Here is a 47325-nt window from a genome sequence, read left to right as displayed (position 1 = left end):
ATCGCGGTTGCGGGCGCGGGCAGCAGCGTGTGCAGCTCAACGTGAGAACCAAGAGGCAGCCCGGCGAGCGGCGTTTACAGCTCAGCAGAGGTTGAACGCAGCTCGCCGAACGGGACGTACACCTCAGCAGCGGAAGATCGAACGCGGATACCGCAAGGGCCGTCCACGGCGGTCTTCGCCGCGCCGTGGACCGCGCGGACCGCGACCGAGCAGACCCGGCAGTCGGGCACCGGGCCAGCTGGTGTCCGGACAGTCGCGGCATGGCGTCCACCGCGCCGGGGCCGGGCGCGGCGCTAGCCGCCGGTGTCGTCGGGCCCGTGATGGTGCCTCACATTTCTCGCAGTGGTCGATCGTCGTCAGCGTGGAAGTAGCGACCTCCACGTCCGGTAGTTCCCGTTGCAGTTCGTGTGCCGGGGCCACGCCCTCATCGGCCCACCCGCCGCTCGCCCAGTCCTCGTCGCGAGACCCGTACCGCCCAAACATTTCGTTCCAGGCCCGCAGTCGCCGCGTCATGGACGCCGAGACGCCCAACTCGTTCAACCCGCCGCGCCCGTATGCATCCTCCGCGAGCAACCACGCTTGCAGCGCCCCGAGCGCTTCAACCACGTGCCGGCCCGCCGTCGCGGCTGGCTCGAACGACGTCTGGTCATCCACGATTTCAGATTGTGGCAGTCGCCACGGGACGTGGAAGCCAGACCCGGAAAGCCTCGGGGCGATCGCTGGGGATGCGGGCGGCGGACCGGCTCAACGCGCGATCGGTCCGGGCGTTCGACGCGGTGGTCTGCATGACCGGCAGGGCCGAGCGGGAGTTGAGCGCCGGATAAGTCTTAACAGTCCCGCACGTACTCTCATCGGCGTGTGAGTGTGCTTCGGCCTTGTGACTACCACGGCCAGTCTTGGGCGAGGTCAGCTTCAGATTCGCCGGGCCAGACGATGAAGGCCTGGTCGCCGGAGTCGTCGAAGATGAGTTGCGGTCCTGCTGCCGACGCTATGGCGCACGCTGCGGCGAGGGTGCCTGCCCTGCTCGGTTTGCGCAACGACACCGTCTCCACTCTGGTGTCGGAGCTGAGCGGCAGCCCGAGGCCGGCCTGCTCAGCGCCGTGCAGACTCACCTCACCGAGGTCGCGCCCACGGTTGCGGGCGCAGAAGGCCGGATCCGGGCATCGCAGCAACGGCGGAGCCGCATCGGCATCCCTGATCTGGAACCAGGGATCCCCGTGGCAGCCGGCGCGGTCCAGGGCGACCAGGATGCCGGCGACGGTGGGCAGAGGCACGGGGGCGGGCAGCGCGCTGGGGAATCCTCGTGAAGGAGTGGCTGCTGCCGCCCATTCCATGACGCCGCCGTGGGCCGCCTGGTGCAGGGGGATCACGAACAAGGACCAGCTCACCGCTGGAGTCCGTCATCGTCCAGCAGGTCGAGCCATTCCGGTGGCAGGTCGCCGGTGCGCCACAGGTCGATGGTGAATTCTTCGGTGTGAGGCTCGTCGGTCGGGTGTGCGGGGAACTCTGCGCGGTCTGGAGGCTGGCGTCGGCGCGCTACTCGTACCGAATAGGTGCCGGCTCCCTCGGGCAGGGGCTCGGGCAGGCTTCGGGAGGGATCTGGAGCGGATTCGAGGTAGAGGCGCGCGGATGGGCATTCCAACCGGAGGACTTCGGTGTGCCGGAAATCCTGATTCGCGGATCGGGGGCCGGGGTCTGCGTTCCACACCGCGACATTCACCAGCGCCGTCCGCACTGACCCGCAGTACATCAGCAGCTCGCGGCCGTTCGACACGGCTACCGCGTCCTTGCCGGAAATCAGCAGCTGGTTGGTCTCGTGCGGAGGTTCCTCCACCAACTCGTCGCGAATCGCGAGGTTGGAGTAGGAGATCGGCTGGCGGAGATCGTGGTTCAGAAGTCGAGTAGCCACCTCGATGGCGGCGACGGTCAGGACCAAGGGGAACTCCTTGTCCATCTGGCCGAGGAGCAGCGCGATGATGCGCCCCTCGTGCCGCCAAGCCGGAAACGTCTCGCCACTGGTGAACATCGCGAGGTCGTATTCGAGACTGGAAATACCCTCGTCACCGGCCACCACGCGCTCGTAATCGGCATGGAACGAGTGCGGCTCCGGCGGCCGCCATCTCGCCGTCAACGCCACGACGACGTCGCGCCGAAACTGCTCGAAGCTCTGGTACTCCTCGTCCAGCAGCCGCCACGCCGTCCCGTCATGGTCGGCGGGCGTTTCGTGAAGGCTCGCGAAGACCGCGATCGGCACGAAATGGGCCCGCGACCCGCTCTGCGCCGCGCCCTCGAGCCAGTCGCTGGAGTCCGCCGATCCGTCCAGAAACGGTCGCGCCAACAGTTCCTCCGCCGCCGCGACCACGCCGCCGATATCCACGGCCGGATCGTAGCGGCCACCTACGCGACTCGTCTGGCTGGTGAGCGCGCTGAGCCACGATCGCTCCAGCAGCCGGGACTGACGGTGACTCCGCGTTTCCTCTATTCGGGAGTGCAACTGCTGGCCCAGCCGTCCTGGCCCTGGCCGTTCACCTCCAGGATGTAGTTGGCGGATTCTGAGCCGGACGAGGGAATAGCGAAGTGGACGAACTGGCCGTCCACTTTCGTGAAGTAGCAGTTGATGCCGGTGGCCGCTCTCGTCGTCCCCGGCGGAACCGCGGAGTTGGGTCTCGCCTGCCATCCGTCCTGCACCAGCGCGGCCTCGTAGAAGGCGACGATCTCGGTGCGAGCAAGCGGACTGCGATAACTGCGGGTCGCATAGGCCTGACCGTTCGAAGCGTCACAACCGCTGCCGCTCTTCGTGGGAGTGGCAGACGCGGGACGCGCGTCCAGAATCGGCAGGTCGTTCAGCTGCTTGGCGAGCTGGACGTCGCGCTTCGAGCAGATCTCGGAGCTGTCGTCCTCGGCCGCGCAGGCGACAACGGCTCCCGCGAGGAGTGCCGCTGACACGGCAAGCCCGACCATGTGGTTCACATCCGCATGATCCGGCTTTTTTCGTACGCTGTCAGCCGGCCGGAAAGAACGGCTCGGTGTTCGCCGTCAGCCAGTCGGTCAACGGGTCGCCGGCCGGGCGGAGCACCACCGTGTCGACCGGGAACGGCGAGGTGACGCGGGCGGTCACCTCCCGTACCGCGGCGAAGACCTGATCCATGTCCCCCTCGGCGCGCAGCAGCACCCCGATCAGCAGCGCCGGGGGCTGGTCGCCGACCTTGCCGAGCGCCAGCCTGGCCTCCAGCACGGCGGGCAGCGCAGCGAACGCGCCGGCCAGAGCGGCGAGCAGCTCGTGCGGCTCCTCCACGGGCAGGCCGAGTCGCATCCGGGAACCGGCGGCGACCCGCCTCTCCCCGCCGCGGATCTCGTCGACGCCGGACGCCCGGATGGGCAGGCCGATCGCGCCGCCGGGGTTGACCGCCAGGCCGAGCTCGGGTGACAGCAGGGCGGCCAGTTCCCGGCCGGGCAGCACCATGTGCGCCTCCCCGGACGCGGCCAGCCCGAACTGCTCGGCGGAGGTGAACACCGCCACGTACGGCCCGTCCGGCAGGGTCATGATCGGCAGGGTGGCGTCGCCGCCGGGCTGTGCTCCGGCGGGCAGCGGCACCCAGAGGTCGTTCTCGCGCAGGGCGTGCAGCAACTGCTCACCGGTCGCCGTCCCGGCGCGGGTGTCGGCGAGCACCGACTCGAGAGTGTTGGCCGGGAAAGTCATGCCGGGATGCTATCCGTGCGCGAAATCGGGCCCGAACAGCACGTCATGCAACAGTCAGCGGTGCCCGTGCAGGAAGGCGGGGATGTCGGCGCGAGCCGGATAGTCGGGCAGCGGGGCGGGCTGGTCGGCGAGGAACGCGGTGATGACGGCGGCGGCGCGCTGGTTGTTGTCGTCGAGGCCGTTCCACATGTGGTGACCGACCCCGGGCAGGTACTGGGTGCGTCGGATGGCGGGATCCGCCGCCAGCACCGCGGTCTGCCACTGACGGACCTGCGCGGAACATTCCGCGATCATCAACATTGCGGGGGTACGGGACAGGCCCAGCTGCGGGGCGATCGAGGGTGAGTCGATGAGCGTCTGCTGCACGCGCAGGCTGGCGGCGGCGTTGAAGGAGAAGTTCTGCGGGCTGTCCTCGACGGGGATGCGGAGCGCGTCGTGGGCGCAGTAGGCGGACGCGGTGTCGCCGCCGAGGTCGGCGGCGGTGAACGCGTTGACTCCTTCGGCCTGGCCGATCAGGCCGTTGTCGAGCCCGAGCAGGCCGAGGCGCATGAGGCCAAAGGCCACGCCGTAGCGGGGCAGGTACGTGGACCGGGCGCCCGGCGGGGCCGCGGCGGAATCGCGGGCGGACGGCTGGCCCGCATGCCCGCCGATCCGGCTGGTGGGGCCGTCCATCGGGCCGGGCTCGGCGATGATCGCGCGGTGCACGCGGGCGGCGCCGGCGGGGTCGGCCAGGGCGCGGGTGAGCACGATCGCGCCGGAGGAGAACCCGAGCACGTCGACCGGCCCCCGGCCCAGGTGGTCGATGAACGCGCCGAGGTCGGTGGTCAGCCGGTCGATGGTGTACTGCGGCATGGGCAGCAGGTCGCTGCGTCCGCCGCCGGCCTGCTCGTACGCATAAACGTCGTAGCCCTGGCCGGCGAGCTGTCGCAGGAACGTGTGGTCGAGCAGCGCGATGCCGCGGATCGGGCCGCCGTGGAGATAGACCAGGGGCGTCGCGCGGTGCGGGGCGCCGGCGTCGGGCGGGTAGTGGTAGACCGCGACCCGGCTTCCGGTGGCGAGGCGCCAGTGCTGTGTGACGACGAACGGCAGGTCAGCGGGGTAGCGCCGCTCGGTGGGGACGGTGGGGATGCACACTGTGACGGTCAGCGCGGCGGCCGCCGCGACCGCCGCCAGCCGGCCTCGCCTGCGGCCGCGGCTGAAACGGAGCGTGGCGGCGGTTGCCGTCAGGAAGGTCGCCAGCCAGGCGACGAGTCCACAACCGGCCCCGTCGGTAGCGACGATCAGGGTGAGGAACCCGAGGATCGACCCGGTGGCGGTTAACAGGTTTCTTCCCATCGACATCCCTTCCGATCAGTTTCCGAACGCCGTTTCAAAACACTGTATCAAAACTGCGCCGCCCGTCGGCCCAGGCGTGACAAGCAGGGCTTTAGGCTGGACATCGTGGGTAGACCGAGAACCAACGACGACGCGGTGAAGGACCGGCTGGTGCAGACCGCGACCGAGATGCTGGCGACCCGGCCCCGCGAGTCGCTCAGCATCCGCGCCCTCGCCGCGGCCGCCGGGACCGCGACCGCGGCGGTCTACACGTTGTTCGGCAGTAAGGACGCGTTGATCGGCGAGGTGCGCACCAGGGCGGTCAGTGGGTTGTTCGCGTTCTTGTCCGTGGTTCCGGCCAGCAGTGATCCGCTCGCCGACGTCTCCGCGCTGGCGGAGGGATACCGGCGGTGGGCCCTCGGGCACCCGCACCTGTACGCGGTCCTGTTCGGCGGCCTCCAGTCGTTCGACCCGTCGGGGACGGCCGGAACGGGTGACCCGATCGGCCTGCTTCTCGACGCGATCAACCGGGGGCGGGCGGCGTCGGTCCTCGCCGGCGACCCGGCGGACATCGCGCTGTCGCTTTGGGTCGCGTTGCACGGGCTTGTGACGTTGGAACTGGCCGGGGCACTCGACAGCGCCACCGCCGACCGCACGTTCGCTTCAGCCGTGCCCGCGACGCTGCGCGGCTGGGCGTGCTCAGAGGTCTGACACGTTGTGCGAGTGGAGACCATGCCCGTCGGCGTTGGCCCTCGCCTCGAAGCTGCGCCGGCTGGCGTCCGAAGACAAACCAAAACCAAGGATTTGTACGATGTGAGCTGCGCCGAACACACCACCGTAGAACCCGCCGTCGTCCGGCCGCAGCCGCGACGGGACCTCGAAACCTGGCGCGCCAGGTCACAGCCTTACGGCGCTCCCTCCGCTGACAGCTCTCTACTGCTGCAGCTCCACCGGGCGCTGCACGTAGCTCACGGTGATCTCGTCGGTGCCCGGGCCGGGCCGGAAGCCGACCAGGCCGGCGGAGGTGCGGTAGACGCTGCACCCGGCCAGGGCGAGCGCCAGGACCAGGGCTGTCGCGACCGCGCTCAAGGCATCTCCAGAATGTGATCATGACCGACGACATGGTGATCCGCCCCTACGAGGCCACTGACGCCGACGGTACGTGGCAGGTCTTCCACGCCGCCGTCCACGGCACGGCCAGCCGCGACTACACCCGCGAGCAGGTCGAGGCGTGGTCGCCGCCCACCGTCGATGAGGCCGCGTGGCACAGGCGTCGTTCGGCGGCGCACACCTACGTCGCCTGCCTGGACGGGGCGGTCGTGGGCTTCAGCGACTTCACCGACGACGGCCTGCTGGACATGCTGTTCGTCCACCCGCGGGTCGGCGGCCGCGGGGTGGCTCGTGCGCTGGTCACCCGGATCCTGCGGGAGGCGACCGCCGCCGGCCTCCCGCGGCTGCATGTGCACGCCAGCCTGACCGCGAGACCCGCGTTCGAGCGCTTAGGGTTCACCGTCGACGCCACCCGGCTGGCCGAGATCCGAGGGCAGCAGCTCCAGAACTTCGACATGAGCACCGTCATTGCTTGAGGAGAACCTCGGGGTGCAGCACACGCCTACTTGAAGTGGTGCCGTTCGACGGTGAGCTCCTGGGCTGGGTCGCAGGTGAGCTCGGTGGTGGTGTCGCGGTAGCGGATGCGGGTGGTCGTGGCCGTGCCGGAGCGGATCCGGGCTGCCGACAGCTCGCCGTCCTGCCAGCTCAGGTCGACGGTGAAGCCGCCGCGGGCGCGCAGCCCGCTCACCGCCCCCGAAAGCCACATCGACGGCAGCGCCGGGAGCAGCTCGATCTCCTCCCCGTCGGACTGCAGCAGCATCTCGGCGATCGCGCCGGTCCCGCCCGCGTTGCCGTCGAACGAGTAGATGTTCTGCGGGGCGCCGGCGATCCCGCCGGCCGAGTAGCTGAGCAGGTTCGCCTCGCTGGTGTCGGCGATCAGCCGGGTGACGTGCACCAGGGCCTGGTCGCCGTCGAGCAGGCGGGCGTGGAAGGCGGCGAAGTTGGCCTCCACCCACTCGGTCTGCTCCCAGCCGGGCGCCTGCTGGCGGCGTTCCAGGGTGACCGCGGCGGCGCGGGCCAGCTCCGGGGTACGGCGCGGGCTGATCTGCCGTTCCGGGAAGACCGCGACCAGGTGGGCGGTGTGCCGGTGGGCCGGGTCCGCCTCGTCGAAGTCGTCCAGCCACTCCTGCAGCTGGCCGTGCCGTCCGATCCGGAACTCGGAGAGCCGCTCACGAGCCGCCGAGACCCGGTCGCGCAGGTCGGCGTCGACGCCGAGGATGGTGGCGGCCTGCGCGCAGATCCGCAGGATCGCCTCGGTCAGGACCCGGTCGGAGGTGGCGCCCATCGCGACCGAGCACGGCGTGCCGTCCGGCGCCAGGTACCAGTTCTCCGGTGACTCGGCGGGTCCGGGCACCAGCCGTCCGCGGGCCGGCTCGGGCACCAGATATGACAGCAGGAACAGGGCGGCGTCGCGCAGGACCGGGTACGCCTCGTCGCGCAGGTAGTCCTCGTCCGGCTGGTACTCGTAGTGCTCCCACAGCTGCAGGGCGATCCAGGCCCCGCCGGTGACGTTCATACCCCAGCCGATGCCGCTGCCGGGTGCGGTGTAGCCCCAGGCGTTGGTGACGGTGTGCGCGACCCAGCCGTCCGCGTCGTACATTTCTCGCGCGGTGCGACGACCGGCGGAGGCGAGGCGCTGGACGAATCGGATCAGCGGGGCGTGGCACTCGGCGAGGTTCGTCGACTCGGTGGCCCAGTAGTTCTGCTGGGTGTTGATGTCGAGGTGGAAGTCGTTGCTCCAGCCCATGCTGCTGGCGAACCCGTCGTTCCACACGCCCTGCAACGCCAGCGGCAGCGGCGAGTCCTCGCGGGAGCCGGCGATGGTCAGGTAGCGGCCGTACTGGAAGTACAAAGCGATCAGGTCGTCGTCGCGGTGACCCTGGGCGAGGCGGTTCCGGCGTACGTCGGTGGGCAGCGCGACCGGCTCACCGAGGTCGATCGACACCCGCCGCATCAGCCGCTGATGGTCCGCGATGTGCGCGGAGCGCAGCACGTCGTAGCCGGCCACGGGGAACACCGGCTGCGCGGAACCCGCCCAGTCGGTGCCGACGGCGATCAGCACCACGACCGCGTCCGCGCCGGTGACCGTGATCGTGTCGCCGTCACGGGACAGCGTGCCGCCGTCGAGCTGGAACCGGGCGCGGATCTCCACGGCGACGCCGTCGCGTCCGTTGCTGTGCAGCGATTCCACCGCCCGGCCGCTGAACGCGAGGCCGTCCTCGGTGGTCGTGGTCGCGCCCGGCAGCACGGTGTCGTCGAGCGTTGCGGAGAAGCTGATGGCGGCCGGTCGGCTCGAGCTCAGCCGCATGGCGATCACGCCGTGCGGGTGCGAGGCGAAGATCTCCCGTACAAAATGGCCGATTTTGATCGTGGCGAGGCCGGTGTCGAGGTCGAGGGAACGCCGGTAGTCACCGGCCGCGTGCTCGGCGAAGTCCAGGCGCAGCCGGGGGAGGGGGACGTTGGTGCCGAAGTTGGTCGGCCGGCCGGGCAGGTGCTCGGTGGCCAGCTGCTGGGCCTCGGCGAACTTTCCGTCGAAGAGCAGCCGGCGGATGGCCGGGAGTTCACGCAGCGCGGTCGGGCTCACGTCACCGTCGGTGGGTGCGCCGGACCACGCGGTCGACTCGGAGAGCCGGATGATCTCGGTGCCGATCCCGCCGTGGACCATGCCGCCGAGCCGGCCGTTGCCGATCGGCAACGCCTCGAACCAGCGTTCCGCCGGCCGGTCGTAGTACAGAACGCTGGAAGACATGGCGTGATCCTTTTCAGGTGAGCTGGTCGCGGAGCCAGGGGAGCTGCACCGGGGCTTGCTGGCTGCCGCCGCCCTCGTGCCGGTTGTAGGGCCAGACCTGGATCGTCTTGGGTCCCGCGTAGTGGTTGTAGGCGGCGAACACCGTCGACGGCGGGCACACGTCGTCCATCAGGCCGACCGAGTACAACGCCGGCGCCGTGCCTCGCGCGGCCAGGTGCACGCCGTCGAAGTAACCCAGCGTCGCGAAGACGTCCGCGATCCGGTCACGGTTGGTCGCGAGGAAAACCGAGATCTCCTGGTACGGATACGAGTCGGTGATCTCGGTGGCCCGCCGGAACCAGGTCAGGAACGGCACGTCGATCAGCGCCGCCCGGACCCGGCGATGCAGCCCCGCGACGGCCTGCGCGATGCCGCCACCCTGGCTCGCCCCGGCCACCACGATCCGGTCGGCATCAACGTCGTCCAGCGTGGCCGCCAGGTCCACGGCGCGCACCGCGTCGGTGAACAGCCGCCGGTAGTAGTACAGCTCGGGGTCGAGGACGCCGCGGGTCATCAGCCCCGAGTGGTGCGGTGTGGTGTCGCCGGCCAGGTCGGGGGTGTCGCCGTCACCCTGCCCGCGCGAGTCCATCACCAGCACGGCGTATCCGGCGGCCGGCCACAGCAGCCACTCGTGCGGGCGGCCGCGCCCGCCGCCGTACCCGATGAACTGCACGACGCACGGCACCGGCCCGCTGCGCACCGTGGGCAGAATCAGCCACGCGGCGACCGGCTGGCCGCCGTAACCGCGGAACCGCACGTCGAAGACCTGCACGCCGGGCAGCAGCGCGTCGTATGGTGTGAGGCTCGCCGCCAGGTCGTGCTCGCGGGCCTCGGTCAGCGTGCGGGCCCAGAACGCGTCGAAGTCGGCGGGTTCGTCGAGCGCCGGGCGGTAGTCGTGCAGGGCGGCGAGCGGGAGGTCGAACATGGCCATCGGGGTCAGCCTTTCGCGGCGATGCGGGTGAGGTGGACCAGCACGCTGGCGTGGTCCCCGCGGGGCAGGGTGAGCGGGAGTCCGGCGTGCCGCAGCACGGCACCGGAGTGCACGGTGCCGGTGTCCTGCTCGCGGTAGTGCGCGTCGGGGTCGAGAGCGGTCAGCCGCAGCGGCGCGGGCTGGTGGCCGAACGGCCGCGACGGGCACCAGGCGAGCACCACGAACTGGTCCTCGTGCGCGTAGCCGACCGCGCTGAGCGTGCCGTCGCCGGCCAGCCGGTACGCGGTCCCGTGCTGCACCACCGGCCGGATCCGCTTGTACGTGGCGATCAGCTCGGCCGCGTCCTTCAGCTCGTCCTCGCTCCAGGTGGCGAGGTCGCCGCCGATCCCGAGCGCGCCGGCCATCGCGACGTGGAACCGGAAGCGCATCGGCGTCCGCCGGCCGGTCGCGACGTTCGGGTTGTCGGTCACCCACGCGCCCATCACCTGCGCGGGGAACAGCTGGCTGAAACCGTGCTGGATGCCGATCCGGTCGACCGGGTCGGTGTTGTCCGACGTCCACACCTGGTCGGTGCGGGCCAGGATGCCCAGGTCGGCGCGCCCGCCGCCGCCGGAGCAGGCCTCGATGCGCAGCCGCGGATGGTCGGCGCGCAGCCGGTCCATGATCTGGTAGACGGCGCGGGTGTGCTCGAGCCACACCCGGTCCGGGTCGGCGTGCCCGGGCCAGCCCGCCTCGGTGAACGGCCGGTTCGCGTCCCACTTGAGGAAGTCGATGTTGTGCTCCTCGACCAGCCGGTCCAGCCAGGCGTGGGTCCAGGCCGCGACGTCGGTCCGAGCCAGATTGAGTACGAGTTGCTGGCGCATCTGCGTACGACCACGGTGCGGCATGTGCAGCACCCAGTCGGGATGTGACCGGTAGAGGTCACTGTCGGGGTTGACCATCTCGGGCTCCACCCACAGGCCGAAGAGCATGCCGAGCCGGTGCACCTCGGCGGCGAGCGGCCGCAGCCCGTGCGGGAAGCGCTCCGGGTTCGGCGTCCAGTCGCCGAGCCCCGCGTGGTCGCTGACCCGCTCGCCGAACCAGCCGTCGTCGACCACGAACAGCTCGACACCGAGCCGGGCGGCGCGGGCGGCCAGCGCGGTCTGCCCGGCCTCGTCGACGGCGAACCCGGTCGCCTCCCACGAGTTGTAGAGCACCGGGCGCAGCTCGCCGGGGTGCGCGAGCACGTGCCCGCTGACGTACGCGTGCCAGGCCCGGCTGGCGGCGCCGAACCCGCCGGCGGTGAACAGGCCGGCGTACACCGGGGTCTGCAGCGTCTCGCCGGGTTCCAGGGACCAGGTGAGTCCCTCGTGCCCGTGCCCGCCGGTCCACGCGACCCGGCCGACCGGGTCGCGGTGCAGGGTGATCCGCCAGCTGCCGCTCCAGGCCAGCGCGGTGCTCCACACCTCGCCGCGGTCCTCGCCGGCGGTGCCGTCGTCCAGCGCCAGCCACGGGTTGGCCTGGTGGCTGGTCATCCCGCGCCGGCTGGTGAAGACCGTCTCGGCGGCCGGCACCTCGCCGCGGCGCAGCTGGAACTCGCTGTTCCAGCCGCCGACCAGGTGACTCATCCGGTAGCCGTCGCGGTGCGGCAGCGTCCAGGCCGCGCTGTCGCAGCGCGACACGGTGATCGGGAGCTGGTCGTCGCGGTTCTCGACGCTGGTCCAGCGCTCGATCACGTCGCTGTCCTGATGAACCCGGTAGTGCAGGGTGACGCGCAGCGGATAATGCCGGTCATGCAGGTGGATGCGAAGGTGCCCCTGGTCGGTGTCGTGCCCGGCGTAGCGCCACTCGACGCCGCGGCTCCCGTCGGCGAACCGCACCTGCAGCCCGGCCGGTCCGAACCGCGCACCACCCTCGGCGGCCAGCTCCGGCACCCCGCCCGCGTCGTCGAAGCTGCTGCCCGCCGCGGGCCGGCGCTCGGCCAGCTCCCGGGCCTGCGCCGGGGACAGTCTCGCCCCCCAGTGCACGTGCTGCACGACGTCGTTCTCGTCGAGCCGGATGGCGTACGACGTCGACGGGGTGTGCAGCAGCCACAGGCGCTGGTCCGGCTGGAACTGCAGGTCGGGCATCTGGATCCTCGAGGTGATCGTCGGAAGGCTTCGGCCGATGAGTGCGGCGAGCGTAGGACCGCCGTCGCGGCTAAATCAATACTTGACGAAGGAAATTATTAAGGGTAGATTTTCGCCATGTTTCCCTACGGCGAGGCCGTGGCGCCCGCGGTCACGTCCGTGTTCACCGCGGTGCTGACCGAGGGCCCGATCAGTCGCGTCGCGCTCGCCCGCCGGCTCGACCTGTCCTCGGCCGCCGTCACCAAGGCGGCCCGCCCGCTCATCGAGATGGGTTACCTGGAGGAGCTGGCCGCCACCGAGCGCACCGGCCCCGGCGCCGGCCGCCCGGCCAGCCCCCTGGCGATCCGCGCCGACCGCGAGTTCTTCGTCGGCGTGAAGATCACCCGCGACGAGCTGATCGGCGTGGTCTGCGACCTGCGCGCCGGGGTCCGGGCGTCGGCGCACCGGCGACTGGCCGCCACCGACGTCGACCACGTGCTCACCGAGCTCGGCGAGCTGGTCGACGACCTGCTGGACGGCCCCGGCGACTACCGTTCGCGGACCCGCCGGCTCGGCGTGGCGATCTCCGGGGACGTCGACCACTCCACCGCCCAGGTGCGTTACTCACCGTTCCTGCGGTGGCGCGACGTGCCGCTGGGGGAACGCGCCGGGAAGATCACCGGACTGACGACCTCGGTCGAGAACGACGTGAAGGCGCTGACCACCGCCGAGCAGTGGTTCGGCGAGGGGGTGGGCGTCGACTCGTTCGCCCTGGTCACCGTCGGTGCCGGCATCGGCTGCGGCCTGATCGTCAACGGCCGGCTGGTGTCCGGGTCGCACGGCGTGGCCGGGGAGATCGGCCACATCGGCTTCGACATCGACGGCCCGGAGTGCCACTGCGGCAGTCGCGGCTGCGTCGAGGCGGTCGCGGGGGCGGATGCGATCGTGCGCCAGGCCCGGGAGGGCACCGGCCGCCCGGAGCTGACGTTCGAGGACGCGGTGGCGCTGGCCCGCTCCGGCGACGCCACGGTGGGCGCGGTGTTCGCCCGCGCCGGGACGGCGATCGGCGCGGGCATCGCCGCGGTCGCCAACCTGGTCGGCCCGGCCCGGATCGTGGTCTCCGGCGAGGGCCTGTCGGCGTATGACCTGTTCGAGCCGCACATCCGCGCCAGCTTCCAGCGGCAGGCGTTCGGCGCGGCGGCCGACTGCCCGCTGTCGATCCGCGCGCTGCCGTTCGAGCAGTGGGCCCGCGGCGCGGCCACGGTCAGCATCAAGGACCTGGTCGGTTCCTGACCCACGGGTGATGCTGGGGCCATGGAGTACGTGTCCCGAGAGCAGAGGAGAGCCCCGTGGGCAAGGTGGTCATGTACGGCTCGGTATCGGTGAACGGCTTCGTCGCGGACGAGAATGACCAGCCCGGGCCGCTGTTCGACTGGTTGACCGGCGGTGACGTCCCGCTCGACGGGAGCGGCATGCTGACGGTGTCGCAGACGTCCTACGACTACATCCGGCCGTACTGGGACCAGATCGGGGTGACGGTCGTCGGCCGGCGCGTCTTCGACCTGACGGACGGCTGGGGCGGGGAGCCGCCGAGCGGGATCGACCACGTGGTCGTCGTGTCGCACCGGCCGGCCCCCGAGGGCTGGGACCCCGCGGCGCCGTTCCACTTCGTCGACGGCGTCGAGGCGGCCGTGGCCACGGCGCAGAAGCTCGCGGGTGACCGTCTGGTCGAGGTCGCCGCCGGCGACGTCGGTGGCCAGGTGCTGGCCGCGGGCCTGGTCGACGAGGTGCGGATGGACGTCGTCCCCGTGGTGTTCGGGTCCGGTAAGCGCTACTTCGGGTCGGTCGACGCGCAGCACCTGCTGGCGGACCCGGACGTGGTGATCCAGGGCAACCGGGTGCTTCACCTGCGCTACCCGGTGCGCCGCTGAGCGGGCTCGGCCGCGACGCGCGGCCGCGGCCGTGAGCCACCGCGGTGTCGCGGTGGCCTCACGGGCGGGACGTGGCTCGTAGCCTGCGGGCGAGCGCCCGGTATTCGTATCACATGGGGTTGATGATGGCCTCGGCGGCCGCGCGGCCCATCCGCAGCGCACCGTCCACATGCTGGAAGCCCGCTCCGGCGATGTCCGAGCATGCCCAGTGGATCGGGCCGACCGGGGTGCGCACGTCGCTGCCGTAACGCGACAGGCCGCCCAGGTCGAAGCTGGCACCGTAGGCGCCGCGGGTCCACTCCTCGCTGCCCCAGTCCGACTCGTAGTAGACGACCGGTGCGAGGGCCTGGTCGCCGAGGAAGACCGCGATCGACTCCAGGATCCGGCGGCGGCGCTCCGCGGTGTCCAGGGCGAAGAGCTGGTCGGCCTTCTCGTCGGAGATGAAGCCGACCAGGGTGCCGCGGCTGTCGCCGTGGTTGGTGTTGTCGTAGACCTCCTGCACCAGCGAGCCCGAGCCGAAGCCGGTGCCGGACAGGCCGTCGGCGCGCCAGAACGGCGTGTCGTAGACGGCGTGCACCTTGATCACCAGGCCCATCGACAGGTGCTGGTGCATCTGGTGCTGGCGGCGGGGCAGCGGCGGGTCGAAGCTGATCCGGGTGTAGAGCGGCGGCGGCACGGCCACCACGACGTGGTGGGCCCGCACGGTGATCCCGTCGGCGACGACCGTCACGCCGTCCGGTCCGGTTGTGATCGTACGAACGGGAGCACCGAGATGAACGTCCTCGCCGAGCGAGGCAGCGATCCGGAGTGACACCTCCTGCATGCCCCCGACGACGCGCCGGTCGAGGATGTAGTCCTCGTCGGTGAGGTGCGAGAACGACCCGGCGGACGCGGCCATCAGCACCGCCTGCAGGGTGGAGAAGCTGTGCGCGGGCTTGGTCAGCATGCCGCCCGCGATGAACAGGCCGACCGCGTTGCAGGCCTCCTCGTCGCCGGACTGCTGCCGCAGCCAGCTGTGGAACGAGACGGTGTCCAGCTCGCGTGCGAGCGGGTGCGCCCACGGCCGGTCCGCGCCGATCTCGGCGACCAGGCCGTCGAGGATGCCGGTGAGCCGCTCGATCTCGCTGATCGTCTTCTCGCCGGCCGGGAAGACCGACCCGTCGTAGCGGATCCGGGTGCCGTCCGGGGTGAGGTAGACCGAGTCGCCGTCGCGGTGCCGCGGGTACGTCTCCAGGCCCAGCTCGTCGAGCAGGTCGCGCAGCACGTCCTGGTCGGGGGAGACCCACTGGCCGCCGATCTCCAGGAACGCGCCGTCGATGACGTCGCTCCAGGTACGGCCGCCGACGCGGTCGCGGGCCTCCAGGACGGCGACGGTGCGGCCCGCTGCCCGCAGCGTGCGTGCGGCCATGAGTCCGGCCGGTCCGGCGCCGACGATGGCGACGTCCCGGTCGATGATGGTGCTCATTGAAAGTCTCCGTTACTGCGGCCGTGTGCCGACGGTGCGCTGCGTGCGATCTTGGCGGCAGGGTAGAGGATGGTGGTCAACGCCGCCACCTTCCCGCCCTGGTCCGGGCCTCGATCTCGATCTTGAACGTCGATGAAACCGGGGTACCGCCGTTACGTCAATGTGTTGACATAAGCCGGTCGGGTAAGAATCACGGTATGTATGTGATCAGAGAGCGGTTCTTCGCGTTCGGCGACGACTTCGACGTGCTGGACGAGCACGGCACGAAGCTGTACCACGTGGACGGCAAGGTGCTGAGCGTCCGGGACAAGGTGGTCATCGAGGACATCGCCGGTGACGAGGTCGCGAGTGTGCACCGGCAGCTGGTGGCGCTGCGCCAGACGTACGAGATCCGGATCGCCGGTGAGAAGGCGGCCGAGGTCCGCAAGAACCTGTTCACCCCGTTCCGCGACAAGTTCACCATCGACGTGCCCGGCCCGGACGACCTGGAGATGAAGGGCAACCTGCTCGACCACGAGTACGTGATCGAGCAGGGCGGCGACGAGGTCGCCGCGGTCTCCAAGCGCTGGCTGACCATCCGCGACACGTACGCGGTCCGGGTGGCCGAGGGCGTCAACCCGCTGCTGATCATCGGCAGCGTGCTCGCCCTCGACCTGGCCCTGGAGCGCGCCGAGGACAAGAAGGGCAAGGACGACTAGGCGCTGACCAGCTTCTCCAGCGCGGGTACCACGGACTCCGGTGCGGGCATGGCGGCGATCTCGGCCGCCACCTCCCGGGTCGCGGCGTGCAGCGCGGGGTCGGTGAGCAGCCGGTTCAGGTCCGCCGCGGTGATCGCCTTGGCCGGCACGGCAAGACCCGCGCCACGGCGCGCCAACAGGTCCGCGTTGTGCTTGCGGTCCCCGGCACCCGGCGTCGTCATCTGGGGTACGCCCGCAGCCAGGCCCCCGAGCACGCTGCCCGCCCCGGCATGGTGGACGAAGCCGGCGGCGTGCGGCAGCGCCTGGTCGAGCGGGATCCGGCCGACGACCCGTACGTTCGGCGGCAACGTCCCGCGCGTCCTGCCCCGGACCAGCACGAACTCGGCGTCCACCGCGTCGGCGGCGGTGATCACGGCGGCGCTCGGGTCGCCGGTGTCCGGCCCGTTCAGGGTGCTGTGGCTGACCAGCACCCGGGGCCGGTCGCCGGGGGCGCCCAGCCAGTCCGGCAGCTCGCCGCCGCCGGAGCAGGGGACCGCCCGCATCATCACCACGTGCTCGGCGCCGACCGGCTCACGCAGACTCGGCGGGCACACCGCGATGGTCAGCTCGGGCGCCGGAATGTCCGTGCCGGCCAGCACCGAACTGGTCGTCACCGACCGGAACAGCTCGGTGGCCGGCCACAGCGTGTTCTCCTGCAGCACCGACGGGATCGACAGCCGCCCGGCCACGATCGCACCTGCCTCACTGAGCGGCTCGTACACGATCAGATCCGGACGTTCCCGCTCGGCCAGCGCCAGCAGCGGTGCGACGAGGGCCAGGTTGGCCCGGCCGAAGATCTCGCCGACGAAGCTGGTGCCGGCGCCCCCGCGCATCTCGGCGCGGGCCAGGCGCGGGTGCCGCAGCACCGCCCGCAGCGCGCTGCGCTCCAGGCTGAACCGGGCACCGATGTCAGCGGTGCGCAGGCCGAGCACGTCGGGCGGGAACCCGCCACTGGCCAGGATCACCTCGTGCCCGGCGTCCCGGCAGGCGGCGGCGAGGGGGATCAGCGGCATGAGATGGCCCTGCAGCGGGACCGCCACGAACATGATGCGCATGCACCGCGTTCTATCACGGCGCGGCTGTGTCGCGGCTGAGCCGAGTCGTCAGGGCAGCTCGCCGGGGCGGGCCAGGTGGTAGCCCTGGCCGTACTCGATGCCGATCTCGGTGAGCCGGTCGAGCTCACCGGCGGTCTCGATGCCCTCGGCGATCAGGCTCGCGCCGATCTGGCCGGCGAAGTCGTTCAGGCTGCGGGCCAGGGCCGCCTTGACCACGTCGGTGTCCACGTCGCGGACCAGGCTGATGTCGAGTTTGATCAGGTCGGGGCGCAGCTGCAGGATGTGCTGCAGGCTGGCGTACCCGGCGCCGGCGTCGTCGACGCTCAGCCGGATGCCGGCCCGGCGCAGCGAGTCGAGCGCGCCGGTGAGCGAGGGGTAGTCGCCGACCTGGGTGTGCTCGGTGACCTCGATGGTCAGGCGCGGGCTCGCGTGGGCGAGCAGCGTGTCCAGCACCTCGGCTTCCAGCAGGGCCTCGGCGGACAGGTTGACCGCGAGCCCGAGGTGGCCGGGCAGGTCGGGCAGCCGTTCCAGGGCCTGCCGGACGGCGAGGAGCTCCAGCGGCACGCCGAGCCCGCAGAGCGAGGCCGCGGCGAACGCCCGGTCCGGCCCGGCGAACGCGCCCGGATCGAAGCGGGCCAGCGCCTCGTAACCGACGGTGGCCCGGTTCCGCAGCCGGACGATCGGCTGGAACACCATCCGGACGTCCCGGGCTTCCAGGACTGCCTGCACGGCGCGGCGCGCGGTCGCGACGCTGTGCCGCTGCAGGGCGAGGGGTCCGCCCATGTGGTCGGCGAGCAGGTCGGCGATCAGGGTCAGGTACTGCACCGCCCGCTGGTCGAGCGACGGGTCGGGATGCTGACTGGCGCAGCACAGCAGGCCGGTCGTGAGGCCGTCCGGCGAGCGCCACGGCACGCCGGCGTACGAGCCGATCCGCAGCTCACGGGTCACCTCGAGGTCACGGGTGACCGGGTGGCGGCGGGCGTCGTGCACGATGTCCGGCAGGGTCCCGGCCAGGATCCGGGTGCAGAACGAGCCGATCAGGTCCCGGTCACCCAGCTCGACGTTCATCGCCCGGGTCGCGCCGGTGGCCGCCCAGACGGTCAGCGCGTCCGAGCCCACCGTCGAGACCCAGGCCACCTCCACGCCCAGCTGATCGCGAACCTTGTCGAGCAGCCGCTCGATCTCGGCCAGGCCGGCCTCGTCCGGCCGCGCCGACGGCGTCCCGGTCGCGGGTTCCGCTGAGACTGCTCGCACGTCGGTTCTCCTTGCCCGGCCCGTCGCCGCCACCACACTGGAGAACTTCGGCGCAACCGTCCCGCCCTTGAGCAAAACGCCGGGATGGTCGCTCGCGCCAGCCGAAAACCGCGAGCGCGCGACACCCCTGAGTGCCAGCCGGGTCAGTGCACGTGGTGCGGGAGATCCTCGCTGAGCCGGGCGACCACCTGGTCGGAGATGGTGGCCAGGGCGGCGAGCTGCTCGGCGGAGAGGACGTCGCCGAAATACCGCCGGACGGCCGCCTCGTGGCAGTCGCGGGCGGCCGCGATCTGCTCCCGGCCCCGGTCGGTCAGGTGGATCACCGCGCCGGGTGCCTTCTCGATCAGGCCGCGCTGCTCCATCCGGCGCAGCTGATGTGACAAGCGTGACTTCTCCCAGGCCAGCCCGCACCGCAGGGCGACCGAGCGCACACTCGTCTCGGCGGACTGCTCGAGGAAGAACAGGATGTCGTAATCGGCCTCCGACAGCCCGGTGGACCGGCCCAGCTCCCGGTTGATCTGGGAGTTCAAGAGCACCCGCATGCGCTGATACGCCTGCCAGGTGGTGAAGACGTCGGGGGTCACGCGTCGAATCCTACGTCGGCCGGTTTGCAGATCAGACGACGGTTGATGTATCAACGAGTTGACACATCAACCCATGGCTGGCCTGGAGGCCGCGATGAAGCATCGGCTGCGATTCGGCGCACTCGTCACCTCGGTGGCCGAGGCGCGCCGGGCCGAGGAACTGGGCTACGACCTGGTGGCGGTCTCGCCGGATGAGCGGGACCCGTGGACGCTGCTGAGCTGGATCGCCGGGCACACCGAACGGGTCGGGCTCGCCGTCACCGGTCTCGACGCCGCCGACCGCGAGCCGACCGTTCTCGGTCGCGCGGCCGCCAGCCTCGACCTGCTCTCCGGCGGCCGGCTCAGCCTGGCGCTGACCGGCGAGCACCTCGGCGAGGTGACCGATATCGTCCGGGGCGTGCTGGACGCCGACCAGGCCGGTCCGCTGCGCTACCCGGGCGAGCACCACCGGGTTCCGAAGGCGCAGCGCGGTCCGCTGCCCGCTCACCGGATCCCGATCTGGCTGACCGGGACCGATCCCGCGTCGCTGGCACTCGCCGGTCGCACCGCGGACGGGTGGATCGCCGACCTCGAGCAGGTCAGCGCGGATGAGCTGGTCACGGCGTACAAAATCATCGAAGCGGCCGCGAGCGAAGCGGACCGTGACGCTGACGAGATCCGCCGGATTCTGATCGTCGATCCGGACCGCTCCGCGGCCGAACTCTCCGCGCTGGGCGCGGACACCTTCCTGTTCCGCGCCGCCGTGCTCCCGGATCTGACCGCGTGGGAGACGTTGCGGGACTCCTCCGGGCCGTCCGTTTTCCGACCAGCTTCGGTACGGTCCAAGCGCCGCGACGGTATCGCCTACGACGAGCTCCCGGCGAGTCTCGCCGCGACCGCGGTCGAACCCGGTGACCTGGACTACGCGCGGGTCCGCTCGACCTACATGCGCGGCGGCGCGCCCGGCCTGGTGCTGCGGCCCACCACCACTGCGGAAGTCGTCGAGGCCCTGGCGGTCGCCCGCGCGCACCCGGAGCTGCCGTTCGGCCTGCGCAGCGCCGGGCACGGGGTGAGCGGCCGGTCCACCAACGACGGCGGCATCGTGGTCAGCCTGGCCGCGCTGAACACCATCGAGATCCTCGACGAGGCGCGGCGCCTGATCAGAGTCGGTCCCGGCGCCCGCTGGATGGACGTCGCCCACGCCCTGCGCCCGTACGGCTGGGCGCTCAGCTCGGGCGACTACGGCGGTGTCGGCGTCGGCGGGCTGGCCACCGCGGGCGGGGTCGGCTGGCTGGCCCGCAAACACGGTCTCACCATCGACCACCTGCACGCCGTCGAGATGGTCCTGGCCGACGGCAGCGTGGTGCGTGCCTCGGCGACCGAGAACGCCGACCTGTTCTGGGCGGTCCGTGGCGCCGGCGCCAACTTCGGCGCGGTCACCTCGTTCGAGTTCGAGGCGTACGAGGTCGGCGACGTCGGTTTCGCCCAGCTCGTGGTGGCCGCCGACGACCCGGCCGACCTGCTGGTCACGTGGGGGCGGGCGATCGAGGCGGCGCCCCGTGACCTCAGCGGCCAGCTGATCATGGGGCCGCCGCGTCCGGGGCAGCCGGCGTACGCGCAGCTCATGGCGGTCGTCGACAGCGACGATCCGGAGACCATCATCGAGCAGGTGCAGCCGATCGCCGCGATCGCGCCGCTGTACCAGCAGGAGGTGGTGCTCACGCCGTACGCCGGGGTGATCTCCAACGCCGCCGACGGTGGCTATCACCAGGGTGTCGGTGAGCCGACCTCGCGCTCCGGCCTGATCGAGCACCTGACGCCGGCCTTCGCCCGGGCCGTGGTGAAGCTGCTCGCCAGCGGTGCGGTGCACTGGTTCCAGATCCGCACGGTCGGTGGCGCGGTCGCCGACGTGCCCGCCGATGAGACCGCTTATGCCCACCGCTCCGCGAACTTCTCGGTGATCGTGATGGGCTCGTCGAAGCAGCGGGTCGACGCCGCGTGGGCCGGCCTCGCCGAGCACTTCGACGGGCTCTACCTGAGCTTCGAGACCGATCAGAGCCCGGAACGTGTCGCGGACGCGTTCCCGCCGGCCACCCTGGCCCGGCTGCGCGAGCTGAAACTCCGCTACGACCCGGACAACCTCTTTCGCGACAACTTCAACATCAAGGCGGCGGCGCGATGACCGACTACGGCCAGGATCTCCTCTTCGGTACGTTCATCACGCCCACCGCCCAGCCGGTGCACCAGGCGGTCGAGCTGGCCGTCGTCGCCGACCGGGCCGGCCTGGACCTGGCGACGTTCCAGGACCACCCGTACCTGCCGAAGTTCCACGACACGTGGACCCTCATCTCGTACGCGGCGGCGCGCACCACCCGGATCCGCCTCAGCGGCAACGTGCTGAGTCTCCCGCTGCGCCAGCCCGCCGTGCTGGCCCGCAGCCACGCGAGTCTGGACCGGCTGACCGGCGGCCGGATCGAGCTGGGCCTGGGCGCGGGCGCGTTCTGGGACGGCATCGAGGCGATGGGCGCCCGCCGGCTGACCCCGGGCCAGGCGGTCACCGCGCTGGGCGAGGCCATCGAGATCATCCGCGCGGTCTGGTCCTCCGAACCGGGCCCGGTGCGGGTGAACGGTGAGTTCTACCAGGCCGACGGCGTGAAGCGCGGTCCAGCGCCGGCCCACGACATGAGCATCTGGGTGGGCGCCTACAAGCCGCGGATGCTGCGCCTGATCGGCCGCGCGGCGGACGGGGTGCTGCCGTCGCTGTCATACCTGGAAGGCGGCCCGGCGGACTACGCGGTGATCAACCAGCACATCGACGACAGTGCGGTGGCCGCCGGCCGGGAGCCGGCCCGGATCCGCCGGATGCTCAACATCAACGGGACGTTCAGCGGCTTCGGCAAGTCCTTCCTGAACGGCCCGGCCGAGCAGTGGGCGGAGGATCTGGCGGGGGTCGCTCTGGAACACGGTGTGAGCACGTTCATCCTGGCCAGCGACGACCCGGCGGCGATCGAGGAGTTCGCGGGGGACGTCGCCCCAGCGGTGCGAGAGCTGGTGGCAGCCGAGCGAGCCCACTGACCCACCCCGGCCCGCGCGGCAGGGGTTCGGACCCCGGAACGAGAGCTGATCATGATCGCACGGTGTGCCGGTTCAGATATGACGCCGGTGTCATGGCGCGAACGAGCGTAGTTCGGGATAACCTAGCGGTATATGGCTACCTTCCGCAGCGCCTCAGTCCTTCTCTCCTCCGACGGCACCCGGACTCCCGGCACCGCCGCGCTCTTCGCCGAGCCGGCCCGCAAGGGTGGTGTCCCGCCGTGGGCGGGGGATTTCCGGCCCGCCAACAGCGCCGGTAACGGCCCCAAGAGCCCGATCGGGAAGACCTTCACGTTGGAGCTGCCCGACGGCAGCACCGGCAAGGTCGTCGTCCAGGGCCTGAAGAGTGGGAAGGGCGGCGTCGTGCTGGCGCTGATGGGCGAGGACGCGCCCCCCTTCTGACCGAGTCTGATCGCCCACCGGTTGGAGACTGCCGGTGGGCCACTTGGCGATGGTTCCTGGCGATGAGAATGCGCTGCACCTTCCGGCCCCGGCTCTGACCTTGGTCGGCGGGCCGCGCACGGTCCGCCTCGGGGCGAACCGCCTGCCACGCATGCGCACCCCACGAGTACGCCGCCGTGCACCGATCCGGCTGGCGCCCAGGGGTGTGTCGAAGCATCCGAGACACCCCTGACAGCCAGCCGGGGACCCGGTTCCGCGCAGCGCTCCGGGGCGGTCACTGACCTCGCGTGACCTGCGGCCAAGGCGAAGTGCGACACGCTGCCACCGGACGACCGCGGGGCACACCCGCTCCACGCTGAGCACGACGCGCTGCGTTCAACGCCCGACCGCCGCGCCCCCGAGGGCCGGCCCCGCGGCAGGGCCCGCGCCGGTGTGCTCCCCGGCGTACCGAAAAGGGTGATCGGAAGCGGACGCCTGCCGGGGGGCGACAGCGGTCGGAAGTGGCGCGGTCCGGCGTGGGGCCGACCCGTGTGGCCGGGGTCAGATGATGTGGCGGAGGCGGTGGCGGGGGACGCCCGCGGCGGTCAGTGTGTCGGCCAGGGCCATCGACGAGTGGTCGAGGAAGACCGCCACGTGGTGGTCGTCGCCGATCTGGCACGCCGCGACCAGGGTGCCGAGGTTGATCGGGTCGAGTTCGCGGACCTCGGCCAGGTCGAGGACCAGGCGTAACGGGCGGGTCTGGCGGATGGCCTGTACCAGCGTGCGGCGCAGGGCGACCGCGTCCCCGGCGTCCAGGATGCCCCGCGGGTGGATGACGAGAGTGCCGTCGGCGCTCGTGTTGACGTCGACCGTGCTGGCCGTCATCGATTTACCTTCCGTTGCCCGGACCTTCTCTGAACGGTTGAGATTAGGGACCGTTCGGGAGCAGGTCGAGAGTCACCGGGAAAAGTTCATCAGGTCACGAATCGGTCACCGGCCGCGCCCAGGGGAAAAGGCCCTGACCAGGGACAGAACGCGGGACCGGAACCCGGCAACATCCCGCCCAGGGACCGCCGGCCCGCGGGCCGACCGGGCCAGGACGGGGTCAGGGGAGGGACTGGGCCAGGTAGACCAGGGCCAGGGTGACGGCGAGCGTGCCCAGCAGCAGGCGGAGCGCGGTCTCCGGGAGATGGGGCTGCAGCCGGGCGCCAAGATAGCCGCCGACCAGGCCGCCGGCGCCGCAGAGCACGCCGAGCACCCAGTGCGGGGCGATGTCGCCGCTCGTGGTCAGGGCCAGCACGCCATACGTGGCGGCGCCCGCGATCGAGGTGACGAACGTCGAGGCCAGCGCGGCCGGGGCGATCTCGGCCATCGGCGTGCCGCGCCCGGCCAGGATCGGTCCGAGAATGGACCCGCCGCCGATGCCGTAGACGCCGCCGACCGTCCCGGTGGCGAGACTCAGCCCGAGGACCGTGCGCCGGGACAGCGGCGCCCGATCGGAAACGGCCGGCCGCAGGGCGCGCAGGCACAGCCAGACGCCGAGCGGGAACAGGATCGCGGCGGCGACGAGACGGAACACCCGGGGGCCGGGGATGGCGAAGACCCGGATCACCGCGCCGAGTGCGACGCCGGGCACGGTGCCGGTGATCAGCAGCCGGGCCAGCGGTCCGGTGAGCTGGCCGTTGCGGCGGTAGCGGAGCAGCGCGCCGGGCCCGGCGACCACGTTGAACAGCAGGTTCGTCGGGGTGACCGCCGGGTTCGGCACGTGCAGCACGCTGAGCTGGACCGGCAGCAGGAACACCGCACCGGACACGCCGACCGGCGCGGTGACGATCGAGATCACCAGGCCGGCCAGGAACCCGGTCAGGCCGGTCTGCCAGCTCATGATCAGTACATTAGCGACCGGTCTCGACACGGAGGCGGGCGATGTTGTCGAGGCGGCCGAGCGGCGGCTCCGGGTCGCCGGCGTGGGCTCGACGCCGTCCTCCACCCAGGCGGCCACGCTGCGCAACGCCTCGTGCGGCACCCCGAGCCAGGCGCTCGGTCCGGTGCTGGCCGGTCAGGTGGTCGCGCTGACCGGCGGTTACCGCGCGGCCTGGGCGGTCGCCCTGGTCCTGAGCGCGATCGCCGCGGTCGCCATCCTTCGCGTACGTAAAGCCCCATGGGAAGGTGACCACCATGCCCAACCCGATCCTCCCCGGCTTCAACCCGGACCCGAGCGTCGTCCTCGTCGACGGTTTCTACTACGTCGTCACGTCGACGTTCGAATACCTGCCGGGCCTGCCGATCTACCGCAGCGCCGACCTGGTCACCTGGGAGCAGATCGGCAACGTGGCGACCCGGCCCGAACAGCTCGGCATCGACACCGCCCCGTCCGGGCTGGGCGTGTGGGCGCCGACGCTCCGCTATCACGACGGCCGGTTCCACCTCATCGTGATCATCACGGGCAGTCCGCGCGGCTGTGTGGTGTTCACCGCCGAGGACCCGGCCGGGCCCTGGGACGACGGCACCACCATCACCGGGATCGACGGCATCGACCCCGACCTGGCCTGGGACGACGACGGCACCGCGTACGTCACGTACTCCGGGTTCGACGCCACCGGGCCGGCGGCTGGCGAGCACCACGGCATCCAGCAGGCCCGGGTCGACCTGGCGGCCGGGCGGGCACTCGAAGTACCGCGCTCGCTCTGGTCCGGGACCGGGCTGCGGTTCCCCGAGGCGCCGCACGTGTTCCGGCGTGGCGAGCACTGGTACCTGATGATCGCCGAGGGTGGCACCGAGCGTGGGCACGCGGTCAGCATCGCCCGCGGGCCGTCGATCAGCGGGCCGTTCGCGGGCGGGCCGGCCAACCCGATCCTGACCGCGAGCGGGCGGGACAGCCGGGTCCAGTGCGTCGGGCACGCCGACCTGGTCACCGGCCCGGACGGCGAGGACCGGCTGATCCTGCTCGGCGTGCGCACGGTCGGGTGGACGGCGGCCTTCTCGCCACTCGGGCGGGAGACGTTTGTGACCCGGGTGAGCTGGCACGACGGCTGGCCGGTGGTGGAGCCGGTGCCGTCGCCGGACGGGGAGGGCGTGGTCGAGGAGAGCTTCGACTTCGCCGATCCGGGGGCGCTCGACGACCCCGGGTGGCTGGCGGTCGGGCGGGCGCCCGGGCAGGTCGGGTCGCTGACCGAGACGCCCGGGCGGCTCACGCTGCACGGGGTCGAGGGTGGGATGCGGGCGTTCCGGCCCAGCTTCGTCGGGCGCCGGCAGCGCCATCTGACCAGTGTGTTCACCGCGACGGTGGACGCGTCGGCGGGGGTGGGCGGGCTCGCCTGCCGCTATGACGAGCACATCCACCTGTCCATCGAGGTGCGCGGCGGCACGGTGACCGCCACCGCCAGGCTGGTCGGGGTGGAGCAGAGCTGGACCGCCGAGGTGCCGGCCGGTGAGGTCGAGCTGCGGATCGAGACCAGCCTGCCGACGCCGGGCCCGGCGGCCGCCGGGGCGGACCGGATCCGGCTGATCGCGGCGGGACAGTGCCTCGCCGAACTGGACGGCCGATATTGGTCCAGCGAGACCGCGGCGTCGTTCACCGGCCGGGTGACCGGCGTCTTCGCCGCCGAGGGGACGGTCACCGTAGGCCGGTTCAGTTACCGCAGCTAAAGATCAACCTTGGTACGGCGGAGCCACGCCCCAGCCCCAGTGCGGCACGGGTGCCTGGGGCGCCGGCTCGGCACCCGGCTGGGAGTTGGCCAGGGCGAGCCGGGTGCCCCACTCCAGGTAGCCCATGAACGCGGCCCGGAACTCCGGGTCGGCGGGCAGCCCCACCTCGTCGGCCGCGTCGGCGAGCAGGCTCACCCAGCGACGGCGCTGCGGCTCGGTGATCGCCCGGTTCAGGTGTTTGCCGAGCATGTGGGCGTACCCGCCGCGGCCGTGGGTGTAGTCGGCCGGGCCGCCGAAGACCTCGGCCAGCCACATCGCGACGTACCGGGGGTGGCCCGGATCCATGTGCGCGAACATCGGCCCGATCAGCTCGTCGGTCTTGACCGTGTCGTAGAACCGCTCGGTGAGCCGCTCGAACGCGGCCGCGCCGCCGGCCCACTCGTAGAGGGTCGGCACCGCGCCGCCGGTGCCGCGTACCGCGGTCGGCCGGTAGTGCCGCATCTCCTCGATGGACTCGATGTAGGGACGGATCTCGGCCAGGAAGACCGGGAACAGCTCACCGCCGCGGAAGCCGCGCAGGTGGTCGTCGGCCGAGGTCCAGGTGATCCGCAGAACGTATGCGGCGGGGTCGTCGACGCAGCGGCTGAGCTCGTAGTCTCCACACTGCGGCGCCTTGGCCAGCTGCTCGGCGGCCCGGGCGTAGGCCTTCTCGAACTCCCCGTCACGCCCCTCGGGGATGCGGTAGCGGATGTACTCCACGATCACGACGATCCTCCGTACCCGGTAACTCTGTAATTAAGTAAGCACTGTAGACCACACGGCAGGTATGGCGGCGTTGACGGTACTTCGGATAGCGCAGTACTGTGCCGTGCGTGGATACCACACAGCTCCTCAAAGGAGTGCTGGATCTCGCCGTCCTCGCCGCGCTCCGGGACGGGGACGGCTACGGCTATGACATCCTGCGCCGGCTCCGGGCCGCCGGCCTGCAGGACGTCGGCGACGCCTCCGTCTACGGCACGCTGCGCCGGCTGTTCGCCAACGGCTTCCTGAACACCTACGTGGTTCCCAGTGACGAGGGGCCGCACCGCAAGTACTACGCGCTGAACGCCGCCGGACGGGCCGAACTGGACCGGACCGGCAAGACCTGGCGCGACTTCGCTTCGACGATGGACGACCTGCTTCAGGACCGGGGGACCGTGTGAACGACGTGGTAGCGGACGAGATCACCGGGTACGTCGCCCGGGTGCGGCTGGCGCTCGGCGGCCTGCCGGAGAAGACCCGTGAGGAGCTGCTCGAGGACCTCCCCGAGCACCTGGCCGAGGTCCGCGCCGAGGGCACCGGCACGCTCGTCGAGCGGCTGGGCGAGCCGGCGGCGTATGCGGCCGAGCTGCTCGCCGCGGCCGAGGTCCCCGACGTCAAGGCCGAGGAACCGGACCGCTATGCCGAGCTGAAGGCGGTTCGCGACCAGGTCGTCCGGGGTTTGCGAGAAGCAGACGTACGGGTGGGTCCGGTCCTGGGCTACTCCAAGGCCAGTGAGTTCCTGGCCCTGCTGCTCCCGGCCTGGTGGGTGCTGCGCGGTTACCTGGCCGCCATGGTCCTGGCCCATGTGTTCGCCACCGGCGACGAGCGGCTCGGCCTGCTGCCCCGGGTCGGCGGGAGTGGCGTGCTCGCGCTGGTCCTGCTCGGCGCGTGTGTGGTCGGCTCGATCTGGCTGGGCCGCCGTGGCACGCCGGCCGGGCAGTGGCCGCGCTATGCCTACTGGTCCGGCACGGCCGTGCTGATCCTGCTCGCGGTGGTCGGGTTCGCGACCGTCGACGACGAGGCCCAGGTGACCCCGTCGTACGTGGACGCCACCTACAGCGGCAACTCCGGCTACGAGAACGTCCGGGACGTGTTCGTCTACGACGGTCAGGGCCACCCGGTGGAGAACGCCCAGCTCTACGACCAGAACGGCCAGCCGATCCAGCTCGGCAGCCAGTGGTGCGACGACCCGGACACCGGGGAGTCCGTGCAGAGCTGGCAGCGCGGCTACCCGCGCTGTCCGAAACTGAACCCGTTCGTGGCGCCGAGCCCGACCCCGATGGAGAACGGCGAGTGGCCGACCCCCGACCCGTCGGTGCCGCCGTCCCTGACGCCTTCGGTGACGCCTTCGGTGACGCCTTCGGCGAAGCCAATCCCGTCCCCCAGCAAATAGCTCAGGAGATCTCCAGCAGGCCCATCCCGGCGGCCGCGTCGACGTCCAGCCCCGCGGCGTCGCCGAGGTCGCCGGAGCGGATCACCGCGCCGGGCGCGGTGCCGCCCTCGTGCCGGCCGTAGATCGCGATGTCCCCGGCGCCGTCACCGACCTCGACCAGGACCGGCACCTCCCGATCGGTCCGGATGTGCCACTGGCTCACGCCGCCGGCCATCCGGATCGGCAGGGTCCGGGTCAACCGGCCCAGCGTGATGTCGATGGTCTCGGCGCCACCGTCCAGGTCGATCCGGCTGATCGTGGCGCCGGTCAGGTCGAACGTGGCGGTCTTGACCCCGCCGGCCATCCGCAGGCCCCAGACGATCCGGTCACTGAGCTGCACCTCGACCGGGCTGCCGCCACCGGCCGGGGTCACCCGCAGCACCCCGTCGGTGAACGTCGGCTCGCCGCCGCGGACCCGGAAGTCCACGTCGTCCAGGGTGGCGGTGCGGACCACGAAGTCGGTGATGCCGGAGACCAGCTCGAACCGGGCGGTGCGGATCCGGGCCGGTGGCGTGGTGGTGGTGATGGCCGAGGTCGGCAGCGGCGGGCGCGGCGCGACGGTGGTCGCGGCCGGGGACGGCGCCGTGGTGGTCGGTGCGGGGCCGACGACCGCCGGTGACTCGGACGGGAGCGCCGGCACGGGGGTGATCGCGCGCTGCCGGATGTCGGCGTCGGTCAGCGGCCGGGCCAGCACCACCGTGCCGCCGATCACGAGCAGGGCCAGCACCCCGGTGAGGATGACCGGACGATGGGGGCGACGGGATGACGGCGCTTCCGCCGTACCGGAAAAATCCGGCGAAGCCGGCAGGAACGCCCGCCAACCCGCGGCCTTGGCGGCGGCCTCGACCCGGTGCGGTGCGTCCGGCCAATAATCCGCGATGTTGGGCAGCATCATGCCCGGCGGATTGCGGACCGGCTGCGGTCTTGGTGCCGGATCGTCCAGGTAACGGGCGATCCGAAGGGCTGGGGGAGACTCGCGGTCGTCCTTCCCGTCCACGTGCGTCTCCTCGCGGCGCATCGACGTCGAACTCCGGGAGCCTACTGGCACCTCGTCAACAAACTCAACGAACCCGGCCGACGATCGCGTTGAACGCCACGTCCTCGACCGACGGACGCGGCTGCGACGCCTGCTCCGGCCACCACCGCGACACCGACTGCACGCCCGGCTCGATCAGGTCCAGCCGGCGGAACAGGTGCTCGAGCTGCGCGCCGGTCCGCGCCCGGAACCGCCCGTCGGCGTTCGCGGCCTCCAGCGCCTCGATCGCCCCGGCCGGCAGGTATTCCCAGGTGGAGTGGGAGGCCACCACAAAACTGCCGGGCGGCAGCGCGTCCAGGATGGTGTCGACCACGCCCTGCGGGTCCTCGTCGTCGCGGATGAAGTGCAGGACCGCGACCAGCATCACCGCCATCGGCTTGGTGAAGTCCAGGGTCGCGCGCAGCTCGGGGTCGTCCAGGATGGTGCGCGGTTCGCGCAGGTCCGCGTCGATGTACGCGGTGACACCCTCCGGCGTGCTGGTCAGCAGCGCCCGCGCGTGGGTGAGCACGATCGGGTCGTTGTCGACGTAGACGATCCGGGCCGCCGGGTCGATCCGCTGCGCCACCTGGTGGGTGTTGTCCGCGGTCGGGATGCCGGTGCCGATGTCGAGGAACTGCCGGATGCCCTGCTGCGCCAGGAAGTCCACCGCACGCTGCAGGAACGCGCGGTTCTCCAGGGCGGCGAGCCGGATCGTCGGCATGGCCCGCTCGATCGCCTCGGCCGAGGCCCGGTCGGCGGCGAAGTTGTCCTTGCCGCCGAGCAGGTAGTTGTACCGCCGGGCCGGGTGCGCCACCGTGGTGTCGATCCGGTCCAATGCATGCCGCCGGTCAGCCACCGACGCCTCCTCAGGTCGAAGATCCAGAGGCATCGTAGTACCCGCGCGAGAATCCGTTGTGGACGAGGCGTCAGCCGAACCGGGCGCGCAACTCCGTCACCAGATCGTCGGCGCGGCCGTCGAACGTCTCCAGCGCCGTGGAGAACGTGTCGCTCAGCGCCCGCGCCGGGTCCGGATTCGCCGTGTTGAAGATGGTGATCACTGCCATCGGCGCGCGGTCGATGCGTTCCCGCAGGTCGGCGCGCTGCTTCTCGGTGAGGCGATCACCGATCTGGTCCAGCGGCAGACCTGTCGTCGCGGTCACCAGCGCCGCCGCGGAGATCAGCCGGAACACCGCTCGCCGGTCCGGGAACGGCAGCGGATCGCCGCGGTCGAGGGCGTCCAGGGCCGGGCGAGCCCAGTCCAGCTTGTCCAGCCCGGCCATCTCGAACGCGCGCCGGGCCAGCCAGCGGGACACCTCGCGCTGCTTCTCCGGCTGCCACGACGCGAACTCCTTGGCCATCACCCCGGAGGCCGGATGGCTGCTCGCCGGAGCGGTGGTCGGCTCGGTGATCGGCGCGGGCTTTTCGACCGGCGGGGCGGACCTGCGGTCGGCGCTCAGGGCGCACCGGCGCAGCACGACGGCCTGCAGGCTGCGATCACTGTCCTGGATCGCGTACGCGGTGCTGAACCGGTCGGAGAGATCCTCGCTGAACGCGGCCGCCGCCACGTCCTGCACCGCGTTCATCCCCTGCAGGTCGCCGGTGACGCGTTCGTGCAGCTCCCGCAGCTGGGCACGGAGCTCCGGCGCGGGCCGTCGGCCGTCCTCGAGCGCCTCCAGGATCGCGACGAGCACCGGCTCGCCGTCCAGGTGCGCGTCCTCGGCGATCAGCCGGGCCCGGAACGCCGCCATCGCCGGCACGTTCTCCATGGTCGGCGACGCCAGCATCCGCTGGACGAACGGGTGCTCCAGCGCGGCAAGACCGCGGCCACCCTCCGGCACAAGATCATCTGGTACGAGGGTCAGCACCACCCCGGGCAGATCCTGCTCCATCAGGTCGAACGGCAGTCGTACGCCGGTGATCCGCTCGGCCAGGGCGAACCCGGCGGCCTCGGGGATGGTGTCGTCCTCGTATCCGAACGGCAGCCCGGCCAGCATCGGGTCGAGCAGCTTCGGGTCCTCGCCGGAGCGCCGTTCCGGCCGGATGTGGTCGATCACCGTCTGGGTCCGGTCCCCGCTCAGGTAGCTGAACTCGGAGCGCCCGCTGACGTCGCGGAACACGCTGAGCGCGGCCCCGTCACCGGCCGCCGCGGCCCGGCGCAGCACCTCCGGGCGGCTCCCCTGGCAACCGTTGATCTCGATGGCGACCCGCCAGTCGCCGATCGTGGCGACGACCAGGGTGGCCGGCTCCTCGCCGTACCGGAAGCCGTCGAGCACCTGCGCGAGGTCGGCCGGCGACCGCACCCCGGCCGGGTCGCCGCCGAACGCGGCGATCAGCGCGGCGTCGTCGAGACCCCGGACGAAGGTGACACAGAAGGCCTCGCCCCACTCCGCGTCCACCAGCATCCGGTCGTAGTAATCCGCCGCCTCGTCACCCACCCGGTCACCGTACGATCTGCCGCCGCGCCCCGGAGTCGATTCGATCAGCCGTCGCCCGATAGCGTCGCGATCATGGTGTCGGCGCTCTCCGGATTCGTGCTGATCGGTGCGATCGTGCTGGCCGGCTGGGCGCTGCGCCGGTGGGGCGGGCTGCCGGAGAACGCCGAGGCGGTCCTGGCCCGGGTGGTCTGGCTGGTGCTCACCCCGTGCCTGCTGTTCACCGGGGTGGCCGCCACCGACCTGACCGCCCTGTTCAGCGAGCCGCTGCTGGTGTCGGTGGGCGCCGCGCTGATCTGTTTCGGCCTGCACGTGCTGATCGTCCGCGGTGTCCGGCCGGGCCTACCGGGCCTGTCTGACCCGCCCGGCCTGCCTGACTCGCCTGTTCTACCTGACTCGCCCGGCCTGCCCGGCTCGCCCGGCTCGCCCGGCTCGGCTTTTCGCCGGGTCGGGTCCGGCGAGTTGGTGCTCGGCGCGCTGGGCGCCGGTTATGTCAACGCCAACTACATCGGCATCCCGGTCGCCACCTACGTCCTCGGCGACGCCACCCTGGTCATCCCGATCATCGTGCTCCAGCTGCTGATCATCATGCCGATCGCGCTCACCCTGCTGGAACTCGCCACCACCGGCCACGCCTCGGCCCGCGCCGCGGTGTCCGTCCCGCTGCGCAACCCCCTGGTAGTGGCCACCCTGCTCGGCGGGATCGTCGCGCTGACCGGCCTGCGACTGCCGCCGATCCTGCTCAACCCGCTGACCACGATCGGTCAGGCCGCCGTACCGATGGTCCTGATCGCCTTCGGCATGTCGCTCTCCGGCCGCCGCGTGCTCGCGCCCGGCCCGGAACGCGCCGGCACGGTCACCGCCGTCCTGCTCAAGACCGCCGCGATGCCGCTCATCGCGTTCCTGCTGGCTGCCGCGTTGCGGTTGACCCCACCCCAGACGTACGCGGTGACCGTCCTGGCCGGCCTGCCCACCGCGCAGAACATCTATCTGTACGCCCAGCGCTTCCACACCGGCCAGATCCTGGTCCGCGACACGATCTTCCTGACCACCGTGTCGTGCGTCCCGATCCTCCTAACGGTGACACTTTTATTCCACCTTTGGTGAGTAGGCTTCGGCGTCCCGGCATGGCAGCCTTCTCCGGTGACCGTTCGCCGGATGACGCTTGCCGAGGTGCTCGCCACCTACCGGCCTTCGGTGGGAGGGGACACCTGGAAGTCGGCGATCCCCGACCTGCTCGCCGACCCGGACAGCGCCCAGTGCGTCGAGCTGCTCCGCTCGGAGCTCGTGGTGAACGGCGGCTTCGCCCAGCCGATCCTGGTCGACCCGGAAGCCCGCGAGATCCTCGACGGCATGCACCGGATCGCCGCCGCTCTGAGGAACCGCCACGACTGGCTGAAGGTCGCGGACTCCCCGTCGGACCTCCCGGACCCTCGGCGCGTCCAGGCGACCCTGGGCACCTCGGCGGTGACGTCGACGCTGGTGGACCGGCTGGCCCGGGTGCTGCGCTCGTTCCCGTTCCCCGGCGGCTGGACCAACTGCGACGGCCTGTTCCCGGGCGATGTGACCGTGACAGGCTGGTGGCAGTGCCCGGAGGGCTTCGACGCGGAACTGGCGGCCGAGCTGATCGCCCGTGCAGCCGCCGCCGGCATCAAGCTGGTCCTGCTCTCCCTGACCCCCCTCGACGACCCCACCGCCCTGTAGCCCCCACGCCCCCGCACACCGCTCGCCCTGATCGTGACTTGTTGCGCGGCTCGCGGTTGGTGGGCGGCTGGGGCCTTGCCAGTCGGGGAAGCTGCCGGTCCCGATCCGACGCGCCCGTCGCGCTGGTCGTGGCTTGTTGCGCGGCTCGCGGTTGGTGGGTGGCTGAGGGCTTGCCAGGCGGGGTGGCTGCTGGTCGCGGCCCGATGCGCCGCCCGCGACCGCGGCCGTCCCAGAGGCTGGACGGTGATCCCGGTAGGTGGGCCGCCCCCCTGGCCCAGCCGGCGCTCACAGCCTCCTCCAGACAGGCATAACGGCCGTCAGCCCCAGCCAGACCGTGCCAGCTGGCCGTGAGTGCCGTTATGACCCCTTCATAAGGGCGCCCAGGGCCAGCCGCGCGGTCCGGGCTGGTCGTGAGTGCCGTTATGACGCCTTCATAGGGGCGCTCAGCGCCAGCCGCCCGGTTCCGGCTGGTCGTGAGTGCCGTTATGACGCCTTCATAGGGGCGCCCAGGGCCAGCCGCGCGGTCCGGGCTGGTCGTGAGTGCCGTTATGACGCCTTCATAGGGGCGCTCAGCGCCAGCCGCCCGGTTCCGGCTGGTCGTGAGTGCCGTTATGGGGCCTTCATAAGGGCGCCCAGGGCCAGCCGCGCGGTCCTGGCGAGCGGCCATGGTTGTCTCGAGCCCGCGATAACCACCACCGGCGCTCGCCGAGTCCGGCTGGTGCTCATGGTGGTTTCAGCGGCCGTGATACCACCACCAGCACCAGCTGGATTCGGTCGGCTGAAGCTCATGGTGGTATCAGGAGCCGGGATACCACCATGAGCACCAGCCGGGTTGCACCGTGCCCGGCAGTTTGCCGGGATGGGCGCATCGGACCGCGACCAACGGCCACCCCGCCTGGCAAGCCAGCCCCAGCCACCCACCGACCGCGACACACCAGCGGCACCAGCCCGCAGCGCCCGGCCCGCGACACGAGCCCGCAGCGGCCGGCCCACGAGACCAGCCCGCAGCGCCCGGCCCACGACACCAGCCCGCGGCGGCCGGCTCGGCGGTGCCCGGAACGGCGGTGCCTGGCTCGGCCGGGAGGGGTGTGTCCGTTTTTGAACGGGTGCTGCGGGTGGCTACCATCACGCATGATCATCGGTGGAGTCAGCGGGACCGAGCCGGCCGGAAGCACCGCTGAGCGCCCGCTGCTCCTGGGTGGATACGCCGCCAAGACCTGTCCCCGTGCCGTCCACAACCGGCACGACCGGACCGTCCCGCGCCAGTTCGGGCCGGTGGCCCCGGAACTTCAGCAGCTCTTCGACCTGGGCAACACGTTCGAGTCCGAAGTCCTCGGTGCCTGGGCGGGGTTGAACCTGCCCGGCTACGCGGACCTCAGCGACCTCGACGACGACAAGCCGATGCACATCGGCGCGACCATCGGCGCCATGCGCGCGGGCGCCAGCGTGATCGTCGGCGGGCGGCTCCCCGACGATCTGCCCGGGCACCGTACCGGGAAGCCCGACCTGCTGATCCGGGCGGCCGAGGGCGGTTATCACCCGGCCGACATCAAGGCCCACCGGGTGCTGACCAAGGGGCTGGATGCCCGGGTCAGCCCGCTCCACGCCCCGTCCCTGGCCGCCGCGGTCAGGCTGGAGGACGCGCGGGAGCACGCCGACGAGCGGGACCTGATCCAGCTCGCGCACTACTGGCGGATGCTGGCCGCGTGCGGTCACCAGGCCGCCGAGCCGTGGGGCGCGATCGTCGGCACCGACGGCGCGCAGCTCGTCTGGTACGACCTGCGCCTGCCCCGGTTCATCACGTTCTCCCGTACCTCGGGCAAGGCCAAGCGCAGTGCCCTGGAGCGCTACGACCACGAGCACGACTTCCGGGTGCGGGTCGCGGCGGTGGCCCGGCAGCGGCGCGGACGGCCGGACGATCCGGAGCCCCTGGTCGAGCCGGTCGGGCACGCCGAGTGCACCACCTGCGAATGGGCGCCGGTCTGCGTCGACGAACTGCCGCCGGCCGACCTCAGCGGGGAGCTGCGCGGGGCACTCAGCGTGCGGGAGTACCTGGCGTTGCGGGAGAGCGGTATTCGTACCATCGAAGGTCTTGCCTCCAGTGACCCGGACGACCTCCTGGCCGGAGCCTACGGTCGTGAGGTCGGGCATCTGCCGCAGCGGCGGCATCGGTTGCGGAAGGCGGCCGTGTCGGCGCAGCTGGCCCGCGACGGCCTGCTGCTGCGGATCAAGGACGGTCCGTTGCCGGTGGTGCCCCGTGCCGACGTGGAGATCGACATCGACGCGGAGTGGGGCGCCGACGACCGGGTCTACCTGTGGGGGCTGTTGGTGACCAGCGGGGGTGCCAGCCGGTACGAGGCGTTCTTCGAGCCGGCGGTGACCGACGAGGCGCGCCTGACAGAACAATGCCTGGCCCGGCTCGACACGCTGGCCGTCGAGGCCGAGGAACAGGGGCGCAGTCTGCTGGTCTACCACTACACGCACCCGGAGCGGACCCGGGCGGCCCGGTTCACCCCGGTGCCGCGGGGCGCCGCGCAGCCGGAGCGCTGGGTGGACCTGCACCGGCTGGTCAAGGACGGCGTCGAGTCCCGGGCCGGGCTGGGACTGAAAGTGATCGCTGTGCACGGCGCCGGTTTCCACTGGCGGGACGACGATCCGGGCGGCCGGCAGTCACAGGACTGGCATCGGGCGGCCCGCGAGGGTGATCGGCAGGCGGCGCGGCGGCTGCTGGACTACAACGAGGACGACGTACGGGCGAACCTGGCCGTCCGGGACTGGCTGACCGCGAGTTATCGGTGACGCGCGGCGGCCCGGCCCGGGCCGCCGCTCCAACAAAAGGTCAGAAGGGCGCTGGTCCGCGACCGGCGAGCGACATCAGGATCTGTGTCGCGAGCAACCGGCGGACGCCGGTGACGGACACCTCGCCGATCTGGTCATAAGGCAGTTCCAAAACAAGTCCTTCGGCTGCGTTACGTACGTCTGTGCTGATCTGGTCCGGCCGAAAAGTTCCGCCCCACCCGTCGATGCCGCCCCGCTGGTTAGTGCTGAGCGAAGCCATGCCGGATACGCGTGTGCCGTCGACGAGCGTGAGACGCGCCGGACCGGAGTAGGTGGTCATAGTCGTCAACCGTAACCGGCCCGGGTAGCGAGCGGCCCGCTAGGGCGCGCGGTGGCCTGCCTGCTCGTCGCACGGTCACGCGTCGGTTACGCACCGCGAACCCTAGCCGATCTTGAGTCGTTCGCAAAGGGCTCGGAGCTCGGTTCCCCCGGCCATCCGCCGGGAACGGTCGAGCAGCGCCCGTGCGGTCTCCTGAACCATCGACGAAGTGTGCACGTGTTGCGGGGCGACCCGCTCGGCCACGATCAGGAAGCGGATCGCCTCCCGGTCCCGGTTCCGCAGCCGGGCCAGGGCGCGCGCGGTGTCGGTGTAGTAGAAGACCTGTCGGAAACCGATCGGCAGGGCGGCCGGGTCGGTGTCCCGGGCGATCTGCGCGGCGCGCCCCGGGTCGTCGCCGTCGATCTCGATGCCGATCCGCCAGATGTCGACGTTGGTGGGGCCGAAGTACAGCCCGAGCGTGCTGGTCTCCCCGGTCCGGCGGGCCAGCGCGGCGGCCTCGGCGGCCCAGGCTCGGCTGTCGTCCAGGCGTTTGGCGCCCCGGCTGGCGTATGCGCAGTTCAGCTGCAGTGAGCCGATCATCTCGGCGGCACCGGGCAGTGCGGCGTGCGGCCGTAGATCGTCGACGGCCTGCTCGGCCAGGGCGTAACCCCGGTCGTAGGACCCGCAGGCGTTGGCGGCGCTGGTCCGCGCGTAGGCGGCGTAGCCGCGCAGGACCGGGTCCTCGGTCGCGGCGGCGGCGTCCCGGCAGCGTTCCGCCCCCAGCCACGCGTCGGCCGGATGTCCGAGATTGCGCAGCACGGAGGAGGCGATGAACGTGACGTCGCAGAGCAAGCGCAGCGCTGGTTTTTCGCTGGCAGAGGCATGCAGGCCGCGGAGCAGAGCAGGGATCAACCGGCTCGCCCCGGCGTAGTCGCAGGCCTGCCGCAGCGTGTCGAGCAGCGCCACGGTCCGTGCCAGCTCGGTCAGCGGTGGTGCCTCGAACGAGCCGGCCACGGACAGGTCGAGATCGACGAGGGCCTGCCGGACGGCGTGCACCGCGGCGTGCGCGGCCACCGCGTCCCGATCACCGGCCGGCACCGCGGTCCCGGCCAGCTCGGCCGGTGAACACTCCAGCGCGGCGGCCAGATCGGCCAGCACGAACCGGTTGTCTGCCGCCTGCAGTCCGCGTTCGATCCTGCTCCAGGTGGCGTGCGAGACCCCGGCCCGGCTCGCGGCGAACCGCATGCTCCAGCCGCGGCGCAGTCGGCGATCCCGGATACGGTCCCCGATCGTCGGGTCCGGCGTCGGTCGTGGCGTCATACCCCGACGCTAAGCCCGCCGTCGATACCCGGCGGTACATGCCGGTACCACCACATTCAAAACCCTATTCGGTACGACTACGGAGCGCCCGTCCGCAGGCTACGAGCCGAGTCCCGCCCGTGAGGCCGCCGCGAGACCGTGGCCACTCCCGGCCGAGGCGCGCCTCCCGATCCCGGCTGGTCCTCAGGGGTGTCTCCGCGACGCGGAGCCACCCCTGGAAGCCAGCTAGTGCGGGCCGACCGCGACGATCTTGATGGCGGCGATGCCGGCCTCGTCGGACTCGGCCAGGTCGATGGTGGCGTCGATGCCCCAGTCGTGGTCGCCGGCCGGGTCCTCGAAGACCTGCCGGACCGTCCACACGGTCGGACCGGCGTCGATGTGCAGCAGCGCCGGGCCACGGGCCGCCGGGCCGGTGCCCATCTCGTCGTACTCGTCGAAGTACTCGTCGACGGCCTTGCGCCAGCGCTCCGCGGTCCAGCCGGACGCCTCCGAGTCCAGCTCGCCGAGCAGGTCGTAGCGGCCCAGCGCGGCCAGCTCCACCCGGCGGAACATGGCGTTGCGGACCAGGACCTTGAACGCGCGCACGTTGCGGGTGACCGCCGGCGGCTTGTCGTCGATCCGGACCTCCTCGATCACGGCGCCCGGGTTGCGCAGCCGCTCCCACTCGTCGAGCAGGCTGGAGTCGACCTGCCGGACCAGCTCGCCGAGCCACTCGATCAGGTCGCCGAGCTCCTCGGTGCGGGCGTCCTCGGGCACCGTCTGGCGCAGCGCCCGGAACGCGTCGGCCAGGTAGCGCAGCACCAGCCCCTCGGAGCGGGACAGCCCGTAGAACGAGATGTACTCGGTGAACGTCATGGCCCGCTCGTACATGTCGCGGACCACGGACTTCGGCTTCAGCTCGTAGTCGGCGACGTACGGGTGACCCTGCCGGTACGTCTCGTACGCGCCCTCGAGCAGCTCCAGCAGCGGCCGGGGCCAGGTCACGTCCTCGAGCAGCGTCATCCGCTCCTCGTACTCGATGCCCTCGGACTTCATCGCGTTGACCGCCTCGCCGCGCGCCTTCTGCCGCTGCGCGGAGAGCACCTGGCGCGGGTCCTCGAGGGTCGCCTCGATCACCGAGACCACGTCGAGCGGGTACTCCGGCGCCTCCTTGTCCAGCAGTTCCAGACAGGCCAGGGCGAACGGCGACAGCGCCTGGTTCAGCGCGAAGTCCAGCTGCAGGTCGTCGACGAGCTTGTAGACACCGGCCTCCGAGCGCTCGATCACCCCGCCGGCGATCAGCGCCTTGGCGATGGCGATCGCCCGGCGGATGTGCCGGCGCTGGGCGGCCGGCTCCTCGTGGTTGTCGGTGAGCAGGTGCCGCATCGCCTCGAACGGGTCGGCGTCGCGGGCCAGCACGTTCAGCAGCATGGCGTGCGACACCTGGAACGACGAGGTCAGCGGCTCCGGGTCGGCGCCGACCAGCCGGTCGAAGGTCGGCCGGCTGTAGCCGATCTGCCCCTCCGGCGGCTTCTTGCGGACCACCTTGCGGCGCTTCTTCGGGTCGTCGCCGGCCTTGGCCAGGGCCCGCTCGTTGTCGATCACGTGGTCCGGGGCCTGCACGATCACGGTGCCCAGCGTGTCGAACCCGGCCCGGCCGGCCCGGCCCGCGATCTGGTGGAACTCGCGCGCCTTGAGCAGGCGGGTCTTCACCCCGTCGTACTTGGACAGGCCGGTGAACAGCACGGTGCGGATCGGCACGTTGATGCCGACGCCGAGGGTGTCCGTCCCGCAGATCACCTTGAGCAGCCCGGCCTGGGCCAGGGTCTCCACCAGCCGCCGGTACTTCGGCAGCATGCCCGCGTGGTGCACGCCGATGCCGTGCCGGACCAGGCGGGTCAGCGTACGGCCGAAGCCCGCGGTGAACCGGAAGCCGCCGATCGCCGCGGCGATCGCCTCCTTCTCGGCCTTGCTGCTCATGTTGATGCTCATCAGCGACTGGGCGCGTTCCAGGGCGGCGGCCTGGGTGAAGTGCACGATGTAGACCGGCGCCTGCTTGGTGGCGAGCAGCTCCTCGATCGTCTCGTGCAGCGGGGTCATCGCGTACTCGAACAGCAGCGGGACCGGCCGCTCGGTGTTGCTGACCACCGAGGTGGACCGGCCGGTGCGCCGGCTCAGGTCGTCGACGAACCGGGTGGTGTCGCCCAGGGTCGCCGACATCAGCAGGAACTGCGCCTGCGGCAGCTCGATCAGCGGCACCTGCCAGGCCCAGCCGCGGTCCGGCTCGGCGTAGAAGTGGAACTCGTCCATCACCACCTGGCCGACGTCGGCCTTCGCACCCTCGCGTAGCGCCAGGTTGGCCAGGATCTCCGCGGTGCAGCAGATGATCGGCGCGTCCGCGTTGACGCTGGCGTCACCGGTCAGCATGCCCACGTTGTGCGCGCCGAAGATCGCGCAGAGGGCGAAGAACTTCTCGCTGACCAGGGCTTTGATCGGCGCGGTATAGAAGGTGGTGCGCCCGTCGGCCAGCGCGGCGAAGTGCGCGCCCGCCGCGACCAGGCTCTTTCCCGAGCCGGTCGGAGTGTTCAGGATGACGTTGGAGCCGGTCGCGATTTCGATAAGCGCCTCCTCCTGATGCGAGTACAGGGTCAGCCCCTGTTCCGACACCCAGGTCTGGAAAGCGTCGAAGACAGCGTCGGGCTCAGCGTTGCCGGGAAGGCGATCGGTCAGCGTCATGATCCTGCAAGTTTGTCAGCTCGCCCCGGACGCTGCGTAAAGGGGACCGCTGGATCGCCTTGCGGAGCGCCGATAGGGTTTCGGCCGTGGGACTTCCTGTGCCGGCGCCGATCTCCGACGGCGACCGTGAACGTGTGGCGGAATTGCTCCAGCGAGCCTGTGGTGACGGCCGCATCACCCTCGAGGAATTCAGCGTACGGGTCGGCTCGGTCTGGTCCGCGGAGACCGACGTCGACCTGACCGGCACCAACGCGTTCAGCTCGCACGAGTTGAAGCTGGCGCCGGTGCCCCGGCTGGCCGGCACCCCGGAGGTCCGGGTGCACGTGAACGCGTGGTTCTCCTCGGTGCGGGTGGTCTCCCGCCGGCCCGAGCTACTCGCTGAGTAGGTCGCGCAGCAGCTGCTCGTCGGTGGCGTCCAGGTTGCCGACGAAGCGGCGCAGCACCGACGCGCGATCCGCTTCGACGGCCAGCAGACGGGTCATCCGGTCCGCGGTGAGACCGGCCGGGCCGTCCGGCGCTCCGTACCGGAAAGCTCGTCCCTCCCGATGCCGGGACGCCGAGCCTTTCTCATAGAGCCGGGTCAGCGTGGTGACCACGGTGCTGTAGGACAATTCGTTCGACGGATCCAGACGATCGCGCACCTCACCGGGGGTGAGCGGCCGGTCCGCGGCGCCCAGCACCGTCATGATCTCGGTCTCCAGCTGCCCGGGCCGGCGGCGGCCGGGTCGCTCGTCGCCGGGGGTGCGTGCGTCGTTCACCTTCTGACTCTATCGATCGACGGCGTCGTGCCGGGAATCCGGCTTGTTCCCAAGTCGCCTGACGCGGCCGGGTTGTGTGGTTTGGTAACAGGGCAAGCGCGTATGCACGAGATCCTCGGGGGACGTCGCATGCCCTGGTTCGCGAACCTGTCGATACGGCTGAAGATCTGCGCGGCGGTGGGGCTCGCCGGGTTGGTGGCCGCCGGCGTCGGCGTGGTCGGCCTGCAGAAGATGTCGGCCATGGCGGACGCCGCTGAGTACCTCTACCACGACAACCTGGTGCCGGTCGCCCAGCTGGGCACGGTCCAGGCGGAGGTCCAGCGCTCCTGGATCGCGCTGCAGGACATGCTGGGCAGCCAGGGCAGCACCGCGATGGCCACCGACCGCACCACGATCGCCGACGCCGACACGAAGGCCGACGACACGTTCGCCGCCTACACCGCCACCGACATGACCGGCCGCGAGACGGTGGTGGGGCAGTACACGACGGCGTTGAAGCAGCTCCGTGACCTCCGTGATCAGCAGCTGGTGCCGCTGGCCGAGGCCGACGACGTCGACGGGTTCAGCAAGATCCGGGACAGCACCGGCCGGACCGCGCTGACCAGCACGCTCACCGCGCTGAACGACCTGGTCACGATCGAGACGAAGGTCGCGGGGGAGAAGCGGACGCAGACCGCGGCCGACTACCGCACTGCCCGGTCCCTGATGGTGACGCTGCTGCTGATCGGGCTGGCGATCACGCTGGGCATGGCCCTGCTGGTGGTGCGCGGCATCATGAGCACCCTGACCTCGGTCGGGCGGGTGACGCAGGGGCTGGCCACCGGCGACCTGACCGTGCTGGCCGGGGTCACCGGCCGCGACGAGCTCGGCCGGATGGCCACTGACCTGGACGCCGGCACCGCGGTCCTGCGCGGCAGCGTCGACCGGATGTCCCAGGTCGCGGTCACCCTGGCGGCGTCGTCGGAGGAGCTGTCCACGATCAGTGCCCAGCTGAAGAACGGCGCGGCCGATGCGTCGGCGCAGGCCGAGAGCGCGTCGCACGCCAGCGAGGAGGTCAGCGCCGGGGTGCAGACGATCGCGGCCGGCGCCGAGCAGATGAGCGCGTCGATCACCGAGATCGCCTCCAACGCCGGCCAGGCCGCCCACGTCGCGCAGCAGGCCATGGCGGTCGCCGCGCGTACCACCGTGCAGGTCGCCACGCTCGGCACCGCGACCGCCGAGATCGGCGACGTGGTCCGGCTGATCACCAGCATCGCGGAGCAGACGAACCTGCTCGCGCTCAACGCCACCATCGAGGCCGCCCGGGCGGGTGAGCTGGGCAAGGGGTTCGCCGTGGTGGCCGGGGAGGTCAAGGAGCTCGCCCAGCAGACCGCCAAGGCGACCGAGGAGATCACCGCCCGGATCGGCGCGATCCAGGACTCCAGCAGCACCGCGGCCGAGGCGATCGGGGAGATCACCGCGGTGGTGCAGCAGATCGGCGACTACACCACCACGATCGCCTCGGCGGTGGAGGAGCAGACCGCGACGACCGCGGAGATGAGCCGCTCGGTGCAGGACGCCGCCACCAGCAGCGGCGACATGGCCCGTACGGTCTCCGGGGTGGCCCAGATCGCGACCGCGACCCTGGACGGCGCGGATTCGACGCAGCAGGCCGCGGCCGACCTGACCCGCCTGGCGAGTGAGCTGACGACGCTGGTCGGCAGCTTCCGGCACTGAGCGGGCTTGCCTGACGCGTAACCCAGTGGTTACGCTTTCCGGGTGGACGAGGTGGCGGCGGCGATCGCCGATCCGGTGCGGCGGGACATCCTGGTGATGTTGCGCGAGCAGCGGCTGCCCGCCGGGGAGATCGCCGACCGGTTCGCGATCAGCCGCCCCGCCGTCAGCCGGCACCTGCGGGTGCTCCGGGAGAGCGGCCTGGTCCGCGACACGCTCGTCGGCCGGCAGCGCCTCTACGAGCTGGATCCGTCCCGGCTCACCGGCCTGGTCGAGTGGCTCGGCCAGTTCACCCGGGCCGACGCCTGGGAGCAGCGCCTCGACGCGCTGGAGACCGAGGTCTACCGCACCCGTCGCGAGCGCCGCCAGGGCGGGCGTGCGGATCAACGACAGGAGAACACGGCATGACCAGCTCACCCATCGGCCGGCTCTTACCCGGCGCCACCGGCCCCGACCTCGTGCTGACCCGTACGTTCCGGGCGCCGATCGAGGACGTCTGGGCCAGCGTGACCGAATCCGACCGTACCGCCCGGTGGTTCGGACCGTGGGAGGGCGACGCCGCCCCCGGTCGTACGATCAAGATGCAGATGGCCTTCGAGGACCAGCAACCGTGGTTCGACGTCCGGGTCGACGCCTGCGACCCGCCGCGCCGGCTGTCCCTGTCGACGAGCGAGGAGTCCGGCGGCTGGCGTCTGGAGCTGGTGCTGTCCGAGGCCGGCGGCCGGACCGAGCTCCGCTTCGTCCACCACCTGACCACCACCGAGGGTGTCGGCGAGATGGGTCCTGGCTGGGAGTACTACCTGGACATGCTGGTGGCGGCCCGCGACGGCCTGCCCGCACCCACCTTCGACGACTACTACCCGTCGATGAAGCCGTACTACGACGCACTCACCCCGAGCTCACCCCCGGGCGACGATTGATCGGCGAACACCCGGGTACGTACGGCCCGTGCTCACACATCCGCCTGACCTGCCCCTACCCGGCCACGGTGCCACCGCGGACCGTCTGCGCGGCCTGATCGGTCTCGGTCGCGCCGACCTGGTCGCCTGTCGGCTCGGTGAGGGCCACGCCGACGCCGTCGCGATCCGCGCCGAGCTCGGCGACGCCGATCCGGAAAACCATGCGTCCGGCGAACGGTGGGGCGTCTGGGCGGCGTCACCTTCTTCGGTACGAGCGGAGCACACCCCCGACGGCTGGACCCTGACCGGCGACCGCCCGTGGTGCTCGGGCGCCGGCTGGTGCACCGACGCGCTGGTGACGGCGGCCGCCGGCGACGGCATCCGGCTGTTCGCGGTCCGCAACACGCCCCCGCACGCGCAGCCCCTCGACGGCACCTGGCCGGCGATCGGCATGGCCGGCAGCGACAGCCGGACGATCCGGTTCACCGCAGCCCCGGCCCGCCCGATCGGAGCACCCGGCGCGTACGTGGACCGGCCCGGCTTCTGGCACGGCGGCATCGGTGTCGCCGCGTGCTGGTTCGGCGGTGCGCTGGGTGTCGCCGACGCACTCCTCGACGCGGCCCGCCGTAAGGATCTCGGCCCGCACGCGCTGGCCCACCTCGGCGCCGTCGACGTGGCGCTCGGCGCGACCCGGGCGGTCCTGGACGACGCCGCCGCCCGGATCGACGCCGACCCGAAAGCCGACGCCCACCGCCTCGCCCTGCGGGTGCGCGCGACCGCGGAGGCCACCGCCACCGAGGTGATCGACCGGGTCGGCCGGGCTCTCGGCGCCGGCCCGCTCTGCCGCGACGCCGATCACGCCCAGCGCGTCGCCGACCTGACCGTCTACCTGCGCCAGAGCCACGCCGAGACCGACCTCGAACAACTCGGCCGCCTGCTGACCACCGAGGACTCCGCCGGGCTCGCCCGGGGCCCGCGGTGGTGAGGGCGATCGCGGGGGAGGGCACCACCGAGTGTGAGTGGCTGGCCTGGGACGCGGTGTGGTCCTGGCCGGCGCTGCCGCTCGACCCGCCCGGGTCACCGCTGGTCGTGGCACCGCACCCGGACGACGAGATCCTCGGTGTCGCCGGGCTGCTGTCCCTGCTCGGCAGCGCTGATCTGGCCGCGGTCACCGACGGTGAGGCGTCGCACCCGGGTTCGACAATGCACAGCCGGGGTGAGCTGGCCGCGATCCGGCGTACCGAGACCGCGGACGCGCTGCGGGTTCTCGGGCTCGGCGGGTCGCGGGTGCACCGGCTCGGGCACCCGGACGGCGGCATCGACGAGGACACTCTCGCCGGGGAGCTGGCGGGGCTGCTCGCACCGGACCGGTGGTGCCTGGTGACCTGGCGGGGCGACGGGCACCCCGACCATGAGGCGACCGGCCGCGCGGCGGCTCGGGCCTGTGCCGAGACGGGTGCCCGGTTGCTGGAGTATCCGATCTGGGCGTGGCACTGGTCGTACCCCAATGATCCTGACGTGCCCTGGCACCGAGCCCGCCGCATTGATCTGCCACCCGCGGCCCGGGCGGCGAAATCGGCCGCGATAGCGGCGTTCCCGAGTCAGATCGCGCCGCTCGGCCCGGCACCGGAGGACGCCGCGATCCTGCCGCCGCACGTGCTGGCCCGCTTCGCCCGACCGTTCGAGGTGATCTTCGAGTGAGTACGCCGATCAGCTACTTCGAGCGGATGTATGCCGCCGACCCGGACCCGTGGAGTTTCGAGACCCGCTGGTACGACGCCCGCAAACACGCGTTGACGGTCGACGCGTTGCCGGCCCGGCGGTACCGCTCCGGGTTCGAGCCGGGGTGCTCGACCGGTCTGCTCACCAGCCGGCTGGCCGCCCGATGCGATCGACTGCTGGCGACGGACGCTGTCGGATCCGCCGTGCAGACCGCGGCCGCGCGACTCGCCGACCGCCCGCACGTCACGATCCGAACCGGTCAGCTCCCCGGGGACTGGCCGGACGAGACATTCGACCTGATCGTCCTCTCCGAACTCGCCTACTACTTCGACGACACCGACCTCGCCACCCTGCTCCACCACGCGGCAAACTCGCTGACCCCAGCCGGCGATCCCGCACCCAACGGCGATCTCGCACCCAACGGCCATGCGTCCGGCGTTCTCGCGCCCGGCGGCCATGCGTCCGGCGGTGATCTTGTACCCAACGGCCTTGCGTTCAGCGATCTTGCGTCCGGCGGTCTTGTGCGAGGCGGTGACCTGGTTGCCGTGCACTGGCGGCACCCGGTCGCCGAGCACGCCCGCTCCGGCGATGAGGTCCACGCCGCACTGGCCGCGGTCCCCGGCCTGCATCGAATGTCCCGGCACGAGGAGGCCGACTTCCTGCTCGAGGTCTTCACCCGCGACCCGCTCGCAGCATCGGTCGCCCGCCGCGAGGGCCTGGTGTGACGATCCGCCGCGTCGCGGTCGTCGTGCCCGCCCACAACGAGAGCCGCCTGCTCCCCGCCTGCCTGACCGCTTTGCATCACGCCATCGCGCGGTCGCCGGTCCCGGTCCTGACCGTCGTGGTCGCCGACGACTGCACCGACGGTACGGCGCGCCTCGCGCTCGCCGGCCACGCCGAGGTCGTCGTGGTCGAGGAGCGCAACGTCGGCCGCGCCCGCGCCGCCGGAGTCGCCCACGCGCTGCGCGACGGCCCGGACGATCTCTGGCTGGCGTCCACCGACGCGGACAGTCGCGTGCCCCCGAACTGGCTTCTCCGGCAGCTCCGGCACGCGGAACACGGCGCGGACCTGGTCACCGGCACTGTCGAAGTCGACGACTGGTCAGCCTGGCCGGACCCGCTTCCGTCCGCCTACGAGCGCCGCTACCGCGAAAGCGTCGCCGGCGCCCGCCACGGCCACATCCACGGCGCGAACCTCGGCGTCCGCGCCACCACCTATCTCGCGGCCGGCGGCTTCCCCGCGCTGACCTGCGACGAAGACCGCACCCTCGTCACCCGCGTCCGCGCCACCGGCGCCCGGGTGATCACCGACGCCCGCGACCCGGTCCGCACCAGCGCCCGCCCGGACGGCCGCGCCCCACACGGCTTCGCCGCCCACCTACTCACCCTGTCCGCCGAATCCTGAAGGCAGTCCCCTCTCCAGACCGCCATTTCCCGGTACGTATCAGGAGCCCCCGCCCGCAGGCCACGACCCAAGCCCGTCCGTGACCCCCGCCCGCAGGCCATGACCCAAGCCCCGCCCGTGACCCCCCGCCCGCAGGTCACGAGCCGAGTCCCGCCCGTGATCCCTCGCAACCCCGAGTCCACCCCCGACCGCGCCCCGGACCCCGGCTGGTGCTGGCGGTCGAGGGCGAACCGGTACGCCTGGATCGTCTTCACG

45 protein-coding genes are annotated in these 47325 nt (G+C 71.6%); 22 read left to right on the top strand and 23 right to left on the bottom strand.

The annotated features are described in order from the left end of the window. Positions 1-881: 881 nt before the first annotated feature. The 5 genes from Apa02nite_RS46905 to Apa02nite_RS46885 all read right to left on the bottom strand — a co-directional run bounded on the left by Apa02nite_RS46905 (position 882) and on the right by Apa02nite_RS46885 (position 5035). Entirely contained in the window at positions 882-1388 is a 507-nt protein-coding gene (locus Apa02nite_RS46905) for a hypothetical protein (protein ID WP_203830926.1), read from the bottom strand. After that, positions 1385-2377, bottom strand: a complete 993-nt coding sequence (locus tag Apa02nite_RS46900; RefSeq protein WP_203830925.1) for a hypothetical protein — start codon at positions 2375-2377, stop codon at positions 1385-1387. Before Apa02nite_RS46900 ends, Apa02nite_RS46905 begins: the two co-directional genes overlap by 4 nt. 101 nt (positions 2378-2478) lie before the next feature. Continuing rightward, a complete protein-coding gene (locus Apa02nite_RS46895; RefSeq protein WP_203830924.1) occupies positions 2479-2970 on the bottom strand; it encodes a hypothetical protein in 492 nt (163 codons plus the stop codon). Positions 2971-3001: 31 nt separating this feature from the next. Beyond that, positions 3002-3700, bottom strand: a complete 699-nt coding sequence (locus tag Apa02nite_RS46890; protein WP_203830923.1) for an enhanced serine sensitivity protein SseB C-terminal domain-containing protein — start codon at positions 3698-3700, stop codon at positions 3002-3004. A 54-nt stretch (positions 3701-3754) separates the two neighbouring features. Next, positions 3755-5035 carry an alpha/beta fold hydrolase gene (locus Apa02nite_RS46885; RefSeq protein WP_203830922.1) on the bottom strand — a complete coding sequence of 427 codons (1281 nt, stop codon included), beginning with the start codon at positions 5033-5035 and terminating at the stop codon, positions 3755-3757. 105 nt (positions 5036-5140) lie between these two features. Here Apa02nite_RS46885 and Apa02nite_RS46880 point away from each other — a divergent pair, with 105 nt between their 5' ends. Continuing rightward, on the top strand, positions 5141-5725 hold the full coding sequence (locus tag Apa02nite_RS46880) for a TetR/AcrR family transcriptional regulator (protein ID WP_203830921.1): 585 nt from the start codon (positions 5141-5143) through the stop codon (positions 5723-5725). Positions 5726-5947: 222 nt separating this feature from the next. On the opposite strand, the gene Apa02nite_RS46875 is transcribed toward Apa02nite_RS46880, so the two are convergent. Then, complete coding sequence (locus Apa02nite_RS46875) at positions 5948-6103, bottom strand: hypothetical protein (protein ID WP_203830920.1); 156 nt, start codon at positions 6101-6103, stop codon at positions 5948-5950. A gap of 20 nt (positions 6104-6123) precedes the next feature. Between Apa02nite_RS46875 and Apa02nite_RS46870 the strand changes: the two genes are divergently transcribed. Next, a complete protein-coding gene (locus Apa02nite_RS46870; protein WP_203830919.1) occupies positions 6124-6600 on the top strand; it encodes a GNAT family N-acetyltransferase in 477 nt (158 codons plus the stop codon). A gap of 26 nt (positions 6601-6626) precedes the next feature. Here Apa02nite_RS46870 and Apa02nite_RS46865 read toward each other — a convergent pair whose 3' ends face one another. The 3 genes from Apa02nite_RS46865 to Apa02nite_RS46855 are packed head-to-tail and all read right to left on the bottom strand — an operon-like array spanning position 6627 to position 11951. Continuing rightward, positions 6627-8873 (bottom strand): glycoside hydrolase family 95 protein, encoded by a 2247-nt coding sequence (locus tag Apa02nite_RS46865; protein WP_203830918.1) that lies wholly within the window; start codon positions 8871-8873, stop codon positions 6627-6629. A 13-nt stretch (positions 8874-8886) separates the two neighbouring features. Beyond that, complete coding sequence (locus tag Apa02nite_RS46860; protein ID WP_203830917.1) at positions 8887-9843, bottom strand: acetylxylan esterase; 957 nt, start codon at positions 9841-9843, stop codon at positions 8887-8889. Positions 9844-9848: 5 nt separating this feature from the next. Beyond that, positions 9849-11951 (bottom strand): alpha-galactosidase, encoded by a 2103-nt coding sequence (locus Apa02nite_RS46855; protein ID WP_203830916.1) that lies wholly within the window; start codon positions 11949-11951, stop codon positions 9849-9851. Between the two features lie 117 nt (positions 11952-12068). Here Apa02nite_RS46855 and Apa02nite_RS46850 point away from each other — a divergent pair, with 117 nt between their 5' ends. Both Apa02nite_RS46850 and Apa02nite_RS46845 read left to right on the top strand, forming a co-directional pair. Beyond that, complete coding sequence (locus Apa02nite_RS46850; protein WP_203830915.1) at positions 12069-13223, top strand: ROK family transcriptional regulator; 1155 nt, start codon at positions 12069-12071, stop codon at positions 13221-13223. A gap of 56 nt (positions 13224-13279) precedes the next feature. Beyond that, the gene (locus Apa02nite_RS46845) at positions 13280-13861 is read left to right on the top strand and encodes a dihydrofolate reductase family protein (protein WP_203830914.1); all 582 of its coding nucleotides are present in this window, start codon (positions 13280-13282) and stop codon (positions 13859-13861) included. A gap of 109 nt (positions 13862-13970) precedes the next feature. Here Apa02nite_RS46845 and Apa02nite_RS46840 read toward each other — a convergent pair whose 3' ends face one another. After that, positions 13971-15326 (bottom strand): flavin monoamine oxidase family protein, encoded by a 1356-nt coding sequence (locus tag Apa02nite_RS46840; protein WP_203830913.1) that lies wholly within the window; start codon positions 15324-15326, stop codon positions 13971-13973. A 197-nt stretch (positions 15327-15523) separates the two neighbouring features. On the opposite strand from Apa02nite_RS46840, the gene Apa02nite_RS46835 reads away from it, so the two are divergent. Then, positions 15524-16024, top strand: coding sequence for an LURP-one-related/scramblase family protein (locus Apa02nite_RS46835; protein ID WP_203830912.1), 501 nt, complete (start codon positions 15524-15526; stop codon positions 16022-16024). Here Apa02nite_RS46835 and Apa02nite_RS46830 read toward each other — a convergent pair. The 3 genes from Apa02nite_RS46830 to Apa02nite_RS46820 all read right to left on the bottom strand — a co-directional run bounded on the left by Apa02nite_RS46830 (position 16021) and on the right by Apa02nite_RS46820 (position 18956). After that, positions 16021-17118, bottom strand: coding sequence for a glycosyltransferase (locus Apa02nite_RS46830; protein WP_203830911.1), 1098 nt, complete (start codon positions 17116-17118; stop codon positions 16021-16023). The genes Apa02nite_RS46835 and Apa02nite_RS46830 overlap by 4 nt on opposite strands. A gap of 48 nt (positions 17119-17166) precedes the next feature. Further along, positions 17167-18372: a sensor domain-containing phosphodiesterase gene (locus tag Apa02nite_RS51720; RefSeq protein ID WP_239165063.1), complete on the bottom strand. Its 1206-nt coding sequence runs from the start codon at positions 18370-18372 to the stop codon at positions 17167-17169. Between the two features lie 143 nt (positions 18373-18515). Then, positions 18516-18956: a MarR family winged helix-turn-helix transcriptional regulator gene (locus Apa02nite_RS46820; RefSeq protein WP_083972534.1), complete on the bottom strand. Its 441-nt coding sequence runs from the start codon at positions 18954-18956 to the stop codon at positions 18516-18518. A gap of 73 nt (positions 18957-19029) precedes the next feature. Between Apa02nite_RS46820 and Apa02nite_RS46815 the strand changes: the two genes are divergently transcribed. The 3 genes from Apa02nite_RS46815 (at position 19030) to Apa02nite_RS46805 (ending at position 22430) form a co-directional block, all read left to right on the top strand. Further along, positions 19030-21117 (top strand): LLM class flavin-dependent oxidoreductase, encoded by a 2088-nt coding sequence (locus Apa02nite_RS46815; RefSeq protein WP_239165062.1) that lies wholly within the window; start codon positions 19030-19032, stop codon positions 21115-21117. Beyond that, positions 21114-22010 carry an LLM class flavin-dependent oxidoreductase gene (locus Apa02nite_RS46810; protein ID WP_203830910.1) on the top strand — a complete coding sequence of 299 codons (897 nt, stop codon included), beginning with the start codon at positions 21114-21116 and terminating at the stop codon, positions 22008-22010. The genes Apa02nite_RS46815 and Apa02nite_RS46810 overlap by 4 nt, the downstream gene beginning before the upstream one ends. A 132-nt stretch (positions 22011-22142) precedes the next feature. Then, positions 22143-22430, top strand: a complete 288-nt coding sequence (locus tag Apa02nite_RS46805; protein WP_067705915.1) for a hypothetical protein — start codon at positions 22143-22145, stop codon at positions 22428-22430. A 540-nt stretch (positions 22431-22970) separates the two neighbouring features. Here the strand turns inward: Apa02nite_RS46805 and Apa02nite_RS46800 are convergent. Together Apa02nite_RS46800 and Apa02nite_RS46795 are read right to left on the bottom strand one after the other, a co-directional pair. Continuing rightward, positions 22971-23294 carry an STAS domain-containing protein gene (locus tag Apa02nite_RS46800; RefSeq protein WP_203830909.1) on the bottom strand — a complete coding sequence of 108 codons (324 nt, stop codon included), beginning with the start codon at positions 23292-23294 and terminating at the stop codon, positions 22971-22973. Between the two features lie 220 nt (positions 23295-23514). Continuing rightward, positions 23515-24294: a sulfite exporter TauE/SafE family protein gene (locus Apa02nite_RS46795; protein WP_203830908.1), complete on the bottom strand. Its 780-nt coding sequence runs from the start codon at positions 24292-24294 to the stop codon at positions 23515-23517. Between the two features lie 293 nt (positions 24295-24587). Here Apa02nite_RS46795 and Apa02nite_RS46790 point away from each other — a divergent pair, with 293 nt between their 5' ends. Next, positions 24588-26057, top strand: coding sequence for a glycoside hydrolase family 43 protein (locus Apa02nite_RS46790; protein WP_203830907.1), 1470 nt, complete (start codon positions 24588-24590; stop codon positions 26055-26057). Positions 26058-26060: 3 nt separating this feature from the next. Here the strand turns inward: Apa02nite_RS46790 and Apa02nite_RS46785 are convergent, their stop codons facing one another. After that, on the bottom strand, positions 26061-26822 hold the full coding sequence (locus Apa02nite_RS46785) for a globin domain-containing protein (RefSeq protein WP_203830906.1): 762 nt from the start codon (positions 26820-26822) through the stop codon (positions 26061-26063). Positions 26823-26929: 107 nt separating this feature from the next. On the opposite strand from Apa02nite_RS46785, the gene Apa02nite_RS46780 reads away from it, so the two are divergent. Both Apa02nite_RS46780 and Apa02nite_RS46775 read left to right on the top strand, forming a co-directional pair. Continuing rightward, the gene (locus tag Apa02nite_RS46780) at positions 26930-27259 is read left to right on the top strand and encodes a PadR family transcriptional regulator (RefSeq protein ID WP_067705925.1); all 330 of its coding nucleotides are present in this window, start codon (positions 26930-26932) and stop codon (positions 27257-27259) included. Then, positions 27256-28251, top strand: coding sequence for an HAAS signaling domain-containing protein (locus Apa02nite_RS46775; RefSeq protein WP_239165061.1), 996 nt, complete (start codon positions 27256-27258; stop codon positions 28249-28251). Before Apa02nite_RS46780 ends, Apa02nite_RS46775 begins: the two co-directional genes overlap by 4 nt. 1 nt (position 28252) lies before the next feature. Here Apa02nite_RS46775 and Apa02nite_RS46770 read toward each other — a convergent pair whose 3' ends face one another. The 3 genes from Apa02nite_RS46770 to Apa02nite_RS46760 all read right to left on the bottom strand — a co-directional run bounded on the left by Apa02nite_RS46770 (position 28253) and on the right by Apa02nite_RS46760 (position 31740). Continuing rightward, a complete protein-coding gene (locus Apa02nite_RS46770) occupies positions 28253-29287 on the bottom strand; it encodes a hypothetical protein (protein ID WP_203830905.1) in 1035 nt (344 codons plus the stop codon). A 64-nt stretch (positions 29288-29351) separates the two neighbouring features. Beyond that, complete coding sequence (locus tag Apa02nite_RS46765) at positions 29352-30161, bottom strand: SAM-dependent methyltransferase (protein WP_373873100.1); 810 nt, start codon at positions 30159-30161, stop codon at positions 29352-29354. Between the two features lie 70 nt (positions 30162-30231). Further along, entirely contained in the window at positions 30232-31740 is a 1509-nt protein-coding gene (locus Apa02nite_RS46760; RefSeq protein WP_203830904.1) for a DUF6461 domain-containing protein, read from the bottom strand. A gap of 72 nt (positions 31741-31812) precedes the next feature. Between Apa02nite_RS46760 and Apa02nite_RS46755 the strand changes: the two genes are divergently transcribed. The 3 genes from Apa02nite_RS46755 (at position 31813) to Apa02nite_RS46745 (ending at position 36240) form a co-directional block, all read left to right on the top strand. Then, positions 31813-32844 (top strand): AEC family transporter, encoded by a 1032-nt coding sequence (locus Apa02nite_RS46755; protein ID WP_239165060.1) that lies wholly within the window; start codon positions 31813-31815, stop codon positions 32842-32844. Between the two features lie 51 nt (positions 32845-32895). Next, on the top strand, positions 32896-33441 hold the full coding sequence (locus tag Apa02nite_RS46750) for a ParB N-terminal domain-containing protein (RefSeq protein ID WP_203830903.1): 546 nt from the start codon (positions 32896-32898) through the stop codon (positions 33439-33441). A 1131-nt stretch (positions 33442-34572) separates the two neighbouring features. Then, the gene (locus Apa02nite_RS46745; protein ID WP_203830902.1) at positions 34573-36240 is read left to right on the top strand and encodes a TM0106 family RecB-like putative nuclease; all 1668 of its coding nucleotides are present in this window, start codon (positions 34573-34575) and stop codon (positions 36238-36240) included. Positions 36241-36280: 40 nt separating this feature from the next. On the opposite strand, the gene Apa02nite_RS46740 is transcribed toward Apa02nite_RS46745, so the two are convergent. The 3 genes from Apa02nite_RS46740 to Apa02nite_RS46730 form a co-directional block, all read right to left on the bottom strand. After that, on the bottom strand, positions 36281-36559 hold the full coding sequence (locus Apa02nite_RS46740) for a hypothetical protein (RefSeq protein ID WP_067705938.1): 279 nt from the start codon (positions 36557-36559) through the stop codon (positions 36281-36283). 102 nt (positions 36560-36661) lie between these two features. After that, complete coding sequence (locus Apa02nite_RS46735; protein WP_203830901.1) at positions 36662-37858, bottom strand: helix-turn-helix domain-containing protein; 1197 nt, start codon at positions 37856-37858, stop codon at positions 36662-36664. 225 nt (positions 37859-38083) lie between these two features. Continuing rightward, positions 38084-40573 (bottom strand): DEAD/DEAH box helicase, encoded by a 2490-nt coding sequence (locus Apa02nite_RS46730; RefSeq protein ID WP_203830900.1) that lies wholly within the window; start codon positions 40571-40573, stop codon positions 38084-38086. A gap of 86 nt (positions 40574-40659) precedes the next feature. On the opposite strand from Apa02nite_RS46730, the gene Apa02nite_RS46725 reads away from it, so the two are divergent. Further along, positions 40660-40959 carry a DUF1707 SHOCT-like domain-containing protein gene (locus tag Apa02nite_RS46725; protein ID WP_239165059.1) on the top strand — a complete coding sequence of 100 codons (300 nt, stop codon included), beginning with the start codon at positions 40660-40662 and terminating at the stop codon, positions 40957-40959. On the opposite strand, the gene Apa02nite_RS46720 is transcribed toward Apa02nite_RS46725, so the two are convergent. After that, the gene (locus Apa02nite_RS46720) at positions 40945-41331 is read right to left on the bottom strand and encodes a BlaI/MecI/CopY family transcriptional regulator (protein WP_083972537.1); all 387 of its coding nucleotides are present in this window, start codon (positions 41329-41331) and stop codon (positions 40945-40947) included. The genes Apa02nite_RS46725 and Apa02nite_RS46720 overlap by 15 nt on opposite strands. A 129-nt stretch (positions 41332-41460) precedes the next feature. On the opposite strand from Apa02nite_RS46720, the gene Apa02nite_RS46715 reads away from it, so the two are divergent. Genes Apa02nite_RS46715 through Apa02nite_RS46680 form a run of 7 tightly spaced genes read left to right on the top strand, consistent with a single transcriptional unit; the run spans position 41461 to position 47070 of the window. Next, entirely contained in the window at positions 41461-43047 is a 1587-nt protein-coding gene (locus Apa02nite_RS46715; RefSeq protein WP_239165058.1) for a methyl-accepting chemotaxis protein, read from the top strand. Positions 43048-43089: 42 nt separating this feature from the next. Further along, positions 43090-43452: a metalloregulator ArsR/SmtB family transcription factor gene (locus Apa02nite_RS46710; RefSeq protein WP_203830898.1), complete on the top strand. Its 363-nt coding sequence runs from the start codon at positions 43090-43092 to the stop codon at positions 43450-43452. Continuing rightward, positions 43449-43964 (top strand): SRPBCC family protein, encoded by a 516-nt coding sequence (locus tag Apa02nite_RS46705; protein WP_203830897.1) that lies wholly within the window; start codon positions 43449-43451, stop codon positions 43962-43964. The genes Apa02nite_RS46710 and Apa02nite_RS46705 overlap by 4 nt, the downstream gene beginning before the upstream one ends. A 28-nt stretch (positions 43965-43992) precedes the next feature. Continuing rightward, positions 43993-44928: an acyl-CoA dehydrogenase family protein gene (locus tag Apa02nite_RS46700; protein WP_203830896.1), complete on the top strand. Its 936-nt coding sequence runs from the start codon at positions 43993-43995 to the stop codon at positions 44926-44928. Continuing rightward, on the top strand, positions 44925-45644 hold the full coding sequence (locus Apa02nite_RS46695; RefSeq protein ID WP_239165057.1) for a PIG-L deacetylase family protein: 720 nt from the start codon (positions 44925-44927) through the stop codon (positions 45642-45644). Before Apa02nite_RS46700 ends, Apa02nite_RS46695 begins: the two co-directional genes overlap by 4 nt. Beyond that, on the top strand, positions 45641-46390 hold the full coding sequence (locus Apa02nite_RS51715) for a methyltransferase domain-containing protein (RefSeq protein ID WP_239165056.1): 750 nt from the start codon (positions 45641-45643) through the stop codon (positions 46388-46390). The genes Apa02nite_RS46695 and Apa02nite_RS51715 overlap by 4 nt, the downstream gene beginning before the upstream one ends. Then, positions 46387-47070: a glycosyltransferase family 2 protein gene (locus Apa02nite_RS46680; RefSeq protein WP_203830895.1), complete on the top strand. Its 684-nt coding sequence runs from the start codon at positions 46387-46389 to the stop codon at positions 47068-47070. Before Apa02nite_RS51715 ends, Apa02nite_RS46680 begins: the two co-directional genes overlap by 4 nt. Positions 47071-47325 lie beyond the last annotated feature (255 nt).

The organism is Actinoplanes palleronii (assembly GCF_016862315.1).
GTDB classification, from domain to species: domain Bacteria; phylum Actinomycetota; class Actinomycetes; order Mycobacteriales; family Micromonosporaceae; genus Actinoplanes; species Actinoplanes palleronii.
Note: the sequence above shows the minus strand (reverse complement) of the source record. Positions and strands in the feature narration are given on the sequence as shown.

What these genes read in the sequence shown, in the direction of transcription:
- Apa02nite_RS46730 (WP_203830900.1), bottom strand. Translation starts at nt 40,573, where the DNA reads ATGACGCTGACCGATCGCCTTCCCGGCAACGCTGAGCCCGACGCTGTC.
- Apa02nite_RS46795 (WP_203830908.1), bottom strand. Translation starts at nt 24,294, where the DNA reads ATGAGCTGGCAGACCGGCCTGACCGGGTTCCTGGCCGGCCTGGTGATC.
- Apa02nite_RS46830 (WP_203830911.1), bottom strand. Translation starts at nt 17,118, where the DNA reads ATGCGCATCATGTTCGTGGCGGTCCCGCTGCAGGGCCATCTCATGCCG.
- Apa02nite_RS46715 (WP_239165058.1), top strand. Translation starts at nt 41,461, where the DNA reads ATGCCCTGGTTCGCGAACCTGTCGATACGGCTGAAGATCTGCGCGGCG.
- Apa02nite_RS46790 (WP_203830907.1), top strand. Translation starts at nt 24,588, where the DNA reads ATGCCCAACCCGATCCTCCCCGGCTTCAACCCGGACCCGAGCGTCGTC.
- Apa02nite_RS46750 (WP_203830903.1), top strand. Translation starts at nt 32,896, where the DNA reads ATGACGCTTGCCGAGGTGCTCGCCACCTACCGGCCTTCGGTGGGAGGG.
- Apa02nite_RS46705 (WP_203830897.1), top strand. Translation starts at nt 43,449, where the DNA reads ATGACCAGCTCACCCATCGGCCGGCTCTTACCCGGCGCCACCGGCCCC.
- Apa02nite_RS46865 (WP_203830918.1), bottom strand. Translation starts at nt 8,873, where the DNA reads ATGTCTTCCAGCGTTCTGTACTACGACCGGCCGGCGGAACGCTGGTTC.
- Apa02nite_RS46855 (WP_203830916.1), bottom strand. Translation starts at nt 11,951, where the DNA reads ATGCCCGACCTGCAGTTCCAGCCGGACCAGCGCCTGTGGCTGCTGCAC.
- Apa02nite_RS46745 (WP_203830902.1), top strand. Translation starts at nt 34,573, where the DNA reads ATGATCATCGGTGGAGTCAGCGGGACCGAGCCGGCCGGAAGCACCGCT.
- Apa02nite_RS46815 (WP_239165062.1), top strand. Translation starts at nt 19,030, where the DNA reads ATGGCTGGCCTGGAGGCCGCGATGAAGCATCGGCTGCGATTCGGCGCA.
- Apa02nite_RS46860 (WP_203830917.1), bottom strand. Translation starts at nt 9,843, where the DNA reads ATGGCCATGTTCGACCTCCCGCTCGCCGCCCTGCACGACTACCGCCCG.
- Apa02nite_RS46735 (WP_203830901.1), bottom strand. Translation starts at nt 37,858, where the DNA reads ATGACGCCACGACCGACGCCGGACCCGACGATCGGGGACCGTATCCGG.
- Apa02nite_RS46805 (WP_067705915.1), top strand. Translation starts at nt 22,143, where the DNA reads ATGGCTACCTTCCGCAGCGCCTCAGTCCTTCTCTCCTCCGACGGCACC.
- Apa02nite_RS46840 (WP_203830913.1), bottom strand. Translation starts at nt 15,326, where the DNA reads ATGAGCACCATCATCGACCGGGACGTCGCCATCGTCGGCGCCGGACCG.
- Apa02nite_RS46755 (WP_239165060.1), top strand. Translation starts at nt 31,813, where the DNA reads ATGGTGTCGGCGCTCTCCGGATTCGTGCTGATCGGTGCGATCGTGCTG.
- Apa02nite_RS46885 (WP_203830922.1), bottom strand. Translation starts at nt 5,035, where the DNA reads ATGGGAAGAAACCTGTTAACCGCCACCGGGTCGATCCTCGGGTTCCTC.
- Apa02nite_RS46800 (WP_203830909.1), bottom strand. Translation starts at nt 23,294, where the DNA reads ATGACGGCCAGCACGGTCGACGTCAACACGAGCGCCGACGGCACTCTC.
- Apa02nite_RS46810 (WP_203830910.1), top strand. Translation starts at nt 21,114, where the DNA reads ATGACCGACTACGGCCAGGATCTCCTCTTCGGTACGTTCATCACGCCC.
- Apa02nite_RS46850 (WP_203830915.1), top strand. Translation starts at nt 12,069, where the DNA reads ATGTTTCCCTACGGCGAGGCCGTGGCGCCCGCGGTCACGTCCGTGTTC.
- Apa02nite_RS46835 (WP_203830912.1), top strand. Translation starts at nt 15,524, where the DNA reads ATGTATGTGATCAGAGAGCGGTTCTTCGCGTTCGGCGACGACTTCGAC.
- Apa02nite_RS46740 (WP_067705938.1), bottom strand. Translation starts at nt 36,559, where the DNA reads ATGACCACCTACTCCGGTCCGGCGCGTCTCACGCTCGTCGACGGCACA.
- Apa02nite_RS46890 (WP_203830923.1), bottom strand. Translation starts at nt 3,700, where the DNA reads ATGACTTTCCCGGCCAACACTCTCGAGTCGGTGCTCGCCGACACCCGC.
- Apa02nite_RS46870 (WP_203830919.1), top strand. Translation starts at nt 6,124, where the DNA reads ATGACCGACGACATGGTGATCCGCCCCTACGAGGCCACTGACGCCGAC.